Origin of the sequence: Streptomyces sp. XM4193, assembly GCF_023072595.1 — a bacterium.
In the GTDB taxonomy this organism is placed as follows: domain Bacteria; phylum Actinomycetota; class Actinomycetes; order Streptomycetales; family Streptomycetaceae; genus Streptomyces.
In genome coordinates, this window is record NZ_JALLGK010000005.1 from 284,470 (window position 1) to 341,755 (window position 57,286).

Consider the following 57,286-nt stretch of genomic DNA (forward strand, 5'->3'; position numbering starts at 1 on the left):
CGGACATCGCCATCCTGAAGCCCTCGCCCTCGCGGCCGAGCAGCCGGTCGGCGGGAAGCCGCACGCCGTCCAGGATCACCTGGCGGGTCGGCTGGGCGTTCCACCCCATCTTCTGCTCGTTGGCGCCGAAGGACAGGCCCGGGTCGTCGCGGTCGACCAGGAAGGCGGAGACGCCGCGCGGGCCGTCCTCGCCGGTGCGGGCCATCACCAGATAGACCTGTGCGGCACCGGCGCCGGAGATGAACTGCTTGACGCCGGTCAGCACGTACTCGTCGCCCTCGCGCACCGCTCGAGTGCTCAGCCGGGCGGCGTCCGAGCCGGCACCCGGCTCGGTCAGGCAGTAACTGGCCAGCGAACGCATGGAACACAGGCCCGGCAGCCACCGGGCGCGCTGCTCCGCGCTGCCGTAGCTGTCGATCATCCAGGCGACCATGTTGTGGATGGAGGTGTACGCGGCTATCGAGGGGCAGCCGGTGGCCAGGGCCTCGAATATGAGGACCCCGTCCTGGCGGCTCAGCCCCGAACCGCCGTCCTCCTCACGGACGTAGATGCCGCCGAGCCCCATCTCGGCGGCCTTGGCGAGCACGTCGACGGGGAAGTGCTTGCGCTGGTCCCAGTCGACCGCGTGCGGCGCCAGGTGCTCCCTGGCGAAGTCCAGCGTCGCCTCGAAGATCGCGCGCTGGTCGTCGTTGAGCGTGTGCATCGGCTTCAGTCCATCGTGGGGATCGTGAAGCTCGCGCCCTCCTTGACCCCGGAGGGCCAACGGGAGGTGACGGTCTTCGTCTGGGTGCAGAAGCGGACGGCGTCCGGGCCGTGCTGGTTGAGGTCGCCGAAGCCGGAGCGCTTCCAGCCCCCGAAGGTGTGGTACGCGACCGGCACCGGGATGGGCACGTTGACGCCGATCATGCCGGTGTTGACGCGGCGGGCGAAGTCGCGCGCGGTGTCGCCGTCACGGGTGAAGATCGCGACGCCGTTGCCGTACTCGTGCTCGCTGGGCAGCCGCAGCGCCTCCTCGTAGTCCTCGGCGCGCACCACACAGAGCACCGGCCCGAAGATCTCCTCGCGGTAGATCCGCATGTCGGAGGTGACGCGGTCGAAGAGCGAGGCGCCGACGAAGTAGCCGCCGGGGTCGCCGTGATGGGCGGCAGTGCGGCCGTCGATCAGCAGCTCGGCGCCCTCGGCGACGCCGATGTCCAGGTACCCGCGCACCCGGTCCAGCGCGTCCTGGCCGACGAGCGGGCCGAAGTCGGCGTCCGGGTCGTCGGAGTTGCCCACGTGCAGGCCGGCGATGCGCTCGCGGAGCTTGGCGACCAGCGCGTCGGCGGTGGCCTCGCCGACCGGCACGGCGACCGAGATCGCCATGCAGCGCTCGCCGGCCGAGCCGTAGCCCGCGCCGATCAACGCGTCGGCGGCCTGGTCGAGATCGGCGTCGGGCATCACGATCATGTGGTTCTTGGCGCCGCCGAAGCACTGGGCGCGCTTTCCGTTGGCGCTGGCGGTGGCGTAGATGTACTGGGCGATCGCGGTGGAGCCGACGAAGCCGACGGCGGCGACGCGCTCGTCCTCCAGCAGCGTGTCCACCGACTCCTTGCCGCCGTTGACGACGTTGAGCACGCCCGGCGGCAGCCCCGCCTCCAGGAACAGCTCGGCCAGCCGCAGCGGTACGGACGGGTCGCGCTCGGAGGGCTTGAGCACGAAGGAGTTGCCGCAGGCGATGGCCACGGCGGCCTGCCACAGCGGGATCATCGCCGGGAAGTTGAAGGGGGTGATGCCCGCGATCACGCCGAGCGGCTGACGGAGCGAGTACACGTCGATGCCGGTCCCCGCGCTGTCGGTGAACTCGCCCTTGAGCAGGTGCGGCACACCGATCGCGAACTCCACGACCTCCAGGCCGCGCTGGAGGTCACCGGCGGCGTCCGGAACGGTCTTGCCGTGCTCGCTGGAGAGCAGCCTGGCCAGGGAGTCCCGCTCCTCGTCCACGAGCTGGAGGAAGCGCATCATCACCCGGGCGCGGCGCTGGGGGTTCCACGCCGCCCACTCGACCTGGGCGCGCGCGGCGTCGGCGATGGCGGCCTCGGTCTCGGCGCGGCCGGCCAGCGGAACGCGGGCCTGCACCTGGCCGGTGCTCGGGTTGTAGACATCGCCGAACTCCCCGGAAGTGCCGGGGACCTGCTTGCCGCCGATGAAGTGTGTCAGCTCGCGGATCATGGGGGACCTGTCTCTCGTCGGGGGTGGGACGCGCGGACGAGCCCGGGGTTGGCGGGCTGCTGCGGTTGGGCTCCGGCGTGGTCGGCCCTTGGGTGTGCGTGGCACCGAGTGTCGCTGCCACGCGCCGCGGGCCGAGTACGGATTGGCTCAATCGGGCACTGTCGAGGGCGCCTTCGTGGGTGGTGAAGTGCACCCTGCACTGCGTCGCGAAGGTCACCCCGACCATATAGTTGGACGTCCAAGTAAGTCCAGGGGTGCCCGGCCGGGTTCTCTCCCGTGCACCGGGTGTTCACTCCCCGTGCGGCGTGCGGCGCCGGAACGCCCGGCGGACGACGGGTGGTTGGGCTTGCGGGCTCGCGTTCGCCGCCGGTCGGGAGTGGGTGCGGTTTGTCGCCCGGAGACTCCGAACGCACATCGGCCCGGATCGGGTGAATCTTCGACCGTCGACGGCGCGACCGCCGAGCCGTGCAGGGGCGCGTCGGGGCGCGCCAAGGACCGGCGAAGGGCCGGCGAAGGGGGTGCAGGCGGAGGCGGAAGAGGGGTGGCGGGGCTTCCCGGCACCCCTCTCCCCGGCGGGAAGCGCCGTGGCCGTCGGCTTCTCAGCCGACGCCGGCGGCAGTACGGCGCCGGGGGTTGACCCGCCCGTTCGGAGAGCGACCGCCCGAACCCCTGCGGGTGGGCGGCACGCTGAGGTCGGCCACCACGGTGGTGCCCTGCGGCGAGGGGTGGGCCCGGGTGCTGGAGGCGTACGCGGCGACCAGGGTCAGCCCGCGTCCGCAGGCCGCGCCCTCGTCCAGCGGCTCCCGGCGCGGTGCCTCGCGCGGACGCCATCTGCCCGAGTCCCGCACTTCGATCGAGAGTGTCGTGCCGTCCAGGCCCAGCCGCAGCGACACCTCCGGACTCCCGGAGTGCAGCACGGCGTTGGTGACCAACTCCGTGACGATCACCGCGAGTGCGTCCTCGACATCCGCTTCGAGCCGCCACCGGCGCGCCACCCCTCTGGCGAAGGTGCGCAGAAAGGGTGGCGCCTCGGTGGTCGCCGCAAGACAGCACGACGCCCGTGTGACATCCCCGTCGGGTCTGACTCCGTCGCCGAGCGACGCGCCCTGGTGGGGGAAGGGCGCGGCGCTGCGCGGCGGCTGTGCGGTGGTGCTCATACGGGCTCCTCCGAGCTGGGTGGGCAGCTCTTGGCACACGACGCACCGTGGTGAGGGGTGTGCCGGACCGCAGGCTCCGTCGTCCCCCGCAGAACTGCTGGGAGCACGGGGGAAAACGTCACCGCCGGTAGTGCCAAGCTGGCGGCTGAGGGGGACACTGTGCAATCAGGGAGCCGGGAACTACGGATACGCAAAGAAAGCGGATCGCCCCTCATGACTGCACAGGAACGTGGAGTGAACACGAAGGGTGAGCAGAGTCTGCGTGCGTTGTCGGAAGCCCTGCACCGGGCCGTGCCCTCCCCGGTGCTGCTGCTGTGGGCCGGCGCGGCCGGAACCGGCAAGACCTGGCACCTGAGACGTCTGCTCGGGGAGCCGGAGCTGCGGACCGTGCGCACGGTGGTGCTGCGCTGCACCGCCGACGGCCTGGTGAGCGGGCAGCCGGTCGCGGGCCGGCGCCGTCCCGCACCGCGTGCCGGGTCGCAGCCCGTCGCCCATCCGATCGTGCACTCCGCCGCCCGGTCCTCCGCGCACTCCGCGTCACCGTCGGCGCCACCGCTCTCCGCACGGACGAACGGGGCCGACGAGGGCGCAGGGGGCAGAAGGGACGCGGGTGCCGAGGTGGTCGGCGCCGCGCGGCTGGCGGAGGTGCGGGCGGCAACCGGCCCGCTGCTGCTGGTCGTCGAGGATCTGCACCGGGCCGGCGCCGACGAACTCGCCGCGCTGCGGGCGCTGTTCGAGCAACCGCCCGCGAGGCTCGCGGCCGTGCTCACCTACCGGCCCGAGGAGCTGGCCTCGCCCGGGCTGCCGCTCGGTGCCGCCACCGACTACTCCGGCGAGCTCCTCGTGCTGCGTCGGCGCATCGAGCCGCTCGACCTCGCGGAGGTGGCGGAGCTGGCGGCGGCGAGCCTCGGCGAGGAGGCGTGCGGCCCGGGCTTCACCCGGAGGTTGCACGAGCGCAGCGGGGGAGTGGCGCGGGTCGTGGTCGACCTGCTCGCCGCGCCCGTGCTGCGGCAGGAGGGCCGCCGGCGCTCCGCACGCCATGTGGACCGGGCCGAAGTGCCCGTACGGCTGGCGGAGTTGGTGCTCGGCCGCTGCGCCCCGCTGACCGAGGAGGCCCGGGACCTGGTGCTCGCCGCCGGCGTGGTGGGTCGGCCCGCGGGCCTGCGGGAGCTGACCGAGATCGCCGGACTGCCGACGGAGCGGGGGAGCGCTGCCCTGGCCGAGGCGCTGCGGGCGGCGGCTCTGGTCCTGCTCGGCCCCGACCGCTACGGCTTCGCCGTGCCGCTGGCGGCCCGCGCGGTCTACGAGGACCTGCCGGGGCCGCTGCGGCAGGAACTGCACATCCGGGCCGCCGAGGTGCTGGCGCGCCGACAGCCCGTTCCCTGGGCGGAGTTGGCCGCGCACCGCCGCGACGGCGGACAGCTCGGCCCCTGGGCGAAGGCGGTCGAACGTGCCGCCCGCGACTCCGCCCGCAAGGGAGAACACCAGGTCGCGGCGCGTTTGTTGGAGGAGGCGCTCGCCCATCCGCAGCTGCCCTCCGCCACCCGGGTGCGGCTGGCCCCGCTTCTCGCCCGCAGCGCCGTGGTGGGCCTGCGCTCGGACCAGACGGTACGGGTGCTGCGCGGCATCACAGACGACGAGGCGCTGCCGCTCGTGGTCCGCGGCAAGGTGCGGCTGGACCTCGGACTGCTGCTCTCCAACCAGCTGGGCGACGCCGCCGAGGGCCGCCGGGAGATGGAGCGCGCGGTCCAGGAGTTGCACGACCAACCCGCCCTGACCGCACGGGTGATGTCGGCCCTGGCCATCCCGTACTGGCCCACCGCTTCCCTCTCGGTCTGCCTGCGGTGGCTCGCCCGGGCCGAGCGTGCCGCCGCGGACAGCGGCGACCCCGCCATCCGTCTCGCGGTGGCGGCCAACCGCGTCTCCGTGCTGCTCGGCACCGGAGACCCCGACGGCTGGCAGCTGCTGGCGGAACTGCCGCGCGACGCCGAGGACCCCGTACACCTCCAGCACGTCGCCCGAGGGCTGTGCAACTGCGCCGACTCGGCGGTGCTGCTCGGCTACCACGAACGCGGTGCCGCGCTGCTCGCCGAGGGCCTGGACCACGCGCGCCGCAGCGGGGCCCACTACCAGGAGCAGACGGGTCGCGGCACCGCGCTCCTGGTGGACTGGCTGACCGGCCGCTGGTCCGGACTGGCCGGGCGCTGCGAGGAGTTGGTCGACGAGTCCGGCCGGATGCCGGTCATCGCCGAGGACGCCAGAGTGGTGCTCGGGCTGCTGGCGCTGGCCAGGGGCGACTGGGCGCAGACCGCCAACTGGCTCTCCGGCGAGGACTTTCCGAGCCTGGAGGAGGGCTCGGTCCCGCTGGCCGCCGCCGCCTCGGGTGCGCTCATCCGGCTTGCGCTGGCACGGTCCGACCTCGAAGGCGCCCACGAGCAGGCGCTGGCCGCCTGGGAGCGGATACGCAGGTCCGAAGTCTGGGTGTGGGCGGCCGAGTTGGCGCCCTGGGCGATCGAGGCGATGGTCAGATCCGAACGCGCGGAGAGCGTGCGGGAGATGGTCGCGGAGCTGGAGGCCGGGCTGCGCGGACGGGACGCGCCGGCTGCGAGCGCCGCGCTGCTCTGGAGCCGGGCGCTGCTCGCCGAGTGCGAACAGCGGTGGGAGCGCGCCGCCGCGCTGTTCCGCGAGGCGGGCCTGGAGTACGGAAAGCTCGACCGCCCCTATCCGCGGGCGCTCGCCGTGGAGGCCGCGTTCCGCTGCGCGCTGGAGACGGACGCGGAGCCGGAGACCGCCGAACTCGCCGAGGCCGTCGAGCAGTTGGCCGAACTCGGCGCCACCTGGGATGCCTCGCGCGCCCGCGCCGTACTGCGCGCCCAGCAGCCCGTCACCGAGGAACGCCGCTCGCCGGGGCGTCCGGGGTACGGCGACCGGCTCTCTCCCCGGGAACGTGAGGTCGCCGATCTCGCGGCCGCCGGCCTGACCAACCGCGAGATCGCCGGCACCCTGCACCTCTCGCCGCGCACCGTCGAGCAGCATGTGGCGCGTGCGATGCGCAAGCTCGGCTCGCCCTCGCGGCAGGACCTCGGTGAGGCGGCGGAGCCCGAGAACGCCTGACCCCGGCCGGTGCAACTCCCGGCTGCCGCCGCCCGGTTGCTCACCGGGAGCCCTGCTCCCGTCCGTCCCGCCCCGTCCGTCCGGCGCCCGTCCATCCGGGTGACGGGTGTCGGCTGCCGCCGCCCGCTTCGGGTCGTGCGTCCGGTCGTGCACCCCTGCTTCCGTGTGCCGTGTGTCCCCGGTGGCGTTCCCGGTCCGGGCGGCGCTGTCCCGCAGCGATCCCGGCCTCGCGAGGTCGCCGACCCGTGTGCCGGTGACAGCGTGTCGGGCGAGAACACTCACGCACGGGCATTGTCACTGCGTACCGCCGGATCTACTGTCCACAACTGACTGGTCAGTAAGAACGCCGTCCGTGCGACGGCGACGCCGTCCTGCCCTGCCGTCCCCGCCCGCCCCGCCGCCCCCTGTGCGGTGTCGCCGCCTCGCTGTTCGAGCGAGCGCGGTCTGCGCCGTGCCGTTCCGCAGACACCGTCCCCGCGTGCGGCCGAGTCCGTGCGCTCGGCCGCACCGACGAAGCTGGAGTGAGTTCCGTGAACCCTCGTCACACCGAGCCCGCCGCCGCCCCGAAGCCCGCCGAGCCCGTGCCTGCGTCCGACCCCGCGTCCGTGCCCGAGTCCGGTCCTGCGCGGTCGAATGCGCGCCGCCGGAGGGGAGTCGCCGTCGGCCGTACGCTGCTCGCGGCCGCCCTGGTGGCGACGGCCGGAGTCGCCGTGCAGACGACGAGCGCGGGGGCCGGTGAACGCACCGACGCCGCCTCCGCTGCCTCCGCCGCCACTGCCGGCGATCCGGACTTCTACCGGCCGCCGGCCGAACTCCCCGCGTCCAACGGCGAGTTGGTGCGTACGGAGGAGCTGCGGCTCGGACTGAGCCTGCCCGGGATCGACGGACCGCTGCCGGGCAGCGCCACCCGGCTGATGTACCGGTCCATCGACTCGCGCGGTGAACCGGTGGCGGTGACCGGCGCGTACATCGAACCGGCGGCGAAGTGGAAGGGCGGCGGGGAGCGTCCGCTGGTCGCGCTCGCCCCGGGGACCATGGGCCAGGGCGACCAGTGCGCCGCCTCGAAGGCGTTGGAGAAGCCGCTGTCGCTGGAGTCGGGTTCGGTGTCCGTCGGCTACGAGAACCTGGCGATCTACCGCTTTCTCGCCAGGGGCGTCGCGGTCGTCGTCACCGACTACGTGGGCCTGGGCACCACGGACCGCCCGCACACCTACGTCAACCGCCTGGACGCCGGGCACGCCGTGCTCGACGCCGTACGGGCCGCCCGGTCGCTGCCGGACACCTCGCTGACCCCCGCCTCGCGGATCGGACTGTACGGCTACAGCGAGGGCGGGGGAGCGACCGGATCGGCCGCCGAACTCCAGCCCGGCTACGCCCCCGAGATCGAACTCGCCGGCTCCTACGTGGGCGCCCCTCCCGCGGACCTCACCGAGGTGCTCGCCGCCGTGGACGGCAGCACCCTCGCCTCCGCGCTCGGCTGGTCGATCAACGGGTTCCTCGACTCCGACCCCGAACTCGGCCCGATCCTGGACAAGTACACCAACGACAAGGGCAAGGACGCGCTGAGGAAGCTGTCCGAGGCATGCGTCGGCGACGGCATTCTTGGCTACGCGGGTGCCCGCAGCGAGGACTGGACGAAGAACGGGGAGTCGATCCCGGAGATCGTGGCCGCCGAGCCCGAGGTGGCCGCCATCCTCGACCGCCAGCGCATCGGCCGACTCGCGCCGACCGGTCCGGTACGGGTGGCGACCGGCACCAGGGACAACCTCGTCACCCACGAGCAGGCCCGCACCCTCGCCGCGGACTGGTGCGCGAAGGACGCCCGGGTCACCTACGTGCCCGTCCAACTGCCGGACGCCGGCGAGAAGTTGGTCAACCACTTCCTGCCGCTCATCGCCGACCAGGGGGCGGCCGTCAACTGGGTCACCAACCGGCTCTCGGGCGAACCGGACAGCCCCAACTGCTCCACGGTGCGCCGCTGACCGACCCCGGGTGCGGGGCGCGCCCGACAGCACGCCCCGCCCCGTTTCGCCGCGCAAAGCCCGGCTGTGCCACTGCTGCCGGGAGCGCGTACGCCGCAGGGCCCGTACACCGACGACGGTGTACGGGCCCCGAACCGCACGGCCCCGAACCGCACGGCCCCGAACCGCACGGCCCCGAACCGCACGGCCCCGAACCGCACGGCCCCGAACCGCACGGCCCCGAACCGCACGGCCCCGAACCGCACGGCCCCGAACCGCAGGGCCGCGAACCGCGGGCTCCGGCGGCGGGTGCGTGCCCGCCGCCGGCTCAGCCTGCCGCGCGGGCGCCCACCAGCAGTTCGGTCACGGCGGTGCCGGAGGCGGTGGAGGCGCCGTGGGTGCAGATGCCGACCGCGCCCGGGAGTTCGCCGGGCAGTCCCATCTCCACCACGATCGCGTCCGGGCGGGCGTGGGTCAGCTCGCCGAGGGCGCGGGACATCCACGAGTGGCGGGCCGCGTCGCGGACCACGACCACCAGCGGGCGGCCCTTTGCCTGGGTGAGCCCGCAGACGTCCGCTGTCGCGGCCGAGCCGAGGTCCTCCTGCCGCACCCGCACCGAGGTGGTGCTCGGCAGATGCCGCAGCAGCGAGTCGGCGACACCCCACGGTGTCTCCTGGGCGATGGCGAGGTGGGTCAGCGGGGCCAGCTCGACGACGTGCGGGGAGTCGGCCAGCGGCAGTGCGCTCTGCGCGGCGCCGGTGAGACGGATCGCGCGTCGCGCGCCGGTGAGGCCGATGCTCTCGATGTTCTCGGCCGGCGGCGCGGGGGTGCGGGCCAGGCGGGTCGACCAGTCGGCGAACTCCGCGACGCGGGCCGCCGCTTCGGCCAGGCGCTCCTCCGTGAGCCGGCCCGAGGCGACCGCGTCCACCAGTGCGTCGGCGATCCGGGCGGGGGTCTGCTCGTCCGCGTTCTCGCCGCCCACGCAGAGCGCGTCGGCGCCGGCCGCGACGGCGCGCACCGAGGCGCCCTCGATGCCGTACCGCTCCGTGACGGCGGCCATCTCGATTGCGTCGGTGACGATGAGCCCGTCGAAGCCCAGCTCGCCGCGGAGCAGATCGCCCAGCACCCGGCGGCTGAGGGTGGCCGGGACCTCGGGGTCCCAGGCCGGCACCAGCAGATGGGCGCTCATCACGGCGCGCGCGCCGGCTCCGAGCGCGGCCAGGAACGGGGGCAGCGCGTGGGCGGCGATCTCGGCGCGGTCGGCGTCGTAGCTCGGCAGTCCGTGGTGGCTGTCGACGGCGACGTCGCCGTGGCCGGGGAAGTGCTTAGCGCATGCGGCGACGCCGGAGGACTGGAGTCCGTCGACCCAGGCGGCGGCGTGCCGGGAGACGACCTCGGGGTCGGTGCCGAAGGACCGTACGCCGATGACCGGGTTGTCCGGGTTGGAGTTGACGTCCACGCTGGGCGCGTAGTTGAGGGTGACGCCGGCGGCCCGCAGGTCGCGGCCGAGGTCCCTGGCAACCTGCGCGGTCAGCTCGGTGTCGTCCACGTGGCCGAGGGCGAAGTTGCCCGGGCGCGAGGAGCCGGTGGCGGACTCGATGCGGGTGACGTCGCCGGACTCCTCGTCGATCGCGACGACGAGCTCGGGGTTCTCCGCGCGCAACCGCTCGGTGAGGGCGGCGACCTGCTCCGCCGATTCGATGTTGCGGGTGAACAGGACGACCGAGCGCAGCCCGTCCTGAATGTCCCGCAGCACCCAGTCCGGGGGCGTGGTCCCCACGAAACCGGGCTGCAGGAGGGAGAGCGCGAGTCGTCGTACCTCACTGCTGCGCCTGCTGGACACCATCGGCCCGCCTTTCGCACGGAAGTGCTGGGCACGCCGTGAGATCGTCGCGGCTACCCAACGGTAGGGATTGGTCTGTGCCAATGCTATTCCGCCTGTACGGAGCCGCTGTGTCAAGTGATCCGGTGTCATCACTCGTACATCTGTGAGCCGTTGTCGCGTTCACCGCGGCGGGTTCTCGCGGGTCGCGGCGGCGCCGTCCGATCGGCGTCCCGGGGTGTCGCGGCGGCGTCGGCGTGGTGGACGGACGGGGTGTCCGGTCGGTCGGGTTCGCGCCAACCGGACTTCGGGTGCGTGCAGTTGACACCGGTGCCGGGGCTGTGAAAGATGAGCCAACCTTGGTCTAGTCCAATGTGCCGGACGGAGCCTCCGACCTCTCGGAGCGGCGTGCCACCGCCCCGTCCTGCCCACTCCCCAACGGAGCCGCTCTGATGTCATCGGCTGACGCACACCTCCACCGGGCCGCCTCCGAGGTCCCCTACTTCAGCGCCGACGGCGAGACCTACCTCGCCCGCACCCGGCTGCGCGATCTGCACAAGACCCGGCCCCTGCGGGTGCTCTCGCCGGAGCAGTACGCCTTCTGGCAGACCTACGGGTACGTCGTGGTCCCCGAGGCGGTCAGCCCCGACCACGCCCGTGAACTCCTGGACTTCGCCTGGGACTTCCAGGGCCTGGACCCCGCCCGCCCGGAGACCTGGTACGAGGAGCGCACCTTCCGCTCGGACCTCGACCGCGAGCTGCACATCTACGGTTTCGTCGAGGCGTACCACCACCAACTGCTCTGGGACAGCCGCCAGTCCCGGCGCGTGTACGACGCCTTCGTCGACGTCTGGGACTGCGAAGAGCTCTGGGTCACCCTGGACCGGCTCAACCTCAACCCGCCCAACGTCCGCAACCGCGACCGCGCCCTGATCGAACACCGCGAACGCGGCTTCGACATCAATCTGCACTGGGACGTCGACACCACGCTCGGCATACCCCCGCAACGGGTCCAGGGCATCATCGCCCTCAACGACACCACCCCCGAGCACGGCGGCTTCCAGTGCTGCCCGGAGCTCTTCCGCACCTTCGACCGCTGGGCGGCCCTCCAGCCGGAGGACCGCGACCCGATCAGGCCCGCCGTCGACCACGACGAACTGCCCGTCGTCCGGCCGGAGTTGAAGGCCGGCGACCTGCTGATCTTCAACGGCCACCTCGCCCACGGCGTCGCCCCCAACACCGCGGCCACCGGCGCCCGCGCAGTGCAGTATCTGGCGATGATGCCCGCCCTGGAGGAGCACGCGGAGCTGCGCCGCTCCCGAGTCGACTCCTGGCGCGACAACACCACACCGACCTGGAACGCCACCCTCCTCGGCGACGCCGACCGCCCCGAGTCCGAGCGGTACGGGTCCGCGGAGCTGACCGAGCTCGGCGAGAAACTCCTCGGTCTGCGCCCCTGGCACCACCCCGACCCCGACCCCGCCACCGGTCACGACCCCGCCACCGGTCACGAGTCCGACGCCGTGTCCGTCGAAGCCGAGGGGGACCCGTGCGTCGCATCGCGCTGACCCTGCCCACCAACCGCCCCTGCGCCCCGGCGCTCACCGCGCTCGGGCACGAAGCCGCGTACGCCGCCGACCACTTCGGCGTCCACGTCGAACTCCTGGTCCTCGACTCCTCCGACGGCGAGCGCGCCGGGCCCGTCCACGCGGAGCACGCCCGTACCCTGCGCGCGCTGCCCGCCCAACCCCGCGTCACCGTCCGCCACCTGGACGAGCAGCGCCAACGCGCCTTTCTGGCGGCGGTGTCGGAGGCCGCCGCACCGGAGGGAAGCACGGCCACCGACACCGACGCGCTCCTCGCACTGCTGCTGCCCGCACGACTGTCCTACGGCGCCTGCACCAACCGGGCGTTCCTCATCGCCGCGGCGCTGGGCTGCGAGTCCGTGCACCGCCGCGACTCCGACAGCCGCTACCAGCAGGACCCCGCCGGGCGCACCGTCTTCCCGGTCCACCACGAGCTGGCCGCGCTCGGCCGTCCGGCCTCCGCCGCCGGCGAGAGCGTGTCCAAGACAGTGCTCGCCGAGGAGTTGGCCGAGCGTCCCGTCGCGCTGGTGGGGGGCTCGTTCATCGGCGAACCCTCGGTGGACATCGAGGAGATCGACCGGCTGGACCCGGAGGTGTACCACGAGGTGGTGAGCCTGTGGGCGCCGATGGACTGGTCGGCCGAGCGCAAGAGCGCACTGGTCGAAGAGTCCTTCCGGGGCGCGGGCAAAACCCCCTTCGTGGCCGACGAGTCGACGCTGACCCTGGTCGACCCGATGCGCGTGGACATGTGCAACATCGCCTTCCACGGCGTCCACGAGCAGGTGCCGCTGCCGCCGGCGACCGAGACCATCGGCAGCGACTACTTCCTGCTGCACCTGGTGCGGCACGCCGGGCTCCCCGGCGTCCTGCACAACCGCGACATCGTCAACTTCCACACCCCCGAGCGCCGCACGGACCGCGGGTTCGCCGCCTACCAGCTGCGTTTCGTGAAGTTCCTGCTCTCGATGCTCTATCTGAACCACCTCTACGACCGGCTCGCCGAGGATGGCCCCGTGCTGACCGACGACGCGGGCCGGCTGCGTGCCTCCGCCGTCGCCGACCTCGTCCGGCACAGCACCGCTCTGGACCGGTCCGAGAACCGTGAACGACTCGCCCGCGTCGACGCCGCCTACCGCCGACTCGGTGGCAGATACGAGCAGTTCGCCGACAGCCTGCTGCCCCGGCGCGCCGCGCTCCTGGACGAGGCCCGGGCCGACATGGCGCAGTTCGCCGAACTCATCGAGCACTGGGGAGCGTTGATCCACGCGGCCCCGGGCTGCGCCGGCCTGCTCGACCGACCGGACCCCGAAGACCGACCGGACCCCGAAGACCGACCGGACCCCGAAGGCCGACCGGACCCCGAAGGCCGAACCGGGCAGGCGGACGGATGACCGACGGCCTCCTCGCGCCGCCCGCCGCACTTCCCCGCCCGGGCGGCGAGGAGCGGGAGACGGACCGGATCGTCTACGACCTGAACGGCATCCGGCAGCGCTACGACACCCTCTGCCGCGAACTGCCGGGCGCCGACGTCCGGTTCGCGATGAAGGCGTGCCCGGTCGACGACGTGCTGCTCGCGCTGCTCCGCCGGGGAGCCGGGATCGACGCGGCAAGCGTGCCCGAGCTGCACCGGGCGCGGCGGCTCGGTGCGCCGCCGGACCGTACGCACTACGGCAACACCGTGGTCTCCGACCACGACATCGCCGACGCGCACCGGCTCGGCGTCACCGACTTCGCCGTCGACTCTCTGGAGACCGTCGCCGCCCTCGCCCGCCACGCCCCCGGCGCGCGGGTCTACTGCCGGCTGATGACCACCGGACGCGGCGCACTCTGGGCGCTGGGCCGCAAGTTCGGCTGCTCCCGCGAGGAGGCCGTCCGCGTCCTGGAGGCCGCCGACCGGGCCGGACTGCGGCCCTCCGGCCTGTCGGTGCACGTGGGTTCGCAGCAGACCGACCCCGCCGCCTGGCGCGCCGCCTTCGACTCCCTCGACGCGGTGCTGGCCGCGCTTGCCGGCCGCGGTCTCGTCCTGGACCACGTCAACCTGGGCGGCGGACTGCCCGCGCTCGGCGGCCTGGACCGCGACGGCGAAGCCGCGGCCCCGCCGATCGAGGCCATACTGCGCACCCTGCGCGAGGGCACGGCCCGGCTGCGCCGCCACCACGGCGAGCGGCTGCGACTGCTCGTCGAACCGGGCCGCCACCTCGTCGCCGACCACGGCACCATCCACGCCCGGGCGCTGCGACTGACCAGGCGCCGACTCCCGGACGGCAGCAGCCAGGCGTGGCTCTACCTCAGCGTCGGCCGGTTCAACGGGCTCTACGAGATGGACGCCCTGCGCTATCCGCTGCACTTCCCCACCCACCCCGCCGACGCCCCGACCGTCCCCGCGGTGGTCGCGGGCCCCTCCTGCGACAGCGACGACGCCTACCCCGCCACCCACGCCCCCGCGCAGGTGCCGGTGGATCTGGCCTCGGGCGATCCGGTGCACGTACTGCACTGCGGCGCGTACGCCGTCAGCTACATGACCGAGGGCTTCAACGGCTTCGCGCCGCTGCCCCGCCACTGCACCGGAGGGGTCGGGCGATGAGCGCCGACTGCGCCGTCGTGCCGGTCCAGCCGCGGCACTGGCCGGCGCTCGCGGACCTGGAGCACGAGGTGTACGCCGCCTCGGGCCTCTCGGAGGGCGGCGAGCTGCTGCGCGCCCGGGTCGGGTCCTCGCCCTCGACCTCCTTCGCGCTGGAGCGGCACGGCCGACTCGCGGGCTACGCACTGGCGTTCGCGCACCGTCACGGCCACTGCCCGGAGCTGCGGCGACACCGCGCCCCGGACGACGGCGGCACCCGCAATCTCCATCTCCACGATCTGGTCGTCGCCCCGGCCCACCGGCGCGCCGGGCTCGGCCCGCGGCTGCTGGCCCACCTCACGGCCGCCGCCCGGGCCGACGGCTTCGAACGGCTCTCGCTGGTCGCGGTCGCGGGCGGCCGGCGCTTCTGGTCCGTGCAGGGCTTCACCGTCGAACCCGAGGTGACGCCGCCCGCCGCCTACGGCCCCGGCGCCGTCTACATGTCCGCTCCGGTCACGGCCACCGCCGTGGACCCGTCCCCGCAGTGCGAAGTGAGGTAACACAAGGTGGCCCGTATCGACGATCCGTTCCGCAGAGGCCAGTTGGCCACCGCGGCGCTGTTCTGCGCGCTCGGTTTCCAGTACGCGACCTGGGTCTCGCGCATCCCGGCGCTCAAGAGCGACCTGGGGCTGACACCCGCCGAGGTCGGTGTGCTGCTGATGGCCGCGGGGGTGGGCGCCTCGGTGTCCTTCCCGGTGGTGACCCATCTGATGGGGCGGCTCGGCTCGCGGCAGCTCGCGCTGCTGTCGACCCTCGGGCTGGCCGCGGTGCTCCCCGCGCTCGCCCTGGCACCCAACTATCCGGTCGCACTCCTGGTGCTGTGCGTGGACGGTGTGCTCGTCGGCTGCCTCAACACCGCGATGAACGCACAGGGCGCCGCGCTGGAGGAGCGCCACGGCCGCGCCACGATGGCCAAACTGCACGCCACCTTCAGTGCCGGTTCGCTGCTCGCCGCACTCCTGGCGTCCGCCCTGCACGTCGTGACCTCCTCCGTCACCGCGCACTTCGCGGTGGGCGCCGCCCTGCTGGTGCTGCTCTCGGCCGGCGCCCGGGGCGGGCTGATGGCCGACCACGGCCGGCAGCCGGCCGCCGCGGTGCGGGAGAGGAAGACCCGCGCGGCGCGGCGACTGCCGAGCCGGCTCACGCTGTGGATGTGCGGCGCGATGGCCTTCGGCACCGTCACCGAGGCCTCCATGAACGACTGGTCGGCGCTCTACCTGGAGGACGTCGCCGGCGCCTCCGAGCAGATCGCCCCGATGGGCATCGCGGTGGTCTCCGGGATGATGCTCATCGCGCGGCTCTTCGCCGACAGTTGGCGCAGCCGCTGGGGCGACGGTCGGGTGGTGCTGGTGGGCAGTGTGCTCGCCGCCGCCGGACTGGCGTTCGCCCTGCTGACCGGCGGTGTGGTCACCGCGCTGCTGGGCTTCGCCTGCGTCGGCCTGGGCATCGCGGCGGTGACCCCGTGCGTCTACGTCGCCGCGGCACGGCAGGAGGCGAACGTACTGCCGCTGGTGGCCGCCACCGGCACCACCGGACTGCTGGCCGGCCCGCCGCTGATCGGCTTCGTCGCGGGGGCGAGCAGCCTGGTGTGGGGTTTCGCGCTGGTCGGCGTCTCCGCTCTGATCGTCGCGGTGTGCAGCACCCGCATCCGCTGGGAGCCGGCCGCCTCCGACGCCGACCCGGCGGGCGAGGCTCCCGACGGCCCGCAGGGCTTCGACGCGCGGGACGAGGACCGTCTCCCGGTCGGGGGCGACCGGTCGGGGGACGAGCAGCACGCCGCCGCGGACGCGTCCGCTCCCGTTCGCACGACTGCGGCCGCCGCCAAGTCCGCGCCCGCCGCGGGCGACGCGGAGGACCCGCGCTGACGCCGTCGGCCGTCACGGGGGCGGCCCGCTCCGTGCCGCCCCCGTGACGGTACGGAGCGGGCCGCTGCACCACCTCGTCTAGGAGGCGTCGGCGGCCACCCGGGCCAGCACCGCCTCCCGCAGACGCTCGGGCTCCGTACCGAGCGCCGCCAGCACCTCGGCGCCGCGGCCCTCCGCCACGGTCAGCAGGCCCAGCAGGATGTGCTCGGTGCCGAACTTCTCGTGTCCCAACTCCCTTGCCTCGGCCAGGGTTTGCTCCAACACCCGCTTGGCCCGCGCGGTGTAGGCGGGCCGGGGGAACTGGAACGATCCCTCGCCGAAGTTCTGCTCGGCCCGGCGCTTGATCTCGTCCACGTCGATGCCGAGCGAGGACAGTGCGTCCTTCTCGGGCTGCCCGCCGGTGGCGACGACTCCGGCGGCCCGCTGCACCCGCACCGTCTCGGCCCGGGCGCGGTCGAGGTCGATGCCCTGCTCCCGCAGGACGTCCCCGGCGGTGCTCCGGTCGGTGCCGACCAGCCCGAGCAGGATGTGCTCCGTACCGATGAAGTCGTGGCCGAGCGCGACGGCCTCGTCCTGCGACAGCACCACGGCGTGCCGCGCGCGGTGGGGTGAGGTGGCGATGCTCTGCCACGACCAGTTCTGCTCACGGGCGTTGTCAACGTGGACCCGCTCCAACTCCTCCAGGAGTCGGCGCAGGGCGAAGACCGCCCCGAGCCCCACGGCGGCGGCCCCACCCCGTGCCCGGCCGCCCCCTCGTACTTCCTGGCCATCCCGTGCCCGGGTACCACCCCGTGCCGGGCCGCCCCCTCTGCGGCCCGGCACGGGGTGCGGCGTCAGCGGGGCAGCGGCGCCGAACCGACCCCGCCCGCGGTGACTTTCGCGACGTTCGCGGCGGGGCCGCCGAACGGGAGGTCCAGGACCTCGTGCCACCGCCGCAGGGTCTCGGCCAGGACCTCGTGGCCGTCCCGCGCCCAGAGCTCCTCGTTGAACAGCTCCACCTCCACCGGCCCGGTGCAGCCGGCCCGCGCGACCTGCTCGGCGAACCACCCGAAGTCCACGCTGCCGTCGCCGAGTTGGCCGCGGCCGGTCATGACGCCGCGGGGGAGCGGGGTGATCCAGTCCGCCAGCTGGAAGGAGTGCAGCCGGCCCTCCCGGCCCGCCCTCGCGATGCCCTCGGCGGCCCGGTCGTCCCACCACAGGTGGTAGGTGTCCACCACCACGCCGACCTGGTGCGAGGGGAACGGTGCGGCGAGGTCCAGCGCCTGCTCCAGGGTGGAGACCACACAGCGGTCGGCCGCGTACATCGGGTGCAGCGGCTCGATCGCCAGCCGTACGCCGTGCCTCTCCGCGTACGGTCCCAGCTCGGCCAGTGCCTCCGCGATGCGGGCGCGTGCTCCGGGAAGGTCCCGGTCGCCCGGCGGCAGTCCGCCGCTCACCAGCACCAGGGTGTCGGTGCCGAGCGTGGCCGCCTCCTCGACTGCGCGCCGGTTGTCGGCCAACGCCTCGCGCCGCGCGGCCGGTTCGACGGCGGTGAGGAAGCCGCCGCGGCACAGGGTGCTGACACCGAGCGCGTTCTCGCGCATCAGCGCCGCCGCCGCCTCCACGCCGTACTCGCGCACCGGCTCCCGCCACAGCCCGACGTGTTCGACGCCCAGAGTCCGGCAGCTGCGCACCAGCTCCGGCAGGGAGAGCTGTTTGACGGTCATCTGGTTGACGGAGAAGGGGCCGAGCCGCCCCCGCGCGCTCATCCGCGGATCCCGTGGAGGGCCAGCAGCGTGCGCATCCGGTCCTCGGCCGCCTGCGGATCGGGGAACAGCCCCAGACCGTCGGCGAGTTCGTAGGCGCGGGCCAGATGCGGCAGGGTCCTGGCCGACTGCAGCCCGCCGAGCATGGTGAAGTGCTCCTGGTGGCCGCCGAGCCAGGCCAGGAAGACCACGCCGGTCTTGTAGTAGCGGGTGGGCGGGCCGAAGAGGTGGCGGGCCAACTCCACCGTCGGATCGAGGATTTCGCGGAACCCCCGGCTGTCGCCGGCGTCCAACCGCTCCAGGGCGGCGGCGGCCGTCGGCGCCAGCGGGTCGAAGACTCCCAGCAGCGCGTCGCTGGCGCCCGTCCCGTCGCCCTCGATCAGCTCGGGGTAGTGGAAGTCGTCACCGGTGAAGCAGCGCACGCCCGTGGGCAGCCGGCGCCGCAGCGCGACCTCCCGCCCGGCGTCCAGCAACGAGACCTTCACTCCCGCCACCGCCTGTGGACGGCTCGCGATGAGCGAGAGGAAGGTCTCGGTCGCCCGGTCGAGATCCCCGCTGCCCCAGTAGCCCTCCAGCGCGGGGTCGAACATCGGGCCCAGCCAGTGCAGTACGACCGGTTCGGCGGCCTGGGCGAGCAGCGGTTCGAGCACCGCGAGGTAGTCCTCCGGCCCTCGGGCGCGGGCGGCCAGCGCGCGGGAGGCCATCAGCACCGCCTGCCCGCCGGCCTCCTCGACCAGCGCCAGCTGCTCCTCGTACGCCTCCCGCACCGCCTTGAGTGCGGCGGTCGGCTCCTCGGGCAGGTCGTCGCCGAGCTGGTCGGTGCCGACGCCGCAGACGATCCGTCCGCCCTCACCGCGCGCCTCGGCGCAGGATCGGCGCACGAGCTCCGCCGCGGCCGGCCAGTCCAGGCCCATCCCGCGCTGAGCGGTGTCCATCGCCTCGGCGACGCCGAGACCCAACGACCACAGATGCCGTCTGAAGGCCAGGGTGGCGTCCCAGTCCACCGCGGCCGGGCCGCCCGCGCCGGACGCCGCCGCGGCCAGCGGATCGGCGACCACGTGCGCGGCGGCGTACACCGTGCGGGAGGCGGCCGGGCCCGAAGTCCTCGGCGGCGTACGGCCGTTGCCCGGTCGGTGGGTGCGCAGTGCGCCGCTCGCGTCCGGCAGCCGGATCATCGCGGCAGCTCCGGTACGTCCAGACGGCGGCCCTCGGCGGCCGAACGCAGCCCGAGCTCGGCGAGCTGCACTCCGCGTGCGCCCGCCCGCAGGTCCCAGTGGTAGGGCTCGCCGCGGGCCACATGCCGCAGGAACAGCTCCCACTGAGCCTTGAAACCGTTGTCGTACTCGGCGTTGTCCGGCACCTCCTGCCACTGCTCGCGGAAGGAGGTGCCGGCCGGCAGGTCCGGGTTCCAGACGGGCTTGGGGGTGGAGGCGCGGTGCTGGACGCGGCAGGAGCGCAACCCGGCGACGGCCGAGCCCTCGGTGCCGTCCACCTGGAACTCCACCAGCTCGTCGCGGTTGACCCGCACCGCCCACGAGGAGTTGATCTGGGCGACGATCGGGCCGTGCGGACCGGCCAGCTCGAAGATGCCGTACGCGGCGTCGTCGGCGGTGGCGTCGTAGGTGCGGCCCTGTTCGTCCACCCGATGCGGGATGTGGGTGGCGGTGTGCGCCTGGACGGAGGTGACCCGGCCGAACAGCTCGGCCAGCACGTACTCCCAGTGCGGGAACATGTCGACGACGATGCCGCCGCCGTCCTCCGTGCGGTAGTTCCACGACGGGCGCTGCGCCTCCTGCCAGTCGCCCTCGAACACCCAGTAGCCGAACTCGCCGCGCACCGACAGCACTTGACCGAAGAAGCCGCCGTCCAGCAGCCGCTTGAGCTTGCGGAGCCCGGGCAGGAAGATCTTGTCCTGGACGACGCCGTGGCGCACGCCCTTCTCCTCGGCCTGCGCGGCCAGTGCGAGCGCGGCCTTGGCGGAGACCGCGGTCGGCTTCTCGGTGTAGATGTGCTTTCCGGCGGCTATCGCCCGGCCGAGCGCGTCCTCGCGGGCCGAGGTGACCTGGGCGTCGAAGTAGATCTCCACACTCGGGTCGGCGAGCACGGTGTCCAGATCGGTGTGGACGGTGTCGGCGTCGAGGCCGTGGCGCTCGGCCAACTCCCGCAGTGCGTACTCCCGTCGGCCGACGAGTACGGGTTCGGGCCACAGCGTCTCGCCGTCGCCGAGGTCGAGGCCGCCCTGCTCGCGGAGCGCGAGGATCGAGCGCACCAGGTGTTGGCGGTATCCCATCCGGCCGGTGACGCCGTTCATGGCGATCCGGACGACTCTCTGTCCCATGGGCGGGCCCTTCGCGTGGAGGTCTGAGGCTGAGGAGCATGGGTGATAGAAAGCGCTTACTAGTGTGCTGAAGGGTAGTCTGCCTCTGTCCCTGTGTACAAGGGAGAGCGGCAGGCAAGCGCGGTCCCCGCAGCTGAGCGGGGCGGCGGAACGAACGGGAGACGGGCATGGCGGCGACACTCGCCGACGTGGCGGCACGGGCCGGGGTTTCCACGGCCACGGTCTCGCGCGTGCTGCGCGGGAACTACCCGGTGGCGGAGGCCACCCGCTCGCGGGTGCGCCGCGCGGTCGCCGAACTGGACTACGTCGTCAACGGCCCGGCCAGCGCGCTCGCGGCGGCCAGCTCCGACCTGGTCGGCGTGCTGGTCCACGACATCGCCGACCCCTACTTCGGAATCCTGGCGGGCGCCGTCCAGGAGTCGCTGGGCGAACCGGGCGCCGACGGCGGCCGGTTGGCGGTCGTCTGCGGCACCCGCTCCTCCCACGAACGCGAACTCGCCTGCCTCACCATGCTGCTGCGCCAGCGCGCGGCCGCCGTGGTGATCACCGGCAGCGCCCGGGACGACGCCGAAGCGGTGCGCGCCGTCACCACCCGGCTGCGCCGGCTCACCGAGGCGGGCACCAGGGTGGTGCTCTGCGGACGACCGCCGCTGCCCGAGGACATCGGCGCCGGCACGCTGACCTTCGACAACCGCGGCGGCGCCCGCAAGCTCACCGAGCATCTGCTCCACCTCGGCCACCGACGGATCGGATACCTGGCCGGGCCCCGCGGGCGTTCCACCAGCCGCCACCGGCTGGAGGGCCACCAGGAGGCGCTGGCCGCCCGCGGCGACGCCGACGGGCCGGTGGTGCACGTCTCCTTCGACCGGGCCGCCGGATACGACGGCGCCCGCGCGCTGCTCCAGAAGGAGCCCCGGCTGACCGCGGTGGTGTGCGCCAACGACAGTGTGGCGCTGGGCGCCTGCGCCGCGCTGCGCGACCTCGGGCTCCAGGTGCCCCGCGACGTGTCGGTGACCGGGTTCGTCGACCTCCCCTTCAGCGGCGACGCCATGCCTCCGCTGACCACCGCGCGACTGCCGCTGCAGGAGGCCGGCGCACGGGCCGGCCGGATCGCGACAGGCGCGGAGGAACCGCCGCCCGGCGGCCTGGCCAGCGTCTCGGCCGAGCTGATCGTCCGTTCCTCCACCGCGCCACCGCCCTCCTGAAGACACCCTTCCCGCACCCGGTGCCGACCGACTCGGCACGCCGCCGGCCGCGGGCCCCGCGGCGCGGACGGACGGGAGGCACCACGTCCGTACGCGCCGTCCAGCGCCCGCGCCGCGAGGGCCCGCGCCGCGAGGAAGCCGCCGCTGTCCGCGCGCCGGTGAACTCGCGCGCGGACAGCGGGGGTTGCGGCCGGTCGAGCGTCAGCCGAGATCCCTGACCTGGATGTTGCGGAACCACACGTCCGAACCGGTGTGGTGGTTCTGGAGCCCGATGCGACCGGAGCTGAGGTCCCGGTCCGGGTCGGCGCCCTTGCTGTCGTAGTCGTTGATCAGGACCTCGTTGAGGTACACCTTCACCCGCTGGTCCTCCACCACGATCTCGTAGGAGTTCCACTCGCCCGGCGGGTTGAGCGCCTTGTCCCGGGCCTCGATGTCGGCGCCCTGGAAGTTGTAGATCGCGCCGGTGGTGCGCTCCGGCTCGTCGGTGGCGTCGATCTGCACCTCGAAGCCCTTGTTGCGCGCCTCGGCGTCGCCCTCGGGGTCCGGCAGGCCCAGATGCACCCCGGAGTTGTCGTCACCGCCCATCTTCCAGTCCAACTTCAGGCTGTAGTCGGTCAGTTCGTCGGGATGGGTGGTCAGGCCGAGGCCGCCGACGGAGCGGATGGTGCAGTCGGCCTGGGTGATGAAGTCGCCGGGGCCCGCCTTCTCCCAGTCGGCGAAGCTCTCCTCGGTGCCGTCGAAGAGCATCCGGTAGCCCTCCTCGGGCTTCGCGGGGGTGCAGGCTTCTCGCTGGAGCCGCAGATGGTCCCAGTTGACATGCCGGTCGTCGTCCTCGCCGGCCGAGACCGTGATGGTGTTCTCGCCTTCCTTCAGGTCCAGTTGCTCGACGTGGTCGGCCCAGCGGTTCCAGACCTCGGTGGTCTTCATCTCGATCTGGCCCTTGTCCTCGCCGTTGACGTCCAGCGAGATCGTCTTGGTGCCGACGTAGGGGTTGGGGCCGTTGGCGTAGCGCAGGACCACCGGCTGGGTGCCGGCCCGTTCGGCGTCGACAGTCCAGGTGACCGAGGAGCCGATCTTGTCGAAGCCGTCGACGAAGCCCTCACCGGTGTGGTGCGCGTGCTCGTTGTCGATGTCGGCCTCACCTCCGAGCAGGGCCTCCTCGGCCTCGTAGAGACCGATCGGGTTGGGCGGTTCGGTGTAGTCGGGGATGTTGTGCACCGTGTACCAGGCCTCGGTGCTCCACAGCGCGGTGCCGTCGGCCGCGGCGAACGGCCGCGGGGAGCGTACGTGCGCAACCCGGTCCTCGCGCAGCCCGTCGATCTTCAGGCTCACCGTGGTGCCGTCGTCCGAGACCGTCGCGCCGCTGACCCGCAGCGTCTCCTGGTTGCGCTTGGGGCCGCCGTACTGGGAGGTGGGGTTGTAGGACCACTGCTGGACCTCGTACCGCTCGGCGAGGTTCTCGATCACCTCCTCGGAGACCGGCTTGGTGTACGTCAGGTCGAAGCCGGAGGAGGTCACCTCCATCGAGTGGATGTCCATCGCGTCCTCGGAGGTCTGCTTCAACTTCTGGAGCCCGTAGGGCAGTTTGCCCGGCTGCTCCCAGTTGCCGCCGCCACCGATGCCGCCGACGTAGAACGCGCCGTCCGGCCCGAGCGCCAGCCGGCTCACCCCGGACTCCAGGCCCTGGGTCATCCGGAAGACGGCTCCCTGCTTCTTCCCGTCGACCTCCTCCAGGTACGCACGCTGGAGACCGCCGTAGGTGACGTCGCCGAAGACCATCTGGCCCTTGAAGGGGCCCTTCTCCATCAGCACGGGATTGGTCGGGGAGTTGGAGATCTCGCCGTGCGGCAGCCAGAGCACCGGATCGGTGACGGGCTGGTCGTCGAAGGGACCGGCCGGGGTGGTGTGGTGGTTGTAGAAGCCGTCCTTCTTGATCTCCACCATCTTCGAGGACGGCAACCAGTCGCCCTGGTTGTCCATCACGAAGACCCCGTTGTCCGGCCCCCAGCCGATGCCGTTGGGGGTGCGCAGACCGCCGGCGACGTACTCGACCTCGCCGCTCTTCTTGTCGATCTTGATCGAGGTGCCGCGGTTCTCCACGTGCTGGGGGACGGTGGTCCTGCCGCCGGGCGTGATGGCGACCGAGAGGTTCAGGTAGTAGTGGGTCTCGTCGGCCAGCAGTCCGAAGCCGAACTCGTGGTACGTACCGCCGCTCGGCCAGGTGGCGATGGCCTCGGTGTCCTCGTAGAAGCCGTCGCCGTCGGCGTCCACCAACCTGCTGAGCTGGTGCTTCTCGGCGACGATGACCTCGCCGTCCTCCACCAGTACGCCCTGCGGCTCGTTCATGTCCTCGGCGACCACCTTGGTGGTGATCTTCTCGGGGTCGGCGTCGTCACCGACCGTTCCCTCGACGATCTCCACCGCGCCGTCGAAGCTCTCGCGCCCCGCCCAGGTGGTCAGCACCATCCGGTCGTCGTCGAACCAGTCCATCCCGGTGACCTTCGGCTCGAAGCCGTCGGGGCGGAGGTCGGTCAGGGTGAAGTCCGGGTGCAGCTCGGCCAGCGGTGCGCCGTCGCCGGGGCTCTGGTCGCCGTCCACACACGACTTCACGCCCGGGGAGGTGACCCGGGTGACGCCCGAGTCCGTGGTCAGCGCGGACTCGGGAACGAGGGAGAAACCGTCCTCGCCCGGCGGGCTCCACTCCAGCCGCAGCTCCTTGCCGTGCGCGCCCTGGAAGTAGTCGACCCGCAACGCGTGCGCGCCCTCGGTGAGTTCGGCGGTGCCGTCGGCCGGTGTCGGCGGCTGGCGCTGGTCGTTCTCGATGATCTGGTCGCCGTTGAGGTAGAGGCGCGAGCCGTCGTCGCTGATGATCCGGAAGTCGTAGCTGCCGTCCTCGGGGACGTGGATGTTGGCGATGACGTGCGCCATGAAGTTGTTGGCGATGCCGCCGAAGTCGTCGTCGGTCTTCCAGTCGACGGTCTTGCGCAGCACGTCGATGTTGGGGGTCTGGCCCTCGGTCAGGGTGCAGATCTTCTGCGGCTCGAAACCGACGTCGAAGGCGCGCAGCGTCACCCCTGGCTCCTGGGGCGGCAGTTCGTCGTCGGGCGCGGCGGCGACCGCCGTGCCCAGCGGGATGGTCAGGGCGGCGACCAGGGCGAGCCCCAGAGTCGTCGCCGGATATCGGCGTGATCGGCGTGGCCGGTGTGACCTGCGTGGTCCTGGCAGCATGCGATGCGACTCCCTCGGTGAGCAGTGATCGGTCTGCGGTCGGTGTCCTGCGGTGTGCGGTGTGCGGTGTGCGGTGTGTGCTCGTGTGCGGTGCGGTGCGGTCTGTGGTCCGCCGGTTCGCGGTCCGGCGTGTGCGGGTGCGCGGCGGCCCGGGCGGGGGAGCGGGGTGCACGGGCGGGCCTGAGTGCGGGCAGGGGTGAGCGACCGGGCGCCCGGAGCAGTCCGGCTGCGGAACGGGCGACGGTGAACGGGTCGGTCGGAAACGGCGCCGGGGTCGGCCGGACGGGCGTTGCGGGGGCGTGCACCGCGGGGCGGGCGTTGCGGGGTCGGGGCACGGGCGTGTTCGCGGGCCGGCTGCGCGGTGGTGCGCGGGCAGCCGCTCGTACCGGACGAGAACGTGCGGCAGTTGCTCGTACGGTTGCGCTGTTCGTCTCGGGGGCTGCGGCGCGGTGCGTGTCGCAGTGGCGCCGGTGCGGAGTGCCGCCGGGCGGTCCGGCGCCGGAGCGGTGTCCCGCGGTGCGGTCAGACGATCCGGGTGGTGCCTTCCCGGCTGTACTTGTCGAGCCGTCCGCACATCCCCCAGGCCGGTGCCGGGTCACCGCGGTGGACGGCGGCCGACCTCAGATGGGAGGTGTCGCCGGCGGCGAGTGCGTCGAGGTGTGCGGCGGTACGGGAGACCTCGGCGGCCGGTCCCTCGGCGAATCGGGCGCGCCAGTCCGGGAGTCGGTCGCGGACGATCCGCAGGGCCGCGTCGTGGAAGTCGGGCAGCGCCGCCGGGTCTTCCGCGTCGAGTCGGCGGCGCAGTTCGGTGAAGCCGGTGAGGGCGAGGTCGCGGCGGTTCCTGGCGTCGTGCGCCGGGTCCTCGCGACCGAGCGCCGCGGCGCGTGCGTAGGCGTCCGGGTCGGCCAGCACCTCGCTCGGAAAGGTGAACACCGCGTCGCCGGCCTCCGGCAGGCCGGAGTTCTGCATCAGCACCAGGATGCGCAGACCGCCGTCGTTGACCAGGCGGTGCACGGTCCCCGGGGTGAACCACACCAGATCGCCCTCGCGCAGCGGCGTCGAGGCGAAACCGCCGGTGGTCAGGGTCTGCACCGCTCCCCGGCCGCCCACCACGGCGTACGCCTCGGTGCAGGCGAGGTGCATGTGGGGAGTGCCGCCGCACAGGCCGTCGGCGCCGGGTGGGGCGGGCCAGTCGTAGACCCGCAGCCGGGACAGGCCGATACCGCCCGGCAGCGCTGTGCCGGGGTCGTCCGTTTCGGGGTCGGCGGTCATCTGCGCTCTCCCTCCGTCGCACTGCCTGTGTCCGCGACGCGCTGTTCCCGGCCGCGATGTCGGTGTCCGGGGCCGTGGCCCGGGGTGCGGGTTACGGCGGGCCGAGGCTGTGGTGGGGGCGTACGGCGGCGCTTCCGGCGGTGCGCACAGCGCTACCGGTGCACCGGGGGAGGCCGGTGCGGGCTGGCGATGGTGGATGCATGGGGATCCTCGATCGCTCGTAGAAAGCGTTTACTGTCGAGGAAAGTACGGACGCGCCCCGTCCGTTGTCAATGACACGGACACGCAAGGTTCTGACACGTGCTCAGAAGTCGCACAAAATCGGTCGCTGCCCGGGCAGTCGCCGTCCGAACGGCCGGTCTCCGGCCGGTCGTTGGCCGGAGGCCGAGGGCGTCGACGGCAGGCGCCCGCCTGCCCACCCGTCGCCGACCTGCCGGCTCCCGTGCGCCGGCTCCCGTGCGCCGCGGGGGAGCCGACCGCCTGTGCCTACGCCGTGCGGTGGGGGGTGCGCGGCGGGCAGGAGGCGCGCAGGATCACCTCGCCCGGTACGCAGATGTCCTCGGTGAGCGGAGTCGACGGGTCGAGCGCGAGGTCCGCACCGCGCCGTCCGATCTCGGCGAGCGGGAAGCGCACCGTCGTCAGCTGCGGGGTGACGTCCGCCGCCGTCTCGATGTCGTTGAAGCCGGTGATCGCGACGTCCCGGCCCGGCTGGATGCCGCTGTCCCGCAGCGCCGTCATCGCGCCGACCGCCATGAAGTCGTTGCCCGCGCAGAGCACGTCGACCTCCTCGATCCGGCCCGACTCGATCAGCCGCCGCGTCGCCCGGTAGCCGCCGGAGCGGTCGAAGCTGTCGCCCTCCACCAGCGCGATCTCGCCGCCGCCGGTCGCAAGTCCCCTGCGCAGCCCCTCCGTTCGCTCCGCGACGCTCTCCAGATGGGCGGCGCCGGTGACCACCGCCGCCCGGCGGTAGCCGAGCCTGGCGATCGCGGTGCCGAGGTCCTGGGCGCCGGTGGAGTTGGCCGGTCGCACCGCGCCGAGGCCGCCCACCGACTGGCTGAGGAAGAGGGTCCGGCCGCCGCCGGCGGTGAACGCCCGCAGCTCCTCCAGGAGTTCACCGGTGTGTGGGCTTCCCGAGATGCGGCTGCCGCTGATCAGGATGGCCCGCGGCCGCTGCCCCCTGATGGTGCGCACCGAGGTCAGCTCCCGCTCGCTGTCGCGCGCGGTGATCGCGATGGTGACGATGACCCCGTGGGCGTGCGCCGATTCGGCGACGCCCTCCGCGATGGCCGAGAAGTACGGATCGTCGATGCTGCTGACGAGGAGCGCGAGCACCGGGGCGCTGCCGCGCGCGATCGCCTGTGCCGAGAGGTCGGTGCGGTAGTTGAGCTCCCGGGCCGCACGGACCACCCGCTCGCGGTGCTCGGGTCCGACCTTCCGGGTGCTGTCGTTGAGCACTCGGGAGGCGGTCGCCAGGGAGACCCCGGCGCGGGCGGCCACGTCCGCGAGCGTCGGATTGCCGCTGCTGGATGCCCTGGGCCTCGTCCTGCGCACATCACTTCCCATCCTTCGCGGGGGCATTGACGCCCCTTGCGCGTCAACTTAATATCCCCGAAACGGGAAAGCGCTATCCCATTCTTCCAGCAGTTCGAGTAAGCGCTTTCTAGCAAGCTGTGGCTTCCCTGTCTTTTCCCCCGAGGCGCGACGCGAGGTCCGCATGGCTCCACAGGCACAGCACGTATCCGATCCTCCGTCCGCGGCCGTCGCCGACGACGACCGGACCGCCACCAAGCCCGTACGCCGTCGACGTCCGCCGAGTGCGGTCGCCGGCGCGGTCTACCCGATCACCTTCCTCGCGCTGCTGGCGGTCGCGTGGTTCGTGGTGACCGCCACCGAGCTGGTGCAGCCGTACATCATCCCCTCGCCGGGAGACACCTGGAGCACCTTCACCGACCACGGCGCCTACCTGTGGGAGCACACGCTCGTGACCACGGGCGAGACCGTCGCCGGCTTCGTGATCGCCGCCGTGGTCGGCATCCTGGTCGCCGTGCTGATGGTCTACTCGCCGGCGCTCGAGAAGACGTTCTACCCGCTCATCCTCTTCGCCCAGGTCGTGCCGAAGATCGCGATCGCGCCGCTGTTCGTGGTGTGGCTCGGCTTCGGCACCAGCCCGAAGATCCTCGTCGCCGTGCTGATGGCGTTCTTCCCGGTGGTGATCTCCGGGATCAGCGGGCTGCGCTCGGTCGACCCCGAACTCCTCGAACTCACCTCCACCATGGGCGCGTCCCGGGTGAAGACGTTCTGGAAGGTCCGCTTCCCCGCCGCGCTGCCCGAACTGCTCTCCGGCCTCAAGGTCGCCGCGACCCTTGCGGTCACCGGCGCGGTCGTCGGCGAGTTCGTCGGCGCCAACTCCGGTCTGGGCTACGTGATCCTCCAGGCCAACGGCAACATCGACACCCCGATGCTCTTCGCTGCGCTCATCATCATGTCCGCGCTCGGCGTCCTGCTCTTCGCGCTGATCCAGCTTGCCGAAATGCTCCTCATCCCGTGGCACGCCTCGCGCCGCAACCGGGTCTGAACCCACCGCCCGAGCCAACGGAAGGTATCCGTCATGGCCACACGCGCCTCCCGCACCCCACGCACCTCCCGAACCGCCCGCCGCGCCACGGCCGTTCTCCTCGCCGGCGCCTGCACCTGGACGCTCACCGCCTGCGGAGGCGGTGGCGACCCGGCCCAGAACCCCGATCTCGACCAGGTCAGCCTCCAGCTCAACTGGTACCCCTACGGCGAGCACGCGCCGTTCTACTACGGGGTCGACGAGGGCATATTCGAGAAGCACGGCATCGCCCTCAAGGTGGAGGCCGGGCAGGGCTCCGCCAGGACCGTGCAGTCCGTCGGCCAACGGGACTTCGACTTCGGCTGGGCCGACACCCCGGCCCTGCTCGCCAACGTCGACCAGGGCGTGAAGGTCAAGTCCGTCGGTGTCTTCCTCCAGTCCACCCCCTCGGCCGTCCAGGTCTTCAGCGACACGGGCATCAAGTCGCCGAAGGACCTCAAGGGCAAGAAGATCGCCACCTCCGCGGGGGACGCGGTCACCCTCACCTTCCCCATGTACCTCGACGCGGTCGGCCTGGCCAAGAGCGACGTCACCCAGCAGAACCTGGACTCGGCCGGCAAGAACGCCGCGATGATGCACGGCCGGGTGGACGGACTCATCGGCTTCGCCCACGACCAGGGCCCGAAGATCTCCGACGAGAGCGGCAAGAAGGTCACCTATCTGCGGTACAGCGACGCCGGGTTGAACTTCTTCAGCAACGGCCTGCTCGCCCACACCTCCACCATCGCCAAGGACCCCGACCTGGTGAAGCGCATGGTCGCCGCCACCTCCGAGTCCTTCGCCGCCGCCCAGAAGTCGCCCGAGGACGCCGTCGAGGCCATGGCGGGCGACGATCCGCAGATGCCCGGCACCAAGGTGCTCCTGCAGCAGTGGCAGGAGACGATCCCGCTGCTCACCACCGAGAACACCAAGGGCAGCGCACCGGGCAACGCGTCCGAGAAGGACTGGCGGGAGACCGTCGAGGTGCTCGCCGAGGCCGGACTGGTCAAACAGGCCAGGGAGACCGACACCTACTACGACGCCAACTTCACCACCGAGGGGAAGTGAGCATGTTCGCCAAAACCGCGGAGAACGCCGGAAGCGGCGCCGAACCCGCAGCCCACCGCCCCGGCGGCCCGATGGTCGAGATCCGCGGCGTGGACGTCGCCTTCCGCACCCGGGACCGTACGGTGCAGGCGCTCAGCGGCATCGAACTGACCGTGGAGCGCGGCGAGTTCCTCAGCATCGCCGGGCCCTCGGGCTGCGGGAAGTCGACACTGCTGCGGGTGGTCGCCGGGCTCACCGCGCCGACCGCCGGCGAAGTGGCGCTGCGCGGAAGCCCGGTGCTCGGACCCCGCCGCGACGTCGGCTTCGTCTTCCAGCGCGCCGCGCTGCTGGACTGGCGCACCGCCCGCGGCAACATCCTCTTCCAGGCCGAGATGCGCGGGCTGCCGAAGACCTGGGCCCGCAAACGCGCCGACGAACTCATGGAGCTGACCGGCCTCACCGGCTTCGAGAAGGCGATGCCCTTCGAACTCTCCGGCGGAATGCAGCAGCGCGTCTCGCTCTGCCGGGCCCTCCTCCACGAACCCGACGTACTCCTCATGGACGAACCCTTCGGCGCCCTGGACGCGCTCACCCGGGAGAACATGAACATCGAGCTGCGCCGCATCTGGGAACGGACCGGCATGACCGTCGTCCTGGTGACGCACTCCGTCGCCGAGGCCGTCTACCTCGCCTCCCGCACCGTCGTCATGGGACCCCGCCCCGGCCGTGTGATCGAGGAGTTCCCGATCGAACTGCCCGGCCACCGCGACTACGAACGCACCCTGGAGAACGCGGAGTTCCAGCGCATCACCAGCCGCGTCCGCGAACTCCTCGGCTCCACCGCCACCGCAGACTGACCACCCCCGGCCCCGACCCCCGGGTCGGACCGCCCGCGGACGGGACCGTAGAGGCGACGGGAGGGTTACGGACGGCGAGGGCGCACGGGGCACACGGGCCACGGGCACACGGGATCGGTCCCGTACCGGGGAGGGGGATGCAGGTGCGCGGGGGTACGGCGGCGACGTACCCCCGCGCACCTGCACCGACCGTGCGGGGTCAGCCGGCGCCGACCGAGAAGAGGAGGAAGAGGAAGCCGGCCAGCACGTGCCCCGCCACGATGTAGGCGAACAGCCGCAGCGGCAGCCCGCGGGGGAACCTTCCGTCGCCGCGCTCCAGCCCCGTGTTCCTGCTCCAGCTACCGCCCATGTCGCCCGTCCCTCCAGTCCTCGCCGCCCGACGGCTCGTCGGCGACGCACAGTTCGTCTCCCGCGCCGCGCAGCAGGGTGTGCACGAAGAGCAGCTCCGCGCCCTCCGCCGACACCGCGCTGAGCCGGTGCGGGGTGAGGCTGTCGTAGTGCGCCGAGTCGCCCGGCTCCAGCACGTACGACGTCTCGCCCAGCACCAGCCGTACGCGCCCCTCCAGCACATGGAGCCACTCCTCGCCGGGGTGGGTGCGGACCAGCTCGCGCTGGGTCTGCGGACTCAGGCGCAGACGCAGCGCCTGCATGGCGCGACCGCGCCGGGAGACCTCTCGGTAGTGCCACCCCGCCGCCGACAACTCGGCGGTGCCGCCGCCCCGCACCACCGGGGAGCCCTCCGGCGGCGTCTCGCCCAGCAGGTCCGAGACCGTGGTGCCGTAGCCGCGCGAGAGCGTGAGCAGCAGCGGCAGCGACGGCTGCCGACGGCCGGTCTCCAGACGCGAGAGATGCGCGGGGGAGAGGTTCAGCCGCCGGGCGGCGTCCTCCAGCGTGAGACCGGCGCGGCGGCGCAGCTCCCGCAGCCGCGGAGCGACGGCGGGGACCTCCTCCGGCCGGTCGGTCGGCTCGGTGGTCATGCCACCATTGAAGTCCCGCCCTTCCGCCCGGGCAACAAACTTGCCTCGGAGGCAAAAGCGCAGGCGGCACCGGGTCTCCCGCAGCGGGCTGAACGTGCTGCCGACGCGGGAAAGTCGTTTGCCTCCGGCCTTCCGCGGCATCCAGGATGCGGAGCCAGGCCCACACCCAGCGGGGCCCGGCAACCGGGCCCGAGCACGACGACGGGAGCGCACCGGCGATGCGACCAGCCACAGCCCCTGCCGACACCGGCCGAACCCGGCCCGGCGCGGAACACACCGCGAAGGCAGCCGGCGCGGCAGCCGCAGCAGCACCGCCTGCGGGCCCGGCGGACGTCCGCGCGGCGGCCGCGCATCCGGCCCACTCGTCGGGCGCCCATCCGGCGGACGCGCATCCGATGGGCGCGCATCCGATGGGCGCGTCCGGTCCGGTCGACGAGTGGTTGTGGTCGGGCTCGGCCGGACCGGGCCGGGGCCGGGCTCCACGCCGACACGCACGTACGCACCGTTCCGGTCGCGCCTCCCGTTCCGGTGGTGTCTCCTGCTTCGGTCGCGCCTCCCGATCCGGTCGTGTGCGCGTCAGCGGCGGTGGGAGATGACGGCGGTCGGGGAGCGCACCGGCATCGGCGCGGTGGCCGGGCTGCGGCTCGCGATCCTGGCGCTCGGCACCTTCGTCATCAGCACCGGCACCTTCGTGCTGGCCGGCCTGTTGCCCGCCATCCAGCGGGAGTTGGACGTCAGCGCCGCCCAGGTCGGCCGGCTGACCTTCGCCTTCACCCTGGCGTACGCGGTGTGGGCGCCGCTCTCCGGTGTGCTCACGCGTCGCTGGGACCGCCGTCTGACGCTGGTCGCCGGCCTGACCCTGTTCGCCGCGGGCACGGCGCTGACCGCGATGGCCTCCTCGTACTCCGACATGACGCTCTCCCGAGTGCTGGCGGGCGCCGGCGCAGGAATGTTCACCCCGGCCGCCAGCGCCTCGGCGGTCGAGCTGGTGCCGGTGCGGTGGCGGGCACGTGCGGTGGCGGCGGTGATCGGAGGACTGGCGGCGGCCACCGTGCTCGCCGTACCGGTCGGCAACGTTGTCGGCGAACTGGCCGGATTCCGGCCGGTGTTGTGGTCGGTCGTCGGCCTCTCGGCGGCGGCCTGCCTGGCCCTTGCCGCGCTGCCCGCCCTGACCCCCGCGCCGGGCAGCGGCGCAAGAGCCGAGGTGGTGGACTGCGCCCGAATCGCGGGCCCGCTGCTGCTCGTCTCGCTGCTGCTCTCGGTGGCCGACTTCGCGGTGTACACCTACGTCGTGCCGTTGCTCGACCACCTCATCTCCGCCGGTCCGGCCGTGGTCGCCGGGCTGCTCTTCCTGTACGGCTGCGCGGGCGTGGCGGGCAACCTGCTGGGTGGCCAACTCGCCGACCGCTGGGGGCCGCGCCGCACTGTGGTCACCTCGCTGGTGCTCCTCGGCCTGTCCACGGCGGCCATGCCCGGCGCCCGGCACCTCGCGCTGGTCGCCGTGGTCGTTTTGGTCTGGGGCGTCAGCGGCTGGATGGTCGTACCGGCGCTGCAGAGCGAGCTGTTGACGCTCCGTCCGGCCGCGGCCGGACTGCTCGCCACCGCCAACGCCTCGGTGATCTATGCCGGTATGGCACTGGGCAGTCTCCTCGGCGGCGTCGTCCTCTCCGTCGGCTCCGCTGCGGCACTCGGGCCACTCGGTGCTGCCTTCGCCCTGGCCGCTCTCCTCCTCCACCTCACCGGCCACCGCCGCGCCACGCGCAGTGTCGCGTTCACCGAAACCCCTGTGCTCGAAGGCGATTCCGTCCTCAAAGGTGCCTGTGCCGATGGGCTAAAGCGCTGAGCCGGGGCTGGGCGGGGCCGGATCGTCGCTCTGGGCCGGTGACGGGACCGTCCAGTACAGCGTGATTCCGGTTCGTACCGCGCCGATTCCGGGCGCATGTTCGGGGAACGACGGCTGCGGGTCGCCGCGAAGTGGGGCCGACGAGCGTGTCCGAGCGACCGCGGTGCTCACCCCTCCGCGTTGACGAGGCCCCTGAAGGACGCCACCGGGTTCGCTCAACCGCACGACGTGGCGGGCGGATTGGCGGCCGGTTGAGGGGTCGTCACTTGCAGAGCGGCGCGCGCCTGCGCGGGATTCGCCCCGGCGTACCCAGCCCTGCACGTCCGCCGAGAGGCGGTGCCGACGGTGGTGGTCGTTGGATAGTGATCCGGTTTCGCGGCGGAAGCTGATGCGGAAGTTGCCGGTGGTGCTCAGGCCGGAGGCTGCCGCGATGCGTTCGATGGGCCAGCCCGAGGTCTCCAGGAGGCGTCGGGCCCACCAGCACTCGCTGCGGCGTGAGCCGGGGCACGGGTGGAACTCCGGACCTCGCCGAACCGGCGGATGAAGGTGCGTCGCGGCATCGCCGCGTGGGTCAACCGGTCCACGGTCAGCGGCTGTTCCCGACGCTGCGGGGCCAGGTGTGCGTCTCGGTCAGGTCCGTACGGGGCGGGCTGAACACGTCCACCTACTGCGGCTGCTGCTTTTTTCTAGCATGGCGGTGCTAATATAACTCCACGCGGGTCCGCCGGTCGTGCTGCACGCGGCCGGCGCCACCGCGGTTTCAAGGAGCCGATCGACTTCAGCTGCGGGGGAGGAACGCTCGCCGGCTCCACGACAGCGCACCCACCATCTCGCGCGGCGCGTGCCGTACGAGTCGAGGAGAAGCACATGCCACGAGACCACCGCCGTCCCCACTCATCCGTAGCCGCGACGAACGGGAGCCTCGTTGACGGCGATCGCGAGGGCTCGGAGTCCCTGCCCTCGGGGCCGACCGAATACCACCGGTTCCTGCGTGCCCCTGGCTACCGCTGGTGGAAAGCGGTGCTGGCGATCGTGCTGATACCCGTCGCCTATGTCGTGAGCACCTTCACGCTCACCTGGGGACTTGTCTTCGTCTCGGAGTCGTTCGACCTCGGCCTGGTGCCGCCGGAGACGCCGGGCGACGGCGTGGTGACGATGAGCCCGGCTCGGCTGCTCGCCAGTAATCTCGCCATCGCACTGCTGATCCCGGTTTCCCTCGGTCTGCAGCGGCTCCTGTTCGGGCAGTCCGGGCGATGGATGCACTCGGTGCACGGCCGCTTCCGGTGGAAGTTCGCGCTGACCCTGGCCGCTGCGCTGGTGCCGGTGTGGATCGTGTACGGCATCGTCTGGACCACCCTGAATCGCGAGGCGGCCGGTGTCAGCGGGCCGCCGGCCACGCTGATGAGCACCTTTGTTCTGTTCGTGGTCGTGCTGCTCACCAGCCCGCTTCAGGCCGCCGGTGAGGAGTACGCCGCGCGCGGTCTCCTGGCGCGAAGCTTTGGCTCCTTCGCCAAGCGGCCCGCACTCGCCCTGCTGTTGGCTCTGCTTGTGCCGAACCTGATGTTCACCGTGATCCACGGTCTGGCAGACCCGTTGCTGGTTCTCTACACGTTCGTCGCAGGGTTTGCGTGTGCGGTGATCACCTGGCGCACCGGCGGGATCGAGGGTGCCGTCGTGCTGCACGCAGTGAACAACACCATCCTGTTCCTGGTCGCCTCCTTCTTCTCCAGCGAGGTCACCATCGACCGCAGTTCCGGACACGGTGAGGCGATGGTGCCCGGAATCATTCTGATGGTGCTGGCCGCCGCAGGGGTCTGGCTCTGGGCGCAGCGCCGCGCTGTCGCCCGCTCCGCGGATCCGTTCGCCGGTCACTCTGCGAGCCGTTGAACTCCCGCCTTCTCGCCGAAGGGCCTCGGGCGTGCGGCCCGTCGTCAGTGGCGACGACGGGCCGTCAGGAAGTCGGGGCGGACCGGTCGGCGATCGGATACGCGTCGCGGAGACGCTGTACGGATGACGCCACCACTGCGTGCACGTCGGACTCCTGCAAGGGTGCCGAGAGCAGTGCGGAGCTCAGTGAGAAGCCTTCGGTGAGGGTCACCAGGAGGAGCGCTTCCCGTCGCAGTGCTTCCTCGTCGACCGCCCGGTCGGCCAAGTACTCGCTCAGGATGGAACGAACCGCCGCCCCTGCTGCGGCGGATGCCGCAGCGATCTCGGCTCCGATCTCCGGGTCGGTGCGCCCCAGCACTCGGTATTCGACGAGGGCGGTGTTTTCCTTGCGTTCCTGGTCGCTCGTCGGTGCGGCGAATGTGATCAAGTTGATGATCCGGGTCGCCGGGTCGCTGGGCAGCTCGGGGGCGCGATTCTGTGCGCGCTGGATCAGGACGCTCAGCGTGAAGCGCATCACCTCGGTCAGGGTGTCCCCGAAATAGTGCCGGATGCTCCCGATCGCGAAACCACTCCGAGCGGCAATGCGGGCCAGGGTGATGGATCGGAGGCCGTGTGCGGCGATTTCCTCGATCACTGCGTCGGCGACTTGTTCTCTGCGGACGTCAGGATCAACTCGTTTGGGCACGCGCCCAGTTTAGCCGAAGCCAGCATGGGCGTGCTAGTTTTATGGCATGATCGTGCTACAAGGGGTGTGCCTCCCCTCGCCGACTCACCGGTGTGCGTCATGAGCGGGCGCGCCCCTCACGCGGACGACCCGTCGCCGCGGGACCCGTGGGGGCTCGGATCAATCGAGGGGAGCTCGGAGGAGGAGTGGGGCACACCTGCTCCAGGAGCGGAGCTTCCGCCGTTTCGGCCGTCCCTTTCGTTGCAGCGCACGCGATTCACGGCCGAGCTTGCTGACGAGTCGATCGCGACGGTCGATGTCGATCACGCGTCGGGCCGCGCGTCCCTCTACCGAAACAACCGGCATGTGCGCACCGCCGAGATGCCGACGCGGTTCACGCTCGGATCAGAGCGGATCGAGGTGGACGTGAGCCCGTACGGCATGCGCAGGATTCGGCTGACCCGTGCCGATGGCAGGCAGGAACGTCTCGACCCGGCGCCGGGTACGCCCGAGCACTGGCGCGAACGCCTCTCCCAGCGGCACCCGAAGGCCAGCCGCGCTACGGCAGTTGGTGCCGTGGTGGTGCTGGTGGTGAACCTGATCCTGCTCGCACCGCAGCTGCTCGAGGTGGTCACCCATCTGTCGATCTGGTCCGGTCGGTTCCCGTCGTTCGTCTCCCCGGTCGATCTGCCGGTGTGGTTGAACACGACCCTCACTGTCACCGCGGCGCTCGCGGCGACCGAGCGAGCGCTCACATTCCGGCACCACAGGATCGTGGACATCGAGACCGAGGGACTCAGTGCCTGACATCGCGAGATCGAGGGTCCGCGCGTACGGTTGGCGATCCCCTGCGGCCGGACGGCGCGCGTCGAGTGGCCGGACCATCCCCGTGAGCGGATGGAGAGGCAAACGGCGGACGTGTCCCGGGCTTCTCAGGAACTTCCGTGTCTGGTGCGAAGGCGCCTCCGGGGCCTTCTCTGCTCTCTGCCGGCGGAGGCGTTCCCGGAGGCGGTGAAGCGGTGAAGCGGCGAACGCGCCCCGCAGAATCCTTTGTTCAGCACTCGATGATGTTCACCGCGAGCCCGCCCCGAGCCGTCTCCTTGTACTTGACGGACATGTCGGCGCCGGTTTCCTTCATCGTCTTGATCGCCTTGTCGAGGCTGACGTGGTGGCGTCCGTCGCCGCGCAGGGACATGCGCGCTGCGGTGACGGCCTTGACGGCAGCCATGCCGTTGCGCTCGATGCAGGGGATCTGCACCAGACCGCCGACCGGGTCGCAGGTGAGGCCGAGGTTGTGCTCGATGCCGATCTCGGCGGCGTTCTCGACCTGTTCGGGGGAGGCGCCGAGGGCTTCGGCGAGGGCGCCGGCGGCCATCGAGCAGGCGGAGCCGACCTCGCCCTGGCAGCCGACCTCGGCGCCGGAGATGGAGGCGTTCTCCTTGAAGAGCATGCCGACCGCACCCGCGGTGAGCAGGAAGCGGACCACTCCGTCGTCGTCGGCGCCGGGCACGAAGTTGGCGTAGTAGTGGAGGACGGCCGGGATGATGCCGGCGGCGCCGTTGGTCGGGGCGGTGACCACTCGTCCGCCGGCGGCGTTCTCCTCGTTGACGGCCATGGCGTAGAGGGTGATCCACTCCATCGCCAGTGCGTCGGCGCGACCCTCGGCGCGCAGCTGCCGGGCCGAACTCGCGGCCCTGCGGCGGACCTTGAGGCCGCCGGGCAGGATGCCCTCCTGGCTCATGCCGCGGCTCACGCACTCCTGCATGACGCGCCAGATCTCCAGCAGGCCGGCCCTGATCTCGGCCTCGGAACGCCAGGCCTTCTCGTTCTCCAGCATCAGCGCGGAGACCGACAGCCCGGTGTCGCGGGTGAGCCGCAGCAGTTCGTCGCCGGTGCGGAAAGGGTACTTCAGCGGGGTGTCGTCGAGCTTGATCCGGTCCTCGCCGACCGCGTCCTCGTCGACGACGAAGCCGCCGCCGACCGAGTAGTACGTCTTCTCCAGGAGCGGGCGTCCGGCCTCGTCGTAGGCGAAGAGCGTCATCCCGTTGGCGTGGTACGGCAACGAGCGGCGGCGGTGCAGGATCAGGTCGTCCTGGAAGTCGAAGGCGATCTCGTGGCTGTCGCCTATGTCGGCGGCCAGCAGTCGCAGCCGCCCGGTCTCCTTGATCCGCGCCACCCAGGTGTCCGCCGCCACCACGTCGACGTCCTGCGGCGCGTGGCCCTCCAGTCCGAGGAGTACGGCCTTGGGGGTGCCGTGGCCGTGGCCGGTGGCGCCGAGCGAGCCGTACAACTCGGCGCGCACGGAGGAGGTGTGGGCGAGCAGGCCCTCGTTCTTCAGTCGGCGGACGAATATCCGCGCGGCCCGCATCGGGCCGACGGTGTGCGAACTGGAGGGGCCGATGCCGATGGAGAAGAGATCGAAAACGGAGATGGCCACGGGGGACTCCTTCGTCGGCTCGTGGACCGCAGGGGTGGTGCGGGGCGGTTCGGTGGTCTGGGCCCGGGCCGCTCCGCGCGGGAGGCGGAGCGGCCCGGAATGGTCCCGGCCGTCAGGGAGTTGACGTGTCAGCGTCCCTGGACGAGGTCCGGGTAGAGCGGGTGCTTCTCGGCGAGCGCCGAGACGCGGTCGGCCAGCGACTTGGCCTTGGCCTCGTCGAAGCCGGGCTTCAGCGCCTCGGCGATGACGTCCGCGACCTCGCGGAAGTCGTCGGCCGCGAAACCGCGGGTGGCGAGCGCCGGGGTGCCGATCCGCAGACCCGAGGTGACCATCGGCGGCCGGGGGTCGTTGGGGACGGCGTTGCGGTTGACGGTGATGCCGACCTCGTGCAGCCGGTCCTCGGCCTGCTGGCCGTCGAGCTCGCTGTTGCGCAGGTCGACCAGGACGAGGTGGACGTCGGTGCCGCCGGAGAGGACCGAGACGCCGGCGTCCACGGCGTCGGGCTGTGTGAGCCGCTCGGCGAGCAGCTTGGCGCCCTCCAGCACCCGCTCCTGGCGCTCCTTGAACTCCTCGGTCGCCGCGATCTTGAAGGAGACCGCCTTCGCCGCGATGACGTGCTCGAGCGGGCCGCCCTGCTGGCCGGGGAAGACCGCGGAGTTGATCTTCTTGGCGTGCTCCTTCTTGGAGAGGATGACGCCGCCGCGCGGGCCGCCGAGGGTCTTGTGGGTCGTGGTGGTGACCACGTCCGCGTGCGGCACCGGGTTGGGGTGCAGCCCGGCGGCGACCAGACCGGCGAAGTGCGCCATGTCGACCATCAGCAGCGCGCCGACCTCGTCCGCGATGCGGCGGAACGCGGCGAAGTCCAGTTGGCGCGGGTACGCGGACCAGCCGGCGATGATCAGCTGCGGGCGCTCGGCCCTGGCCAGGCGCTCGACCTCCTCCATGTCGACCAGGTTGGTCTTCTCGTCGACGTGGTAGGCGACCACGTTGTAGAGCTTGCCGGAGAAGTTGATCCGCATGCCGTGGGTCAGGTGGCCGCCGTGTGCCAGGTCCAGGCCCATGATCGTGTCGCCCGGCTTGAGCAGCGCGAACATCGCGGCGGCGTTGGCCGAGGCGCCCGAGTGCGGCTGGACGTTGGCGGCCTCGGCGCCGAAGAGCTCCTTGACCCGGCTGCGCGCGATGTCCTCGATGACATCGACGTGCTCGCAGCCGCCGTAGTAGCGGCGGCCGGGGTAGCCCTCGGCGTACTTGTTGGTGAGAACGGAGCCCTGGGCCTGGAGGGAGGCCACCGGAGCGAAGTTCTCCGAGGCGATCATCTCGAGGGTGGACTGCTGGCGGTGGAGCTCGGCGTCGACGGCGGCGGCGACGTCCGGGTCCACCTCGTGGAGTGAGCTGTTCAGAAGCGACATCAGAACTTCGAGTCCGATCTGGGTCGGCTGGACGGACGGGTTCGGCGAAGGCGGTCAGCCACCGGTGCGGAGGCCGAGGCGCCGGCGGACTGGATCAGCCCCCGGCGAAGGCGGTGTACTCCTCGGCGGAGAGCAGGTCGTCCGGCTCGCCGCTCACCTTCACCTTGAACAGCCAACCGCCCTCGAACGGGGCGGTGTTGACCAGCGCCGGGTCGTCCACCACGTCCTGGTTGACCTCGGCGATCTCGCCGGTGACGGGCGAGTACAGGTCGCTGACGGACTTGGTCGACTCCAGCTCGCCGCAGGTCTCGCCCGCGGTGACCGTGTCGCCGACCTCGGGGAGCTGCACGTAGACGACGTCGCCGAGCGCGTTGGCGGCGTGCTCGGTGATGCCCACCGTCGAGACGCCTTCCACGGCGTCCGACAGCCACTCGTGCTCCTTGCTGTAGCGCAGCTGCTGGGGGTTGTTCATGTCTGGATTCTCCCGGAAGAAGGATGGTGAGGGTGGAACGGTCTGCCTGCTGGGACGACCGCGTCGGTCAGCACGTGCACCCGCACGCGGGCACGACGGACGGCACCAGTCTGGCTCAGTGACCGCGTCCGTGTGACGCGCAGGTGCGCCGGGACCGGTCGGCCCGGTTCGTCCCCGGAGCGCGGTGGCTCAGCGCTGACGCTTGTAGAACGGCAGCGCGACGACGTCGTACGCCTCGTGGCTGCCGCGGATGTCCACCGCGACGCGGCTTTCGCCGTCCTCGTTCGGCTCGGCGAAGGCGGCGTCCACGTAGGCGATGGCGATCGGCTTGCCGAGCGTGGGGGAGGGGGCACCGGAGGTGACCTCACCGATGACCGCGCCGTCGGCGGCCGAGACGACCGGGTAGCCGGCGCGGGGCACCCTGCGGCCCTGGGCGACGAGCCCGACCAGCTTCCGCGGCGGGTTCTGCTCCGCCTGCCCGGCAGCCTCCTCCAGCGGGCCGCGGCCCACGAAGTCGCCGCCGTTGGTCTCCTTCTCGAACTTCACCACCCGGCCCAGCCCCGCGTCGAACGGGGTGGTGGCGCGGGTGAGTTCGTTCCCGTACAGCGGCATTCCGGCCTCCAGCCGGAGGGTGTCCCGGCAGGAGAGCCCGCAGGGCACGACGCCCGCGTCCCGGCCCGCGTCCAGCAGCGCGGCCCAGACCTTCTCGGCGTCGCCGGGGGCCAGGAAGAGCTCGAAGCCGTCCTCGCCGGTGTACCCGGTGCGGGCGATCAGCGTCTCGACCCCGGCGACGGTCCCGGGGAGCCCGGCGTAGTACTTCAGACCCTCCAGGTCCGCGTCGGTCAGCTGTGCCAGCACACCGGCGGCCTCCGGGCCCTGGATCGCCAGCAGCGCGTACGCGTCCCGGTCGTCGCGCACGGCGGCGTCGAAGCCGGCCTGGCGGGCGACCAGCGCGTCCAGCACGGTCTGTGCGTTGCCGGCGTTGGCGACCACCAGATAGCGCGGGGCGTCCTGCTCGTCGGCCAGGCGGTAGACGATCAGGTCGTCCATGATGCCGCCGCGCTCGTCGCAGATCATGGTGTAACGGGCGCGGCCCCGGGCCAGCTTGGAGAGGTTGCCGACCAGCGCGTGGTCGAGCAGCAGCCCGGCCTCCGGGCCGGTGACCGCGATCTCGCCCATGTGGGAGAGGTCGAAGAGCCCGGCCCTGGTGCGCACGGCCTGGTGCTCGTCGCGCTCGCTGCCGTATCGCAGCGGCATGTCCCAGCCGGCGAAGTCGGTCATGGTCGCGCCGAGGGCGCGGTGCACGGAGTCGAGCGCGGTGAGACGGGGATTTTCAGTCATTTTCAGGCTCCCAGGCAGGGGGCGGACATGTCCTCCCCATCTGTCATCGGAACCTGAGAGGTTCGCCTGATCCCCTGTCCGGGGCCGGCTTGCACCTTGGGTGGGACGCCCGGGGACGCCCGCTTTTCAGATGTGCCTCGCCCGCGCGGTACGGGGCCTGAGAGATTCAAGGGAGGACTTGCTCCTTCGGCGCCCCCGGCTCACTGGCGTGCAGTGGTGGGGGACTCTCCCGCGCGGATTCGAACGGCCGGTATGCAGTTGGCCGGTTCATCATGACACGGAGACGCACTGCTGCGGCACCCCCGGCCTGTGGCACGCTGCCCGAGGTCGACTGCAGCGGTCGGACACCGGGTCCGGCAGGCCACAAGCGCGACGCCCAACTCGTGCGTGGGCGGCGGGAATCGGCGGTGCGCATCATGCGAGCGGTGGGCGGGCGAGGACAGGACCGGCGCCCGGACAAGGGACGGGCGCACATACGGCGCTCCGCCGTGCCCGACTGCGCCGGGCGGCAGCCGGAGGCCGGCGGGCCCCGCCCGGCCGTCCGCGGCGAGGTCCGCGCGGCAGCGGTCCGGGAGGTGTCGGTGCGGGACGTCAGAGGCGTACGCGGTGCGGAGCTGTGCTGGCCACCGGGCGACATCGTGATCCTCTCCGGGCTGCCGGGCGGGGGGAAGTCGACGCTGCTGCGCCGCTTCACCGCACCGACGGGCCCGCTGCACCTCATCGACTCCCAGGACGTGCGCGAGGGGCTGGAGCGTACGGTCGGCCGGATGCCGTACGCCCTGCTCCGGCCGCTGGTGCGGGTGGTGCACTATCTGCGCCTGTGGTGGGTGCTGCGACTGCCGGGAGCCGGTGTCGCGGTGCACGACTGCGGGCAGTGGGGCTGGGTGCGCCGCTGGCTCGGCCGGGAGGCCGCGCGCCGCGGCGGCCGGGCCCATCTGCTGCTGCTGGACGTCAGCGCGCAGGAGGCGCGGGCGGGGCAGTGGTCCCGCAGCCGGGGCGTCTCCGAGGGGGCCTTCGACCGTCACGTACGGGCGATGGCGGCGCTCCACGCCGAGTTGTCGGCGGGGCGGCTGCCCGCGGGCTGTTCCTCGGCGCTGCTGCTGGACCGCACCGCCGCGGCGACGCTGCGCCGGGCCGCGTTCGAGAAGGGCGCGCACGCGGTCGGCGGGCCGCCGGGCCCCGTACTGGCGCTGCCACCCGTCGACGGTGAGGCCGGCGGCCCCGCACTGCCCGGCCCGCGCTGCTCCCGCACGCCCTGAGGCCCGGCGCCCGCCTGAGTCACGGCGCCCCTGAAGCCCGGCGCCCCCTGAGGCTCGGGCACCAGCCCGCGCACCGGCGCCCACCCGGTGCCCGAGCCCCGTGCGCGGGGCATCCGCCCGGCAGCCACGGGGCGGCGCGGCCCGCCCGGCCGACTCCCGTGAGGCGTACGGGAGTCGGCCGGGCGCGGCAGGGGCGCGTCCGGCGTGCGAACCCCGTGCCCGAAGGCGCTGCGCGCGGGCTAGGGTTTTGCCCATGACCGCATCACCGCAGCCCGCGCAACCGCAGCAGCCACACCCCGTCGGACCCGGGCACGGTGGCGGCTGGCCGGGGAACGAGCTGGAGGAGACGCTCGCGGCGGCGCTGGGTTCCGCGCACGCGGGCGGGCGTCTGCTGGAGGTGCTGGGCCGCAGCAGTTTCTGGGTGCCGCTGCCCGAGGGCGGGGGCCCGGAGAGCGAGAACCTGGACCTGCCGACCGTGGAGCTGGACGGCAACCCCTACGTGCCGGTGTACAGCTCGCTGCAGCAGTTCCAGGCGTGTGTGCGGATGGACATGCCGTGCGCCGTGGTGCCGGCCCGGGAGTTCGCCCGTGGGCTGCCGCCGCGGCTGGGCGTCGCCGTCAACCCCGAGGGTGCGGTGGGTGTTCCGCTGCCGCCGGAGGCGGTCGCCGAGCTCTGCAAGGAGGGCGGCGGGGACGTGCTGACCGGCGCCCGCGGCGGGGCGCGGGTGCGCCTCTTCGAGCCCGACTGGCAGGACGACCCGGTCGACTTCCTCTCCGCGGCCGGCCGGGAGTTCGCCGGTGTGAGCCAGGTGCGCACCGCCCGGCGGGGGTTGGCGAGCGTCGAGGGCGAGGCGCCGGCGCTCTTCGTCGGTGTGGAGCTCGACCACCTGGAGCCCGGTGTGCGGCAGCAGACCCACGACGCGCTCGCCCGGGCGCTGAACCTCCACCCGGTCAACTGGACCGTGCAGCTGGTGCTTCTCGACGCCGCCCACGACCCGGTGGTCGACTGGATGCGTCAGTGCGTACGGCCCTTCTACATCCGCGCGGACTGAACCGGTGCGGGTGGAGCGGGACTTCACCGGCCGACCGGGTCGGGATGCTCAGGCGCGGATGAGTATCCGAATGAGTACCCCGAGCCCGCGCCGCGCGCCTCGTAAGCTGGTTGGATGTCGGGGCGGGGGCACGCCGGTGCCCGGTGGCAGGTACGAAGCGGAGAAGGGCGGCCGACGTGAGCGCGGGTGAGAGCGTCGAACAGCTGCTGCACCAGGTGACTCCTGGCAGATACGACGCGTACGAAGCGCTGCTGGGCGCGTTGGGCGGCAGCAGGCTCTGGATGCTGCTCTGGCACGGCAGCCCCGGCACTCCGGACGCCCAGTTCGGCAACATGGAGGTGGCCGGCCACGGCTACGTTCCCTGTGTGACCTCCGCCCAGGAGCTCGCCGTCTCCGGCTGGAGCCGGTCCCACGAGGTGTCCACCGGTGCGGAGATCGCCGCCGCGCTCTACCCGGGGCGCTGGGGCCTGTGGATCAACCCGCACGCGCCCGGCGGCGGCGTCGGGGTGCCGTGGCTGGATCTGCGCCGGATCCACGGCGGGCTCGATCTGCTGCCCGCCGGACCGCTGCGGATCAGCGAACCGAGCCTGGAGATCCCGCACTTCTACGCCCAGCTCACCCATGGCGCGCAGTACACGCCCGCGGTGCGCAGCCTTCGTCGCGCCTGGGTGCAGCCCTCGGTCGGCGCCGCCTACCTCGCCATCGGGCTGGACCTGTACGACAGCGGCCCCCAGTCGGTGGAGGCCGTGCGGCAGATGATGCGTCAGGCGGTGACCTCGGTGCCCGAGGGGCTGCCGGTGTCCACCGTGGTGATGTCGGACGAGTACGACCAGGTGGCGATGTGGCTGCGGGCCAGCGCCCGGCCGTTCTTCGACCGCGACGCCCAGGGAGCGCCCGCGACCGCCGCGGCGCCCGGATATGGGTACGGCTACCCGCGCGCGTACTGAGAGCGGACGGCCCCGGGCGCGGGGGCGTCCCGCCAAACTCCTTGCACGGGGCACGGTTCGGGAATTCCGCGGCTTTCGGCCGAGGGTGTTCGGGCGGCCCGAAGGGCCTTTCATAACGGCTTCATTACTGCTCGCCGCCCTGCTCCTGACGGTCCGAATGGGCGGTATGGGCAGGTAAACGACAACTCTGCGAGGGCCTCTGGTCTCAGCTCGGTATCACCGACATGCGGACGGTTCACACCTATGTGGATGCGCAGTAATGTGCGGGCGACTAGAGCTCCTGCACCACCACTGACCCCTGAGGTGGACCCATGCGTAAAACCAGATCGAGGGTGGCCCGTACGCTCGCGGCAGCCCTTGCGGTCGGTGTGATCGCCACTGGTTGTGCCAGTGAACGAGGCGACGACAACGGCGACAAGCCGTTCGTGTTCGGCGCCGCTGGCGACCCCGATTCCCTTGACCCGTCCATCTCCAGTGATGGCGAGACCTTCCGGGTCACACGTCAGGCTTTCGAAGCCCTCATCGAACACGAGCCTGGCGGCACGGAGTTCAGTCCGGGCCTGGCCACGAAGTGGTCGAGCAACAAGGACGCCACCGAGTGGACCTTCGACCTCAAGAAGGACGTCGAGTTCCACGACGGCGAGAAGTTCAACGCCGACGCGGTCTGCGCGAACTACGACCGCTGGTACAACTGGACCGGCACCTACCAGTCCGACCTGCTGTCGTACTACTGGCAGAAGGTCTTCGGCGGATTCAAGAAGAACGAGAACGACAGCCTCCCGGCGTCGAACTACGTCGGCTGCGAGGCCAAGGACGAGCACACCGCCGTCATCAAGGTGAAGAAGGCGACCGCCAACCTCCCCGGCGGCTTCTCGCTCCAGGCCATGGCGATCCACTCGCCGAAGGCCATCGAGAAGTACGAGAAGGAGAACGCCTCCGGCAGCGGCGACGCGATCAGCCGGCCCAAGTACACGCAGGAAGCGGGCACGGTCGCGGGCACCGGTCCCTTCGAGATCGAGAAGTGGAACAAGGGCAACAAGGAGATCACCCTCAAGAAGTTCGACGGGTACCACGGCGACAAGGCCAAGACGGACACCCTCGTCTTCCGGACCATCGACACCGAGGACGGCCGCAAGCAGGCCCTGGAGTCCGGTGGCATCCAGGGGTACGACCTGGTGGCGCCCGGTGACGTGGCGAGCCTGGAGAAGGAGGGCTTCCAGGTCCCGGTCCGCAAGGTGTTCAACCTCTTCTACGTCGGAATGGCGCAGGAGAAGAACCCGGCGCTGAAGGACAAGAAGGTTCGCCAGGCCATCTCGCAGGCCATCGACCGGCAGAACATCGTCGACACGCAGCTGCCCGAAGGCGGAAAGATAGCCTCGCAGTTCGTGCCCGACACGATCGAGGGCTACTCCGACAAGGTTCCGGAGATCAAGCACGACCCGGAGAACGCCAAGAAGCTTCTGAAGGAAGCCGGCGAGGAGAACCTGACGGTCGACTTCTGCTACCCGACCGAGGTCACCCGGCCGTACATGCCGGCGCCCAAGGACATGTACCAGATCATGCAGAAGGATCTGGAGAACGTCGGCATCAAGGTCAAGACCCACCCGATGAAGTGGAACCCGACCTACTCCGACAGTGTCCGCGACGGCAAGTGCGGTCTGTACCTGCTGGGTTGGACCGGTGACTTCAACGACGCGTACAACTTCCTCGGCACCTGGTTCGCCGAGCCCCTGAAGGAGTGGGGCTTCAAGGACAAGAAGGTGTTCGACGCGGTGAAGGACTCCGGTGCCGAGCCGGACCTGGAGAAGCGTGTCGAGCTGTACAAGAAGGCCAACGAGGTCGTCATGGACTACCTGCCCGGCCTTCCGGTCTCCTCCTCGCCGCCGTCGATCGCGTTCGGCAAGGACGTCAACCCCCCGAAGGTCTCCCCGCTGACGCAGGAGAACTTCGCGGAGGCCTCCTTCAAGTAACAGCAGACTGCGCAGGTCCGCCCGGCCACGGCACCACTCGTGGCCGGGCGGACCTGCCTTATGACGAAAGAAAGGGGGAACGAGCGTGCTGCGTCTTGTGATCCGAAGACTGCTGCAACTCATTCCCACCCTGGCTGGCCTGTCGATCCTGCTGTTCCTCTGGGTGCATCGACTTCCCGGCGGACCCGCCGCGGCCATGCTGGGGGAACGCGCCACCGCCGAATCAAAGGCGAGGATCGAGGAGCAACTGGGCCTCGACAAACCCGTGATGGAGCAGTACTGGCTGTTTGTCCAGCGAATATTCCAAGGTGATCTGGGAACGTCGAGCCAGACCGGTCAGCCGGTTCTCGACGAACTCATGCTTCGTTTTCCGGCGACTGTCGAGCTCGCTCTCTCCGCGATGCTCCTCGCCGTTGTGGTCGGAATTCCGCTCGGCTATTTCGCCGCGCGCAGACGCGGTGGCTGGCTCGATGTCGCGGCCGTTTCCGGCTCTCTTCTCGGTATTTGCATCCCGGTCTTCTTCCTGGCATTCCTGCTGCGCGCCCTCTTCGCCGTGAACCTCGGCTGGTTCCCCGCCGGCGGTCGCCAGGAGACCGGAATGAACGCCACGGAAGTCACCGGGTTCTACGTCCTCGACGGTCTGCTGACCGGCGAGTTCGACGCGGCCTGGGGCGCCATCAACCACCTGGCGCTGCCGGCGATCGCGCTCGCCTCCATCCCGCTCGCCATCGTGGTGCGCATGACCCGGGCCAGCGTGCTGGAGGTGCTCGGCGAGGACTACATCCGCACCGCCGAGTCCAAGGGCCTCAACAAGAGCGTGGTCCGCGTCCGGCACGTCCTGCGCAACGCTCTGCTGCCGATCGTCACGGCGATCGGTCTGCTCACCGGCGGTCTGCTGTCGGGAGCGGTGCTGACCGAGTCGGTGTTCTCCTTCGGCGGCATCGGCTCCTTCCTCAAGGACGCGATCGACAACCGTGACTACCCCGTGCTCACGGGCTTCATCATGTTCATCGCCGCCACGTTCGTCATCATCAATCTGCTGGTCGACGTGGCGTACAGCCTGATCGACCCGAGAGTGCGGGTGCACTGATGAGTCTCGACACGAAAGCAGCCAAGATCGACCGGCTGGCCGAGCTCACCGCGAAGCAGGAGACCAGCACCGGTGCCAGCCTCTGGGTGGAGGCGTACCGTCGTCTGCGCACCAGCAAGATGGCCCTCATCGGTGCGATCGTCATCGGCCTCTTCGTGGTGCTGGCCATCGTCGGCCCCTGGGTCGCGCCGCACGACCCGACGCAGATGTGGCGCGGCGAGGTGTTCCGCAACCGGGGCATCTTCGTCGGCCCGCGCGACGGCAACTGGTTCGGGCTCGACCAGCTCGGACGCGACGAGTTCTCCCGGATGCTGGTCGGCGCGCGCCAGACGCTGATGGTCGGTGTCGTCGCCACCCTGCTCGGCCTGACCGTGGGTGCGATCCTCGGCGGACTCTCCGGCGCTGCCCTCACCCTGGGCGGCAACGCGGGACGCAAGGTCGACACCGTGATCATGCGTGTCATCGACATGATGCTCGCGATGCCCTCGCTGCTGCTCGCGGTCTCCATCGCGGCGGTGCTCGGACAGAGCCTGACCACGGTGATGATCGCCGTGGGTGTGGTCCAGATCCCCATCTTCGCCCGGCTGTTGCGCGGCGCGATGCTCGCCCAGGGCGGCGCGGACTACGTGCTGGCGGCGAAGGCGCTGGGCGTGCGCAAGCGCCGGATCGTCTTCTCGCAGATCCTGCCGAACTCGCTCAGCCCCGTGATCGTCCAGGCGACGCTGTGTCTGGCGACCGCCATCATCGAGGCGGCGGCGCTCTCGTACCTGGGACTGGGCAACCCCAACCCGGCGACCCCGGAGTGGGGCGTCATGCTCGCGGAGTCCCAGGCGTTCTTCGACGACGCGCCCATGCTCGCGGTCTACCCGGCGGTGGGCATCATCATCACCGCTCTCGGCTTCACCCTGCTCGGTGAGGCCATGCGGGAAGCACTCGACCCGAAACTGCGGAGCTGATGACATGGCACTGCTTTCCGTGGACGAACTGAGCATCACCTTCACCCGTCGCGGGCGCCGCGACGCGAAGGCGGTGTCCGGGGTCTCCTTCGACATCGATCCCGGCCAGGTCGTCGGTCTGGTGGGGGAGTCGGGCTGCGGCAAGAGCGTCACCTCGCTCGCGCTGATGGGCCTGCTCCCCGACAAGGGCGTACGCATCGGCGGTACCGCCGACTACGACGGCACCGACCTGCTCTCGCTCAGCAAGAACCGCATGCGCGACATGCGCGGCACCCAGCTGGCGATGATCTTCCAGGACCCGCTGTCCTCGCTGAACCCGGTGGTCCCCATCGGTGTCCAGGTCACCGAGATCCTCAAGCGGCACCGGGGGATGAAGGGTGAGGCCGCGCGCAAGGAAGCGGCCCATCTGCTGGACCGGGTCGGCATCCCCGACCCGACCCGGCGGCTCAAGGAGTACCCGCACCAGCTCTCCGGCGGTATGCGCCAGCGGGCGCTGATCGCGATGGCCGTGGCCTGTGCGCCGCGGCTGCTCATCGCGGACGAGCCGACGACCGCCCTCGACGTCACCATCCAGGCCCAGATCCTGGAACTCCTCAAGGAGTTGGTCGACCAGGAGGGCACCGGGCTGCTGATGATCACGCACGACCTCGGCGTCGTCGCCGGGCTCTGCGACAAGGTGAACGTGCTCTACGCGGGTCGTGTCGTCGAGTCCGCCGAGCGCAGACCGCTCTTCGCGGCGCCCACCCACCCGTACTCGCACGGGCTGCTCGGATCGATCCCCCGGCTCGACGCCCCGCGCGGCGAGAAGCTGAACCCGATCCGCGGCTCCATCAACGACAACATCGAGTGGGCGGACGGCTGCGCCTTCGCCCCGCGGTGCGACTACTACACGATGGAGTGCCTGACCGGTACGCCGCAGCTCACCGAGCCGCTGGCCGCCGGACACCAGGTGCGCTGTGTGAACCCGGTGGTGGAGGGCTCGACCCCGAACGACGACGGCGACGCGCACGACGACGGCGACGCGGTCCCGGCGGCGACCGCGGGCGAGGACACCGCGGGCGACGCCGGCGACGACAGGTCCGCGGACACCGAGAAGGCGGACACAACGGAGGCCAGCTCATGAGCCTGCTCGAACTCAAGGGCGTGAAGGTCCACTTCCCGGTCAAGAAGGGCATCATCTTCGACCGGGTGGTGGGGCACGTCTACGCCGTCGACGGGATCTCGCTGTCGGTGGAGGCCGGGCAGACCTACGGTCTGGTCGGCGAGTCCGGCTGTGGCAAGACGACGCTCGGCCGTGCCGTGCTGCGTCTGAACGACATCACCGAGGGCGAGGTCGTCTTCGACGGCACCGATCTGGCGAGCCTGCCCGACGAGGAGATGCGACGGCAGCGCCGACGTCTCCAGATGGTCTTCCAGGACCCGCTGGGCAGCCTCAACCCGCGGCAGAACATCGAGTCCATCCTCTCCGAGGGGATGGCGGCGCACGGCATCGGCGCCAACCAGGAGGAGCGGCGCGAGAAGATCAAGGCGATCCTCGCCAAGGTCGGCCTGCCCACCAACGCGCTGGCGCGCTACCCGCACGAGTTCTCCGGCGGACAGCGTCAACGCATCGGTATCGCGCGGGCCCTGGTGCTCGAACCGGACGTCATCATCTGCGACGAACCGGTCTCCGCGCTCGACGTCTCCATCCAGGCCCAGGTCCTCAACCTGCTGGAGGAGATCCAGGAGTCGATGGGGCTGACGTACGTCGTCATCGCCCACGACCTGGCCGTGGTCCGGCACATCTCCGACGTGATCGGCGTGATGTACCTGGGTTCGCTGGTCGAGGAGGCGCCGAGCGACCTGCTCTACGCGGAGCCCAAGCACCCGTACACCAAGGCGCTGATGTCGGCCGTACCGGTGCCGGACCCGGAGCTGGAGGACAACCGCGAGCGCATCCTGCTCACCGGTGACCTCCCCTCGCCGGCCAACCCGCCCTCGGGGTGCCGCTTCCACACCAGGTGCCCGTGGAAGCAGGACACGCTCTGCGCGACCGACCGGCCCGAGCTCAAGGACCTCGGCGACGGCCACCGGGTGGCGTGCCACTACGCGACCGAGATCGCCGAGGGCAAGCTCCGGCGGTCCGGCGAGTCGATCCCCGCGACGCTTCCCGGCCCGCCCTCGCTCACGCACGAGATGCACGAGCGCGAGGAGCAGGCGGAGCGCGAAGAGCCCGCACCGGCACGCGAGGGGTAGCCACTCCTCGACCGCGGCCCGGCAGCCCTCTCGGGGCGCCGGGCCGCAGCCGTGCTCAGCCGCAGCCGTGCTCAGCCGCAGCCGTGCTCAGCCGCAGCCGTGCTCAGCTGTTGCCGTGCTCGTCCTCGCGGTGCGGACGCGGCAGCGAGAGGCCGAAGAACATCGCACCCAGGCGCAGTGCGAAGACCAACCCCGCCGAGACGACTGTCGCCGGGGTCCGGGCCACGTCCAGGGTGTCCAGCAGCAGGTAGCAGAGCGCGCCGGCGAACGCCGCCGTCGCGTAGACGTCCTCGCGCAGCAGCAGCGGAGGGAACTCGCCGCACAGGACGTCCCGTACGACCTCGCCGGTCACTCCGGTCAGCACCGCGAGGATGAGGACGGCCAACGGCGTCACCTCCGAGTCGATCGCCGCGCGGGCGCCGATGACGGTGACCACCGCGAGCCCGATCGCGTCGACCACCAGCAGCGAGCGGTGCGGGAGCTTCCAGAACCGCAGGTAGCACATGGTGCCGACCCCGACGCCGGCCACGACGGTCAGCAGCACCCAGTCCTGGGTCCAGTAGAGCGGGTGCCGGTCCAGGATGAGATCGCGCAGGGTGCCGCCGGAGACGGCCGCGGCGAAGGCGAGCACCAGACCCCCGAAGGGATCCATGTTCGCCCGGTGCGCGGCGAGGACGCCGCTGGCGGCGAAGGCGGAGACACCCACCAGGTACAGGACGTGCAGCATGACCGGATCATCCCACCCGGCTGTGCGGATCCCCTTGTTGACCTACCCGTCAGTAAGGTGAGCGGGTACCGTCATCCGCATGACCCAAGCAACGATCGGATCGAGCGAGTTCGACCGTGACACCCGGGTGCGGCTCCGTACGGACGGAGTCTTCGACGCGGACCTCCCCGAGGGCTGGAGCGTCGGAGCCGGGCTCAACGGCGGATATCTGCTCGCCCTTCTCGGCCGGGCGCTGGGCGAGGCGCTGGAGCGGCCCGACCCCTTCACGATCACGGCCCACTACCTGAGCGGCACCACCCCCGGACCGGCCGTCATCCGCACCGATGTGGCGGCCCGCAGGCACAGCACCTCCACCGGCTCGGCCCGGCTGCTCCAGCCGGACGAGAACGGCATCGAGGTCGAGCGCGTACGGGTGCTCGGCACCTGCGGCGACCTCTCCGCGCTGCCCGCGGACGTCCGCACCACCGCCAAACCGCCGAACATCCCGCCCTGGGAGCACTGCGTCGGCGCGGAGCACAGCCCGGGCGACGCGGAGCGGATGCCGCCCATCGTGCACCGGCTCAGGCTGCGGCTCGACCCGGCCACTGTCGGCTGGGCGGTCGGCGCGCCCAGCGGCAAGGGGGAGATGCGCGCCTGGTTCGCGCTCCCCGACGGACGGGACCACGACCCGCTCTCGCTGCTGCTCGCCGTGGACGGACTGCCCTCGGTGGCCTTCGAGTTGGGCATCGACGCCTGGGTGCCGACCGTCGAGCTGACCGCGCACGTACGGGCCAGACCCGCGCCCGGCCCGGTGCGCGTCGCGCTCACCACCCGCAACGTGGCGGGCGGTTACCTGGAGGAGGACGCCGAGGTGTGGGACAGCGAGGATCGACTGGTCGCCCAGTCGCGGCAGTTGGCGAAGATCAAGCCGAAGCCCTCGCACTTCCCCGCCCGGTGACCGCAGCCGGCGCGGGCCGCCGATGAGGCGCCCGCGTCGGCCCCGCCGGGCGGCGGCGACCGGCCGGGAGGCCGAAGTGCCGTACGCGGCCGGGGAGTTCAGCCGCCGACCCGCTCCGGGCGGCGGGTGCGGGAGATGGTCGCCGAGCCGACGACCCGGGTGCCGTCGTACAGCACGATCGCCTGGCCGGGTGCGACACCGCGCACCGGCTCGGTGAAGTCGACCTCCAACCGATCCGCCACCAACTCGGCCGTCACCGTGGTCTCGCCGCCGTGCGCGCGCAGTTGGGCGGTGTACGTGCCGGGACCCTGCGGCGGGCTCCCGCACCAGCGGGGGCTGATCGCCGTGAGCCCCACGACGTCGAGCGCCTCCCGGGGACCCACCGTGACCGTGTTCTCCACCGGGGAGATGTCCAGCACGTAGCGCGGCTTGCCGTCGGCGGCGGGGTGGCCGATCCGCAGCCCCTTGCGCTGGCCGACGGTGAAGCCGTACGCCCCCTCGTGGCCCCCGACCCGGTTGCCGTCCTCGTCCAGGATGTCGCCCTCGGCGACGCCCAGCCGGCGGGCGAGGAAGCCCTGGGTGTCGCCGTCGGCGATGAAGCAGATGTCGTGGCTGTCGGGCTTCTTCGCGACCGCCAGACCGCGCTGCTCGGCCTCCGCCCTGATCTCCTCCTTGGTGGTCAGGGTGTCGCCGAGCGGGAACATCGCGTGCGCCAACTGCCGCTCGTCCAGCACTCCGAGCACATACGACTGGTCCTTGGCCATGTCCGACGCCCGGTGCAGCTCGCGGGTGCCGTCCTCGGCGGTGACCACGGTCGCGTAGTGACCCGTGCACACCGCGTCGAAGCCCAGGGCCAGCGCCTTGTCCAGTAGGGCGGCGAACTTGATCTTCTCGTTGCACCGCAGGCAGGGGTTGGGCGTACGGCCCGCCTCGTACTCCGCGACGAAGTCCTCGACCACGTCCTCGCGGAAGCGCTCGGCCATGTCCCAGACGTAGAACGGGATGCCGAGCACGTCCGCGGCGCGGCGGGCGTCCCTGGAGTCCTCGATCGTGCAGCAGCCCCGTGCGCCGGTGCGGAAGGACTTGGGGTTCGCGGAGAGCGCCAGATGCACCCCGGTGACCTCGTGCCCCGCCTCGGTCGCGCGAGCGGCGGCGACGGCCGAGTCCACGCCGCCGGACATGGCGGCCAGTACGCGTAGCCGCCCGGGCGGCACAGTCGAATCAGTCATAGCCCCTCAAGGGTACGGGGCCGTCCGGGGAACCCTGGGGGCGGCGCAGACGTCCTGCTTGCAGGAAGCACCAACACCACCGGCACACCATCACGGCAGGGGCGCGAGCCATGACAGCGGAGCCCGGGACGACCGAGCCCGAATCGGCGCGGTCCGGCAGCGCGGGACCGTCCTCCGAGCCGCCTGCCCGCAGCGGCCCCAGCCGTCGAGGGCTGCTGCTCGGCGGCGGCGCCGTGCTGCTGGCCGGTTCCGCGGCCTACACCCAGCGCGAGACCCTGCGGCGCTGGTGGTGGCGGCTTCCGGGGAACGAAAAGCCGCGCACGGAGGGCGAGGTCGACCACCGGGGCGCCGAATGGGTCGCCGCCTCCTCGGCCAACTGGCGCCGCGCAAACCGTCCGGACGACTACCGGATCGACCGAGTGATCGTCCACGTCATCCAGGGCGACTACGCGGTCGCGCTGAAGGTCTTCCAGGACGCCGGCCACGGCGCCGCCGCGCACTACGTGCTGCGCACCTCGGACGGCCATGTCGCCCAGACCGTGCGGGAGTTGGACGTCGCCTTCCACGCGGGCAACCGCGAGTACAACGAGCGAAGCATCGGCATCGAGCACGAGGGCTTCGTCGACCGCAGGGAGGGCTTCACCGAGGAGATGTACCGCGCATCCGCGAAGCTGACCGCCGACATCTGCGACCGGCACTCCATACCGAAGGACCGCCGTCACATCATCGGCCACCACGAGGTGCCCGGTGCCGACCACACCGACCCGGGGGAGCACTGGGACTGGGAGCGCTATCTGCGCCTGGTCAGGGCCGTCCCGCCGCGCCCCACCGCCGATCCGGGAGCGGCCGGCGGCAGCAGGGGCTGAGCCGCGCGCTCCTGGGCCCGCGCCCGGAGCAGCGGCGTCCGGCCGGTCGGTGTCCGACCGGTGGCGCGCGCCGCTCGGCGTACGGGCGGTGTGCGTGGCCGGGCGAAGCGGCTCGGTTTTCCGCGGCCGTGCGGCGCCGGGCCCGGGGCGTACGCGCGGTGGGGGCGGCTCAGCTGAGCCCTGCGGTGCGGGCGCGTTCCACGGCCGGGCCGATCACCTTCGCCAGCTCGCGCACGTCCTCCGCGGTCGAGGTGTGCCCCAGCGAGAAGCGCAGCGTGCCGCGCGCCAGCGTCGGGTCTGCGCCGGTGGCGAGCACCACATGGCTGGGCTGCGCGACCCCCGCGGTGCAGGCCGATCCGGTGGAGGCCTGGATCCCCTGGGCGTCCAGCAGCAGGAGCAGCGAGTCGCCCTCGCAGCCGGGGAAGGCGAAGTGGGCGTTGGCGGGCAGTCGGCCGGCCGGGTCCGGATCTCCGCCGAGCACCGCGTCCGGCACCGCGGCCCGGACCGCCGCCACCAACTCGTCACGAAGCCCCGCCACCCGCGCGGCGAACTCGCCGCGCCGCTGCGCGGCCAGCTCCGCCGCCACCGCGAAGGCGGCGATCGCGGGCACGTCGAGCGTCCCGGACCGTACGTCGCGCTCCTGGCCGCCGCCGTGCAGCAGTGGCTCCGGAGTCTGGTCTCGGCCCAGCAGCAGCGCGCCGACGCCGTACGGGCCGCCGATCTTGTGGCCGCTGACGGTCAGGGCCGCCAGCCCCGGGTGGTCGAAACCGACCTCCACCTGGCCGACCGCCTGGATCGCGTCGGAGTGCAGCGGAATGTCGAACTCGGCGGCCTCGGCGGCGAGTCGGGGGACCGGCAGCAGCGTGCCGATCTCGTTGTTCGCCCACATCGCGGTGATCAGCGCGACCTTCCGCGGATCCGCGCGTTCGACGGCCGCGCGCAGTGCCTCGGGCTCGACCCGGCCGTGCCCGTCCACCTCGATCCACACGATCTCCGCGCCCTCGTGGTCGGTGAGCCAGTGGGCCGCGTCCAGCACCGCATGGTGCTCGACCGGGCTGACCAGCAGCTTGCGCCGGGACGGATCGGCTGCCCGCCGGGACCAGTACAGGCCCTTTACCGCCAGGTTGTCGGCCTCGGTCCCGCCGGCGGTGAAGACGACTTCGGAGGGACGAGCGCCCAGCGCGGCGGCCAGCCGCTCGCGCGACTCCTCGACCGTCCGGCGAGCCCTGCGCCCGGCGCTGTGCAGGGAGGAGGCGTTGCCGGCGAGCGGCAGTTGCGCGGTCATCTCCCGTACCGCCTCCGGGAGCATGGGCGTGGTGGCGGCGTGATCGAGGTAGGCCATGATTCCTCGATTCTACGGTTCCGCTTGCGACCCCCGCGGGCGCCCGTACGGGGGAACGGCCCGGCAGGGAACAGGCGTTGCTGACGAGGCATCAGTTCCGGCGGGCTGCGGGCTGCGGGTGGCCGCCGGGGTCGGGGTCGCGTGGCCGGCTGTCGACGGTCGGGCCGGACGGGCGGTGGCCGAACCCCCCCCGCGGCCGTGGAGGTCGGCGCCTCGGAGTCGCGGTGCCGCGGAGTCGCGGTGCGGCGGTCAGGGCTTCGGCAGGGAGTGTGCCGTGTCCTCGTCGGTCAGCGGCGCGCAGAGGTCCCCGAGCCGCTCCAGTCGTTCCGGGACCGAGCGGATGTCGAAGCTCAACTGGTCGGGTTCGGTGCAGTCGCCGACCTCGTCCCAGGTCACGGGGGTGGAGACGGTGGGGGCGTGTGCGCCGGCGCGCACGGTGTACGGGGCGGCCGTCGTTTTGGCGCGGGAGTTCTGGCTGTAGTCGATGAAAACCCGGCCGCGCCGCAGTGACTTGTCCATCCGGTGCACCGCGAGCCCGGGCAGGGCGGCCTCCGCCTCCTGCGCGAGGCCGCGCGTGTACGCCACCACCTCCTCGGACGGAGTGGGGGCGATGGCCGCGAGCAGATGGAGCCCGGCCGAGCCGGATGTCTTGGGGAGTGCCGAGATGCCGTCCGTGGCCAGTCGCTCGCGCAGCCAGAGCGCGACCGTGCAGCACTCCGCGATGGTCGCCGGACTGCCGGGGTCGAGGTCCACCACGAGCCGGTCGGCCGCATCCGGCGACGCGGCCCGCCACTGGGGTACGTGCAGCTCGGTCACCAGATTGGCAGACCAGATCAGGCTCGGCAGATCGTTCAGCAGTACTTGGCGGGCGTGCGGGGCGTCCCGCCGCGGCACCTGCGCGGTGGCGACCCAGGAGGGTGTGCCCGGCGGCACGTTCTTGGCGAAGAAGCGCTGGCCGGAGGGGCCGTCGGGGAAGCGCAGAAAGCTGACCGGGCGGCCCGCGAGGTGCGGCAGCACGGCCCAAGCGCA

General features: G+C 71.9%; 46 protein-coding genes and 1 riboswitch (2 of these 47 running past the window's edge). Of the genes, 24 read left to right on the top strand and 22 right to left on the bottom strand.

Annotated features, from left to right (window positions below):
* The 3 genes from MTQ01_RS16465 to MTQ01_RS16475 form a co-directional block, all read right to left on the bottom strand.
* Positions 1-703 carry the 5' portion of an acyl-CoA dehydrogenase family protein gene (locus MTQ01_RS16465; RefSeq protein WP_247491131.1) on the bottom strand. Its footprint begins 437 nt before the window's first position, so only the first 703 of its 1,140 coding nucleotides appear in the window; it begins with the start codon at positions 701-703; its stop codon lies beyond the left edge, outside the window.
* A 5-nt stretch (positions 704-708) separates the two neighbouring features.
* Entirely contained in the window at positions 709-2,208 is a 1,500-nt protein-coding gene (locus MTQ01_RS16470; RefSeq protein WP_247491133.1) for a CoA-acylating methylmalonate-semialdehyde dehydrogenase, read from the bottom strand.
* A gap of 599 nt (positions 2,209-2,807) precedes the next feature.
* On the bottom strand, positions 2,808-3,365 hold the full coding sequence (locus MTQ01_RS16475) for an ATP-binding protein (protein WP_247491135.1): 558 nt from the start codon (positions 3,363-3,365) through the stop codon (positions 2,808-2,810).
* Positions 3,366-3,599: 234 nt separating this feature from the next.
* Between MTQ01_RS16475 and MTQ01_RS25180 the strand changes: the two genes are divergently transcribed.
* Entirely contained in the window at positions 3,600-6,479 is a 2,880-nt protein-coding gene (locus MTQ01_RS25180) for a LuxR C-terminal-related transcriptional regulator (RefSeq protein WP_247491137.1), read from the top strand.
* Positions 6,480-7,150: 671 nt separating this feature from the next.
* Positions 7,151-8,461, top strand: coding sequence for a lipase family protein (locus MTQ01_RS16485; protein WP_282613771.1), 1,311 nt, complete (start codon positions 7,151-7,153; stop codon positions 8,459-8,461).
* Positions 8,462-8,768: 307 nt separating this feature from the next.
* On the opposite strand, the gene MTQ01_RS16490 is transcribed toward MTQ01_RS16485, so the two are convergent.
* Positions 8,769-10,286: a glycoside hydrolase family 3 protein gene (locus MTQ01_RS16490; RefSeq protein WP_247491141.1), complete on the bottom strand. Its 1,518-nt coding sequence runs from the start codon at positions 10,284-10,286 to the stop codon at positions 8,769-8,771.
* 428 nt (positions 10,287-10,714) lie between these two features.
* Between MTQ01_RS16490 and MTQ01_RS16495 the strand changes: the two genes are divergently transcribed.
* Genes MTQ01_RS16495 through MTQ01_RS16515 form a run of 5 tightly spaced genes read left to right on the top strand, consistent with a single transcriptional unit; the run spans position 10,715 to position 16,333 of the window.
* A complete protein-coding gene (locus MTQ01_RS16495) occupies positions 10,715-11,830 on the top strand; it encodes a phytanoyl-CoA dioxygenase family protein (RefSeq protein ID WP_247491144.1) in 1,116 nt (371 codons plus the stop codon).
* Positions 11,812-13,239 (top strand): DUF6271 family protein, encoded by a 1,428-nt coding sequence (locus MTQ01_RS16500; RefSeq protein ID WP_247491146.1) that lies wholly within the window; start codon positions 11,812-11,814, stop codon positions 13,237-13,239. The genes MTQ01_RS16495 and MTQ01_RS16500 overlap by 19 nt, the downstream gene beginning before the upstream one ends.
* The gene (locus MTQ01_RS16505) at positions 13,236-14,432 is read left to right on the top strand and encodes an alanine racemase (protein ID WP_247491147.1); all 1,197 of its coding nucleotides are present in this window, start codon (positions 13,236-13,238) and stop codon (positions 14,430-14,432) included. The genes MTQ01_RS16500 and MTQ01_RS16505 overlap by 4 nt, the downstream gene beginning before the upstream one ends.
* The gene (locus tag MTQ01_RS16510; RefSeq protein WP_247491149.1) at positions 14,429-14,968 is read left to right on the top strand and encodes a GNAT family N-acetyltransferase; all 540 of its coding nucleotides are present in this window, start codon (positions 14,429-14,431) and stop codon (positions 14,966-14,968) included. Before MTQ01_RS16505 ends, MTQ01_RS16510 begins: the two co-directional genes overlap by 4 nt.
* Positions 14,969-14,974: 6 nt before the next feature.
* The gene (locus MTQ01_RS16515) at positions 14,975-16,333 is read left to right on the top strand and encodes an MFS transporter (protein WP_247491150.1); all 1,359 of its coding nucleotides are present in this window, start codon (positions 14,975-14,977) and stop codon (positions 16,331-16,333) included.
* Between the two features lie 78 nt (positions 16,334-16,411).
* Here MTQ01_RS16515 and MTQ01_RS24975 read toward each other — a convergent pair whose 3' ends face one another.
* The 4 genes from MTQ01_RS24975 to MTQ01_RS16540 form a co-directional block, all read right to left on the bottom strand.
* Complete coding sequence (locus tag MTQ01_RS24975; RefSeq protein WP_308294407.1) at positions 16,412-17,053, bottom strand: Clp protease N-terminal domain-containing protein; 642 nt, start codon at positions 17,051-17,053, stop codon at positions 16,412-16,414.
* A 113-nt stretch (positions 17,054-17,166) separates the two neighbouring features.
* Positions 17,167-18,081: a sugar phosphate isomerase/epimerase gene (locus MTQ01_RS16530; protein WP_247491152.1), complete on the bottom strand. Its 915-nt coding sequence runs from the start codon at positions 18,079-18,081 to the stop codon at positions 17,167-17,169.
* Positions 18,078-19,253, bottom strand: coding sequence for a dihydrodipicolinate synthase family protein (locus MTQ01_RS16535; RefSeq protein ID WP_247491154.1), 1,176 nt, complete (start codon positions 19,251-19,253; stop codon positions 18,078-18,080). Before MTQ01_RS16535 ends, MTQ01_RS16530 begins: the two co-directional genes overlap by 4 nt.
* Positions 19,250-20,416, bottom strand: coding sequence for a Gfo/Idh/MocA family protein (locus tag MTQ01_RS16540; RefSeq protein ID WP_247491156.1), 1,167 nt, complete (start codon positions 20,414-20,416; stop codon positions 19,250-19,252). Before MTQ01_RS16540 ends, MTQ01_RS16535 begins: the two co-directional genes overlap by 4 nt.
* 167 nt (positions 20,417-20,583) lie before the next feature.
* Here MTQ01_RS16540 and MTQ01_RS16545 point away from each other — a divergent pair, with 167 nt between their 5' ends.
* Positions 20,584-21,621 carry a LacI family DNA-binding transcriptional regulator gene (locus tag MTQ01_RS16545; protein WP_247491158.1) on the top strand — a complete coding sequence of 346 codons (1,038 nt, stop codon included), beginning with the start codon at positions 20,584-20,586 and terminating at the stop codon, positions 21,619-21,621.
* 201 nt (positions 21,622-21,822) lie between these two features.
* Here the strand turns inward: MTQ01_RS16545 and MTQ01_RS16550 are convergent, their stop codons facing one another.
* The 3 genes from MTQ01_RS16550 to MTQ01_RS16560 form a co-directional block, all read right to left on the bottom strand.
* On the bottom strand, positions 21,823-24,849 hold the full coding sequence (locus MTQ01_RS16550) for a family 16 glycoside hydrolase (RefSeq protein ID WP_247491160.1): 3,027 nt from the start codon (positions 24,847-24,849) through the stop codon (positions 21,823-21,825).
* A gap of 522 nt (positions 24,850-25,371) precedes the next feature.
* Complete coding sequence (locus MTQ01_RS16555; RefSeq protein ID WP_247491162.1) at positions 25,372-26,121, bottom strand: cupin domain-containing protein; 750 nt, start codon at positions 26,119-26,121, stop codon at positions 25,372-25,374.
* Positions 26,122-26,607: 486 nt separating this feature from the next.
* On the bottom strand, positions 26,608-27,672 hold the full coding sequence (locus MTQ01_RS16560; RefSeq protein WP_247491164.1) for a LacI family DNA-binding transcriptional regulator: 1,065 nt from the start codon (positions 27,670-27,672) through the stop codon (positions 26,608-26,610).
* A gap of 163 nt (positions 27,673-27,835) precedes the next feature.
* On the opposite strand from MTQ01_RS16560, the gene MTQ01_RS16565 reads away from it, so the two are divergent.
* The 3 genes from MTQ01_RS16565 to MTQ01_RS16580 are packed head-to-tail and all read left to right on the top strand — an operon-like array spanning position 27,836 to position 30,618.
* Positions 27,836-28,696 (top strand): ABC transporter permease, encoded by an 861-nt coding sequence (locus MTQ01_RS16565; RefSeq protein WP_247491166.1) that lies wholly within the window; start codon positions 27,836-27,838, stop codon positions 28,694-28,696.
* Positions 28,697-28,729: 33 nt separating this feature from the next.
* Positions 28,730-29,782 carry an ABC transporter substrate-binding protein gene (locus MTQ01_RS16575; RefSeq protein WP_282613728.1) on the top strand — a complete coding sequence of 351 codons (1,053 nt, stop codon included), beginning with the start codon at positions 28,730-28,732 and terminating at the stop codon, positions 29,780-29,782.
* A gap of 2 nt (positions 29,783-29,784) precedes the next feature.
* Positions 29,785-30,618: an ABC transporter ATP-binding protein gene (locus MTQ01_RS16580; protein WP_374207769.1), complete on the top strand. Its 834-nt coding sequence runs from the start codon at positions 29,785-29,787 to the stop codon at positions 30,616-30,618.
* Positions 30,619-30,817: 199 nt separating this feature from the next.
* Here the strand turns inward: MTQ01_RS16580 and MTQ01_RS16585 are convergent, their stop codons facing one another.
* Together MTQ01_RS16585 and MTQ01_RS16590 are read right to left on the bottom strand one after the other, a co-directional pair.
* Positions 30,818-30,967 (bottom strand): DUF6126 family protein, encoded by a 150-nt coding sequence (locus MTQ01_RS16585; protein ID WP_247491168.1) that lies wholly within the window; start codon positions 30,965-30,967, stop codon positions 30,818-30,820.
* Positions 30,957-31,595: a helix-turn-helix domain-containing protein gene (locus MTQ01_RS16590; RefSeq protein WP_247491170.1), complete on the bottom strand. Its 639-nt coding sequence runs from the start codon at positions 31,593-31,595 to the stop codon at positions 30,957-30,959. Before MTQ01_RS16590 ends, MTQ01_RS16585 begins: the two co-directional genes overlap by 11 nt.
* A gap of 592 nt (positions 31,596-32,187) precedes the next feature.
* On the opposite strand from MTQ01_RS16590, the gene MTQ01_RS16595 reads away from it, so the two are divergent.
* Positions 32,188-33,438 carry an MFS transporter gene (locus MTQ01_RS16595; protein WP_247491172.1) on the top strand — a complete coding sequence of 417 codons (1,251 nt, stop codon included), beginning with the start codon at positions 32,188-32,190 and terminating at the stop codon, positions 33,436-33,438.
* 1,020 nt (positions 33,439-34,458) lie between these two features.
* A complete protein-coding gene (locus tag MTQ01_RS16600; RefSeq protein WP_247491174.1) occupies positions 34,459-35,325 on the top strand; it encodes a CPBP family intramembrane glutamic endopeptidase in 867 nt (288 codons plus the stop codon).
* 64 nt (positions 35,326-35,389) lie between these two features.
* Here the strand turns inward: MTQ01_RS16600 and MTQ01_RS16605 are convergent, their stop codons facing one another.
* Positions 35,390-36,010, bottom strand: coding sequence for a TetR/AcrR family transcriptional regulator (locus MTQ01_RS16605; protein WP_247491176.1), 621 nt, complete (start codon positions 36,008-36,010; stop codon positions 35,390-35,392).
* Positions 36,011-36,250: 240 nt separating this feature from the next.
* Between MTQ01_RS16605 and MTQ01_RS16610 the strand changes: the two genes are divergently transcribed.
* Entirely contained in the window at positions 36,251-36,796 is a 546-nt protein-coding gene (locus tag MTQ01_RS16610) for a hypothetical protein (protein WP_247491178.1), read from the top strand.
* A gap of 247 nt (positions 36,797-37,043) precedes the next feature.
* Here MTQ01_RS16610 and MTQ01_RS16615 read toward each other — a convergent pair whose 3' ends face one another.
* The 4 genes from MTQ01_RS16615 to gcvT all read right to left on the bottom strand — a co-directional run bounded on the left by MTQ01_RS16615 (position 37,044) and on the right by gcvT (position 41,648).
* A complete protein-coding gene (locus MTQ01_RS16615) occupies positions 37,044-38,426 on the bottom strand; it encodes an L-serine ammonia-lyase (RefSeq protein ID WP_247491180.1) in 1,383 nt (460 codons plus the stop codon).
* 128 nt (positions 38,427-38,554) lie between these two features.
* Complete coding sequence (gene glyA, locus MTQ01_RS16620; protein ID WP_247491182.1) at positions 38,555-39,835, bottom strand: serine hydroxymethyltransferase; 1,281 nt, start codon at positions 39,833-39,835, stop codon at positions 38,555-38,557.
* Between the two features lie 94 nt (positions 39,836-39,929).
* On the bottom strand, positions 39,930-40,307 hold the full coding sequence (gene gcvH, locus MTQ01_RS16625; RefSeq protein WP_247491184.1) for a glycine cleavage system protein GcvH: 378 nt from the start codon (positions 40,305-40,307) through the stop codon (positions 39,930-39,932).
* 189 nt (positions 40,308-40,496) lie between these two features.
* Entirely contained in the window at positions 40,497-41,648 is a 1,152-nt protein-coding gene (gene gcvT / locus MTQ01_RS16630; protein WP_247491186.1) for a glycine cleavage system aminomethyltransferase GcvT, read from the bottom strand.
* Between the two features lie 136 nt (positions 41,649-41,784).
* Positions 41,785-41,890: riboswitch (glycine riboswitch) on the bottom strand.
* Between the two features lie 339 nt (positions 41,891-42,229).
* Between gcvT and MTQ01_RS16635 the strand changes: the two genes are divergently transcribed.
* The 8 genes from MTQ01_RS16635 (at position 42,230) to MTQ01_RS16670 (ending at position 51,156) form a co-directional block, all read left to right on the top strand.
* Positions 42,230-42,907 carry an ATP-binding protein gene (locus MTQ01_RS16635; RefSeq protein ID WP_247491188.1) on the top strand — a complete coding sequence of 226 codons (678 nt, stop codon included), beginning with the start codon at positions 42,230-42,232 and terminating at the stop codon, positions 42,905-42,907.
* 253 nt (positions 42,908-43,160) lie between these two features.
* Complete coding sequence (locus MTQ01_RS16640) at positions 43,161-43,958, top strand: enhanced serine sensitivity protein SseB (protein WP_247491189.1); 798 nt, start codon at positions 43,161-43,163, stop codon at positions 43,956-43,958.
* A gap of 176 nt (positions 43,959-44,134) precedes the next feature.
* Positions 44,135-44,905: an enhanced serine sensitivity protein SseB C-terminal domain-containing protein gene (locus MTQ01_RS16645; RefSeq protein ID WP_247491192.1), complete on the top strand. Its 771-nt coding sequence runs from the start codon at positions 44,135-44,137 to the stop codon at positions 44,903-44,905.
* A 311-nt stretch (positions 44,906-45,216) separates the two neighbouring features.
* A complete protein-coding gene (locus tag MTQ01_RS16650; RefSeq protein WP_247491194.1) occupies positions 45,217-46,875 on the top strand; it encodes an ABC transporter substrate-binding protein in 1,659 nt (552 codons plus the stop codon).
* An 85-nt stretch (positions 46,876-46,960) separates the two neighbouring features.
* Positions 46,961-47,965 (top strand): ABC transporter permease, encoded by a 1,005-nt coding sequence (locus MTQ01_RS16655; RefSeq protein ID WP_247491196.1) that lies wholly within the window; start codon positions 46,961-46,963, stop codon positions 47,963-47,965.
* Positions 47,965-48,921 (top strand): ABC transporter permease, encoded by a 957-nt coding sequence (locus MTQ01_RS16660; RefSeq protein ID WP_247491198.1) that lies wholly within the window; start codon positions 47,965-47,967, stop codon positions 48,919-48,921. Before MTQ01_RS16655 ends, MTQ01_RS16660 begins: the two co-directional genes overlap by 1 nt.
* 4 nt (positions 48,922-48,925) lie before the next feature.
* The gene (locus tag MTQ01_RS16665) at positions 48,926-50,044 is read left to right on the top strand and encodes an ABC transporter ATP-binding protein (protein ID WP_247491200.1); all 1,119 of its coding nucleotides are present in this window, start codon (positions 48,926-48,928) and stop codon (positions 50,042-50,044) included.
* Positions 50,041-51,156 carry an ABC transporter ATP-binding protein gene (locus tag MTQ01_RS16670; RefSeq protein ID WP_247491202.1) on the top strand — a complete coding sequence of 372 codons (1,116 nt, stop codon included), beginning with the start codon at positions 50,041-50,043 and terminating at the stop codon, positions 51,154-51,156. The genes MTQ01_RS16665 and MTQ01_RS16670 overlap by 4 nt, the downstream gene beginning before the upstream one ends.
* A gap of 103 nt (positions 51,157-51,259) precedes the next feature.
* Here the strand turns inward: MTQ01_RS16670 and MTQ01_RS16675 are convergent, their stop codons facing one another.
* Positions 51,260-51,883, bottom strand: coding sequence for a trimeric intracellular cation channel family protein (locus MTQ01_RS16675; RefSeq protein ID WP_247491204.1), 624 nt, complete (start codon positions 51,881-51,883; stop codon positions 51,260-51,262).
* 79 nt (positions 51,884-51,962) lie between these two features.
* Here MTQ01_RS16675 and MTQ01_RS16680 point away from each other — a divergent pair, with 79 nt between their 5' ends.
* Complete coding sequence (locus MTQ01_RS16680; protein ID WP_247491205.1) at positions 51,963-52,820, top strand: thioesterase family protein; 858 nt, start codon at positions 51,963-51,965, stop codon at positions 52,818-52,820.
* A 98-nt stretch (positions 52,821-52,918) separates the two neighbouring features.
* Here MTQ01_RS16680 and mnmA read toward each other — a convergent pair whose 3' ends face one another.
* Complete coding sequence (gene mnmA, locus MTQ01_RS16685) at positions 52,919-54,049, bottom strand: tRNA 2-thiouridine(34) synthase MnmA (RefSeq protein ID WP_247491207.1); 1,131 nt, start codon at positions 54,047-54,049, stop codon at positions 52,919-52,921.
* A 110-nt stretch (positions 54,050-54,159) separates the two neighbouring features.
* Here mnmA and MTQ01_RS16690 point away from each other — a divergent pair, with 110 nt between their 5' ends.
* Positions 54,160-54,915: an N-acetylmuramoyl-L-alanine amidase gene (locus tag MTQ01_RS16690; protein WP_247491208.1), complete on the top strand. Its 756-nt coding sequence runs from the start codon at positions 54,160-54,162 to the stop codon at positions 54,913-54,915.
* Positions 54,916-55,084: 169 nt separating this feature from the next.
* Here MTQ01_RS16690 and MTQ01_RS16695 read toward each other — a convergent pair whose 3' ends face one another.
* Both MTQ01_RS16695 and ligD read right to left on the bottom strand, forming a co-directional pair.
* Positions 55,085-56,257 carry a cysteine desulfurase family protein gene (locus MTQ01_RS16695; RefSeq protein ID WP_247491210.1) on the bottom strand — a complete coding sequence of 391 codons (1,173 nt, stop codon included), beginning with the start codon at positions 56,255-56,257 and terminating at the stop codon, positions 55,085-55,087.
* Between the two features lie 249 nt (positions 56,258-56,506).
* A protein-coding gene (ligD, locus tag MTQ01_RS16700) for a non-homologous end-joining DNA ligase (RefSeq protein WP_247491211.1) crosses the window boundary here: on the bottom strand, positions 56,507-57,286 show its 3' portion. 111 nt of this gene lie beyond the right edge of the window; only the last 780 of its 891 coding nucleotides appear in the window; its start codon lies beyond the right edge, outside the window; the stop codon is at positions 56,507-56,509.

Excerpts from the sequence above, each read along its gene's own strand:
- gcvH (WP_247491184.1), bottom strand. The coding sequence starts at position 40,307 with ATGAACAACCCCCAGCAGCTGCGCTACAGCAAGGAGCACGAGTGGCTG.
- MTQ01_RS16660 (WP_247491198.1), top strand. The coding sequence starts at position 47,965 with ATGAGTCTCGACACGAAAGCAGCCAAGATCGACCGGCTGGCCGAGCTC.
- MTQ01_RS16595 (WP_247491172.1), top strand. The coding sequence starts at position 32,188 with ATGACGGCGGTCGGGGAGCGCACCGGCATCGGCGCGGTGGCCGGGCTG.
- MTQ01_RS16665 (WP_247491200.1), top strand. The coding sequence starts at position 48,926 with ATGGCACTGCTTTCCGTGGACGAACTGAGCATCACCTTCACCCGTCGC.
- MTQ01_RS16680 (WP_247491205.1), top strand. The coding sequence starts at position 51,963 with ATGACCCAAGCAACGATCGGATCGAGCGAGTTCGACCGTGACACCCGG.
- MTQ01_RS16580 (WP_374207769.1), top strand. The coding sequence starts at position 29,785 with ATGTTCGCCAAAACCGCGGAGAACGCCGGAAGCGGCGCCGAACCCGCA.
- MTQ01_RS16550 (WP_247491160.1), bottom strand. The coding sequence starts at position 24,849 with ATGCTGCCAGGACCACGCAGGTCACACCGGCCACGCCGATCACGCCGA.
- MTQ01_RS16650 (WP_247491194.1), top strand. The coding sequence starts at position 45,217 with ATGCGTAAAACCAGATCGAGGGTGGCCCGTACGCTCGCGGCAGCCCTT.
- MTQ01_RS16575 (WP_282613728.1), top strand. The coding sequence starts at position 28,730 with ATGGCCACACGCGCCTCCCGCACCCCACGCACCTCCCGAACCGCCCGC.
- MTQ01_RS16540 (WP_247491156.1), bottom strand. The coding sequence starts at position 20,416 with ATGGGACAGAGAGTCGTCCGGATCGCCATGAACGGCGTCACCGGCCGG.
- MTQ01_RS16640 (WP_247491189.1), top strand. The coding sequence starts at position 43,161 with ATGACCGCATCACCGCAGCCCGCGCAACCGCAGCAGCCACACCCCGTC.
- MTQ01_RS16490 (WP_247491141.1), bottom strand. The coding sequence starts at position 10,286 with ATGGTGTCCAGCAGGCGCAGCAGTGAGGTACGACGACTCGCGCTCTCC.
- MTQ01_RS16505 (WP_247491147.1), top strand. The coding sequence starts at position 13,236 with ATGACCGACGGCCTCCTCGCGCCGCCCGCCGCACTTCCCCGCCCGGGC.
- mnmA (WP_247491207.1), bottom strand. The coding sequence starts at position 54,049 with ATGACTGATTCGACTGTGCCGCCCGGGCGGCTACGCGTACTGGCCGCC.
- MTQ01_RS16695 (WP_247491210.1), bottom strand. The coding sequence starts at position 56,257 with ATGGCCTACCTCGATCACGCCGCCACCACGCCCATGCTCCCGGAGGCG.
- glyA (WP_247491182.1), bottom strand. The coding sequence starts at position 39,835 with ATGTCGCTTCTGAACAGCTCACTCCACGAGGTGGACCCGGACGTCGCC.
- MTQ01_RS16675 (WP_247491204.1), bottom strand. The coding sequence starts at position 51,883 with ATGCTGCACGTCCTGTACCTGGTGGGTGTCTCCGCCTTCGCCGCCAGC.
- MTQ01_RS16565 (WP_247491166.1), top strand. The coding sequence starts at position 27,836 with ATGGCTCCACAGGCACAGCACGTATCCGATCCTCCGTCCGCGGCCGTC.
- MTQ01_RS16475 (WP_247491135.1), bottom strand. The coding sequence starts at position 3,365 with ATGAGCACCACCGCACAGCCGCCGCGCAGCGCCGCGCCCTTCCCCCAC.
- MTQ01_RS16470 (WP_247491133.1), bottom strand. The coding sequence starts at position 2,208 with ATGATCCGCGAGCTGACACACTTCATCGGCGGCAAGCAGGTCCCCGGC.
- MTQ01_RS16670 (WP_247491202.1), top strand. The coding sequence starts at position 50,041 with ATGAGCCTGCTCGAACTCAAGGGCGTGAAGGTCCACTTCCCGGTCAAG.
- MTQ01_RS16690 (WP_247491208.1), top strand. The coding sequence starts at position 54,160 with ATGACAGCGGAGCCCGGGACGACCGAGCCCGAATCGGCGCGGTCCGGC.
- MTQ01_RS16590 (WP_247491170.1), bottom strand. The coding sequence starts at position 31,595 with ATGACCACCGAGCCGACCGACCGGCCGGAGGAGGTCCCCGCCGTCGCT.
- MTQ01_RS16510 (WP_247491149.1), top strand. The coding sequence starts at position 14,429 with ATGAGCGCCGACTGCGCCGTCGTGCCGGTCCAGCCGCGGCACTGGCCG.
- MTQ01_RS16530 (WP_247491152.1), bottom strand. The coding sequence starts at position 18,081 with ATGAGCGCGCGGGGGCGGCTCGGCCCCTTCTCCGTCAACCAGATGACC.
- MTQ01_RS16495 (WP_247491144.1), top strand. The coding sequence starts at position 10,715 with ATGTCATCGGCTGACGCACACCTCCACCGGGCCGCCTCCGAGGTCCCC.
- gcvT (WP_247491186.1), bottom strand. The coding sequence starts at position 41,648 with ATGACTGAAAATCCCCGTCTCACCGCGCTCGACTCCGTGCACCGCGCC.
- MTQ01_RS16555 (WP_247491162.1), bottom strand. The coding sequence starts at position 26,121 with ATGACCGCCGACCCCGAAACGGACGACCCCGGCACAGCGCTGCCGGGC.
- MTQ01_RS16535 (WP_247491154.1), bottom strand. The coding sequence starts at position 19,253 with ATGATCCGGCTGCCGGACGCGAGCGGCGCACTGCGCACCCACCGACCG.
- MTQ01_RS16585 (WP_247491168.1), bottom strand. The coding sequence starts at position 30,967 with ATGGGCGGTAGCTGGAGCAGGAACACGGGGCTGGAGCGCGGCGACGGA.
- MTQ01_RS16545 (WP_247491158.1), top strand. The coding sequence starts at position 20,584 with ATGGCGGCGACACTCGCCGACGTGGCGGCACGGGCCGGGGTTTCCACG.